This window comes from Oceanobacillus neutriphilus (genome assembly GCF_014645515.1).
Classification (GTDB): Bacteria; Bacillota; Bacilli; order Bacillales; family Amphibacillaceae; genus Oceanobacillus; species Oceanobacillus neutriphilus.
In genome coordinates this window covers 57,672-115,342 of sequence record NZ_BMLW01000015.1, presented here as the reverse complement: position 1 = coordinate 115,342, position 57,671 = coordinate 57,672, and the positions used below count along the sequence as shown (strand labels likewise).

Here is a 57,671-nt window from a genome sequence, read left to right as displayed (position 1 = left end):
AATCAAGTCCTCACACTATCTGTCCAAAAAAATAACCTCTTCACTATGAGAGGTTATACTTCGTTAAGCACATTAATCTGTATATTAAATTAAGCCGGCAGAGCAGCAAATTAAATAAATCGGTACAAAGCATCCTTTACTTCAAATTGTTCTTGAATGCTTCCTCCTGAGAAATTCACGATAAAAGGTTTCTCTCCTCTCCGCTTCAGTGTATCAGAAACAATTCCCTCTCCATCAGGCTCATAAAATATAATATCTCCACCCTCCAGCTTTAAACGGTGTCCTATTGCACATAAAGCTTCATCGTTAAAAGATTCTCCCTGCTCTAAACTCAAGTAAGCTGCCCATTTTTCTATTACAGATTTTGCATTATTTACAGCAATTCCAACAGAGGCCAATGAAACGGCTCCTCTTTTATGAGCGGCAATCGTTCCTTGCTCTTTCAACCCTTGCCGGCGTTCTTCGTCTGGTTCTTCCCATTCAATAAAGAATGGCAAGGCCAGCTCCTCTTCCGGATCCCCGGCAAATAACAGCTTCCAGCTTATCGTACTGCCATCTGGTCTTTTTCTTCCCAGAGGAACGGGGCCAATTACCTCCAGACCAAGTGATTTCAATCGTTCTGCTTCCTTCTCAAGGTTACGGGATCTTAATGCAATTCGTGATAAGCCTGAAGTGTAATTATCTTTTTGAAATGTATCCCCCAGGCTGTATTTTTCAGCGGGCTGATCAGCTAAATGCTTATCAAACACTCCAATCAGCTCGATATAGCTTAAATCAAAATAACTGAGCGCGTTGTATGTTCCACCATTATCATGCTTTCCGCCATTAACTGCATGGAGGCCAAGCTCCTTCAACGCCTCTCTGGCTTCTTCCGGACTATCAACAAAATGAACAAGGTGGTCAAACTGAAAATGCATCTGTCTTCCTCCCTTTTTACATTTTATTGTATACGAAATAGCTGATAAATTGAAATATCATAACTGAGATTCTTCATGATATTGCTCATTGCACTGTATGCTGTTTTCATCTCTATACTTCAGCATGATTCCCCATCGCAATGGACAGCCTGTTCCACGTATTAATTTGAATAATAACCATCACTAATTCCACATATTCTTTTTCGCTGTAGTGTTCTCTCGCCAACTCATACAGCTCATCACTGACACCGTTTTCCGAAACCAGCGTCATATTTTCTGCCAATGCAAATGCTGCCCGCTCCTCTTCTGCAAAGATCTCTGCTTCTTTCCAATTCTTCAATTTATTTATCTTTTCATCAGACACCTTTAACTTTTTGGCTGCCTTCGTATGCATATTCAAGCAATAAGAGCATCCATTAATTTGTGAAATCCTGATTTTAATAAGCTCCTTCAGCTTCCTGTCAATAGAGGTTTTCCGTACATATTTCTCGGCATTCATAATGGTTTCCAACGCAGCCGGGTCCACTTTAAAATAGTTTATACGATTATCCATTTTCATCATTCCCGCTGCTTTTACAATACCTTTATTAATCAGATTCGCCATACCAATTCTCCTTTTTTAGATATTTGTAAAATCTGCCTGTTTCCTTGAAAATCTGCTTCTTTCACCTAAAAATAAGTGCAACATTTGTTGCATTTTTAAGGTTATCGTATACTAGCATTAGCGAATTAGCAATACATTCTCGATAAGTCCTACAAACTGCCTTGATCTGTGGGATTTACAAAGAGGAGTGAGTCAAGATGACGCATACAAGTAACAACCCCTCTGCCATCAGATCTCAGGAATGGCTGATGGAGGCACTTTTGTTCCTTTTGGAAGAAAAACCGTATCATAAAATCTCTATTAAGGAAATTGCTGAAAAAGCAGATTTAGACCGGAGTACCTTTTATCGTCATTTCAATTCCAAACAAGCTTTACTGGAACGATACCTGGATTCTTTGGCTCAGGAGTACCTGCGGAGACTGGAAGCCGGAGAAAATATGGATATGGGAAAAGTAGCGAAAATTTTTATCGCATTTTGGATAGAGCACATAGACTTTATCCGGGTGATTAGAAAAAATGATTTAGACGGTTTGCTATTGAAGGCTTTTAATAAGCATTTACCCTCTATTCATAGACTGACTAAAGACAAATTTTCCTACTCCATGAATGAAGAGTATATGGAGTTTGCTTTAGCTTTTAATGCAGGCGGAATGTGGAATATTCTGATGAAATGGGTGGATAGTGACTTTGCACACTCTTATGACGATCTGCTAAAAGCTTTTGAAGAAATTAGCCGATTTAACTTTTTTAGATAAGAAAAAACAAAGAAAAAGTGAGCATTACTCCTTAATTAAGAGTCGCTCACTTTTTAGTTCAGCTATATCTATCTATTTATCAGCAAGATTTTTAATTTCCTCTTTGCTCAGCTCTGTGATTTCTGCTATCTCATTGATTGGCATTCCTTTTGCTATCAATTTCAATGCTACTTCCTTGTTTCTTTTTTGTATACCTTCTTCTATTCCCTTCTCGAAATATGAATTTGGCAGCTGCAACACGACTTCCTTCTCCTCTTCCGGCAAGTTTTCAATTTCCTCCATCATTTGTGCTTCCTCCTCTTTGTTTAGTTTCAAATAGGTCTCGAAAAATCCATATAGGAGTTCCATTTTGGCCGGATCGATTTTCATCCGGGTAATCATACGCAGAAATTCTATTATTAATTTATTCTAATTAGCTTCTAAATCTTTAAAAGCGTCCAACTCCTCCACATTACATATTGTAATGAGAGGGACTGGACGCTTTAAAATTATCAAATCCGTCAGAAGTACTTTGATAGTTATTCATTTTTACCGGCAAATACTAGTTTATTTCCTTTTCATCTAATTGCTTCTCGATTGCTGCAATTTTGCTGTCAAACGTGCTTCGGTAGTATGAGCTGTTTACTTTGTATTCCAGGTTTTCAATATATTGTTCCATTTCTGCAAACTTGGAGAATGGTTTTTCTGGTGACTCTTCCACTACTCTGTTAATTTGATGATTTGCTTTGGCGATATTTTCACGTCCCATTAACTCCATACGACGCAGGTGCATATCCTTTAAGCGATGCTTCATCTCTTCGTATTTCTGCTCCAGGTTCCCAAGCTCGGTAATAGCTACTTCTCTGGAAGCTTTCATACGATCTGCACGGTTTTGATACTCTTCATGCTCCTTTAAAGCAAATTCATGCATTTCTTCTTCCTGAGCACGATCTGCGATTTGTGCCTGATTTAAGCGTTTGTCTGCAAGCTCCTGTGCTTTCATATACTCACGAGCAAACTCTTCTTTTAATTTATATTGGCGGTCAATCAGCTTTCTTACTTTTTCTTTTTCCTGTTCACTTTGGCGTAAATAATGATTAAGCGCGGCAATTGGATTTTTTTGCTCCTTTTTATCCATCATTGTGTGTAAATCTGCTGAAATCGAATCCTTCATTCGAGTGAAAATATTTGTTGTCATCATCAATCTCTCCTTTTATATTTTTTATTTGTTTAACTCTGCCCACTGCTTTTCAAAATTTGTAAATGGATCATCATCTTTTATTTCGTGGACAACAGAGCTTTCCGGTTTGTTCCAGTTTTTATAGATAAGGTAAAGTGCGTATGCTGCTGCAACTCCTAAAACGGCATAAATGTTAGAGAATGTGATGCTCACTACTACTAATCCGAGTATCACCCAGCCTACTTTTGCAGCAATTGAATCTGTGCTGATAAATTTTTTAAAGCATATATATAGCAGCCATACGCTTAACGCCAGTAATACCATTGGGCCTAAATTTGCTAGAAGGACAAGCACTGCAATAAGTCCTCCGACAAACAACATGAATTTTTTCATTTTGTTTTTCCCCTTTCGTTATCGTATCTTTATCTTACCGGTTCTGGCATTTCCCCGTAATGAGCCTGAGAAATATCTTTGACTAAGCCTTAGGGTCTATTTGCATCTAAACCACAGTTAAAGGGCGTATACATAAAGAACAAAAAAAGTGAGTAACTCCTTGTATAAGAGCTGCTCACTTAATGGTCGATCATTTATATTTGATTATTTATAATCCGCTGCGTTAAATAAATTCAGAAACAAATATTGACTTTCAAATTTATTTCTTGTATCTTATTACTATTGATTACAAAATTCATATTCTATAAATATATAATTTCTTATCTAGAGAGGTGGAGGGACTGGCCCTTTGAAGCCTCGGCAGCGGACTATATCAGTACTGTGCCAATTCCAGTAGCATGAAAGCTTAGAGATAGGAAGAGAAAAATAATTTATTTCATTTTTACCTCTTCTTTTGATTTAAGAAGAGGTTTTTGTTTTGCTCTTTATCAAGAAAGGAATGTTTATGATGTACACAATGGATTTAACAGGCAAGGTCGCGATTGTAACTGGCGGAGCCAACGGAATTGGCAAGGCAATTGTGAACGCACTTCTGGATTGCGGGGCAAAGGTTGCTGTAGCTGACAAAACAGAAGTGCCGGCAAATACAGCGGATAATATTTTATATGTTGCCACCGATGTATCAAAAAGTGACCAGGTAGACAAAATGGTAAAGCATGTAACCAATCATTTTGGCAGATTAGATATCTTAGTAAATAATGCCGGAATTTCTACAATGGATTATTTTGTTGATATCAAGGAAAATGACTGGGATAAAACAATGGATGTCAATGCAAAAGGAGTCTACCTTTGTATGCAGGCGGCAGCTAATGTGCTTAAACAGCAGGGAGAAGGCGGAAAAATTATCAATATTTCTTCGCAGGCCGGCAAGAACGGTTATCAGCTTATGGGAAGCTATGTTGCTTCAAAGCATGCTGTTCTTGGAATGACAAAGGTTGCTGCTCTGGAGCTGGCAAAGGATAAGATCAATGTGAACGCCGTCTGTCCAGGTATCGTTGAAACAGATATGAAACGGACAGAAAGAACGATTGGCGGCGAGCTTCGAAAAGTTGATGCGGAAGCAATTGAACTCGAAGATAACTCCCAGGTTCCTTTGGGAAGAACAGGAGTGCCGCAGGATATTGCAAATGTTGTTATCTTTCTGGCTTCTGCTTATTCGGATTATATGACAGGGCAGGGAGTAAATGTTACCGGTGGTATGACCATGAACTAATCGTTTTTTATATTCCATTATCTGAAGCAGATAAAAAAAATCAGGAGGATTTCAATGGCGAATCAAGAAAATAAAGGTAGTCTATTGGCGCTTTTACCATTACTTATTTTTGTACTTTTATTTATCGGCACAGGATTAATTACAGGCGACTTTTCCAATATGCCCATTAATGTTGCTATCATTATTGCATCAGCTGTCGCATTAGCGATGAACCGAAAAGAGAAATTATCTGCAAAGCTCGAGATATTCACTAAGGGCGCAGGGCATTCAAATATCATGTTAATGGTTGTTATCTTCATTTTAGCTGGAGCCTTTGCTCAGACTGCTTCAGAAATGGGAGCCGTTGAATCAACAGTTAATATGGGGCTGTCATTTATTCCAAGTAATTATTTGATGGTCGGTTTGTTTATTGTCGGTTGTTTTATCTCTCTTTCCATGGGGACATCTATGGGAACGGTAGCTGCACTTGCCCCTATTGGTATAGGGATTGCTGAGCAGACAGGCATTCCTATGGCATTAGCGATGGGAACAGTAATAAGTGGAGCAATGTTTGGGGACAACCTGTCTATGATTTCAGATACAACTATTGCCGCAGTCCGGACACAGCATACAAAAATGAGCGATAAATTTAAAACAAACTTTTTTATCGTTTTACCAGGTGCTATTGTAACAGCTGTTATTCTCTGGTTTATCACCCGTGGCAGCTCTGTTGAGTTAACTGGTGAATACCCTTATGAGATTATCCAGGTTTTACCCTACATCGCTGTTTTAGTTTGCGCTCTTATCGGAATCAACGTTCTTATTGTTCTTTTTGGAGGAACTATTCTAGCCGGTATTATCGGATTACTTAATGGTTCTTTTACCGGCACGGGCCTTATCCAGGCCGTTTCCCAAGGGGTATTAAATATGCAGGATATTGCCCTGGTTGCTATTTTCATTGGCGGAATGATTGGCATCATCCAGTATAATGGAGGTATTCAATGGCTTCTGAATGCTGTAACCAGCAGGATAAGGACGAAAAAAGGTGCAGAATTTGGGATTGCCGGATTAGTAAGTGCCGCCGATATCGCAACAGCAAATAATACCATTTCAATTATTATGACGGGACCGTTGGCAAAAAATATTGCAGATGAATATAATGTTGATCCGCGAAAATCAGCCAGTCTGCTGGATATCTTTTCAGGCTGTTGGCAAGGTCTTGTTCCTTATGGTGGGCAAATGCTTGCTGCCGCCAGTCTCGCAGCTATTTCACCTGTCAGTATTATGCCATATGCGATTTATCCAATGATGCTTGGAATATGTGGTATCATCGCTATTTTAATTGGCTTTCCAAAATTTAAAAAAGCTAGAAACTAAAAAAATAAAGCATAACATGTTAAACTAAAGAAAAAAGAAGGAGCGTATCAACTATGGTAAAAGCAATGAATGTAGAAAGTTTTAATTTGGATCACACAAAAGTGGCAGCACCCTATATCCGTTTGGCTGGAACAACAAAAGGTGCAAATGGAGATGTTATTTATAAGTATGATCTGCGTTTGAAGCAGCCGAATAAAGGACATATGGACATGCCGGCACTTCATTCACTGGAGCATCTAATGGCTGAATTAATTCGAAACCATCATGATACAGTAGTAGATTTTAGTCCAATGGGCTGCCAAACTGGATTTTATTTAACTATTTTAAACGATGATAACTATGATGCACTTCTGGAAACAGTAGAAAAAACATTAGAAGATGTATTGAAAGCAGAAGAAGTTCCCGCATGTAATGAAATTCAATGCGGTTGGGCTGCGAGCCACAGTTTAGAAGGTGCTAAGGAATTAGCAAAAGAACTGCTGGACCATAAAGATGAATGGAACAAGGTTTTTGCAGAATAAATTGAAGAAAATTGTTAAAAAAATCCGGGGCAAGCTCCCGGGTTTTTTCTTTTCCTTCAAATCATCTCATCCCCCTCTCACTCCAACCTTTATATAATAAAATACAACTTCTTCAAATTGTATCTCTATTATTTCTTTAGATATCATTACCTGTTTCAAAGCAAATAAAAATCCCAACTATCTTTTTATATAAGATAGTTGACAATTACCTTTCAATCAACTATAGTATATTACAAGATAGTCAAGGAGGTACGACATGTCAGTATCTGATCAGATGATGAAGGGATTATTAGATGGAGCAATCTTAGGGCTAATCTCTCAAGGTGAAACGTATGGATATGAAATTTTAGAGAAATTAAAAGAACGGGATTTCCCGGAAATCAGTGATGGAAGTATTTATCCCGTACTGCTGCGTTTAAGTAAAAAAGGATATGTCCAAACCGAACTGAAAAAATCCGATACAGGCGGTCCAAAACGAAAATACTACACAATCACAGATAAAGGCCTGGAGGAATTAGCCGTCTTTCGAAATAAATGGTCATATCTGAATAAAGGGATGAACAATTTGATGAGGAGTGTGGAGGATGCTAAGTAAAGAAGCGGAAAATTTTTTGCTGAGTTTACGCCTGGAGTTATTAAGCCGTGGTAAAAAGGAAAAAGACATTCAGGAAATTGCAGAAGAATTAAGAGATCATTTAATCGAAGCAGAGGCCAATGGGCAAAGTGTTGAAAGTATTACAGGAGGTTCTGTGAAGAATTATATCCGCTCTATTTCTGAAGAGCTCCCACGGGACAAAGGTTTTATTAAATATAGTATTCTATTGCTTGTCTATTTGCTGGGAGTCTTTATCATTCCTGATCTTATCAGTGGAGACTTTGAATTAAATACAAGTGTTATCCTGTATAACCTTGCAGTGCTGATTATCGGAACAGCGGCTACAATCATTTTCTTTAAAACAATCGCTCAAAAATATGGAGACAGTAAAAAAACCTATTTCATCCTGATGCTATTTTATGCACCTTATATGGCTGCACTGGTCGGCGGACAATTTATTATCCGAAATCATCCAGGAATTGTTCTTGCTGAGAGCAATTTTATTGTAAACCTGATTATTGGGGCTGTTCTCTTAAGTATTTTCATTATTGTCACACTTTTCATGAAACAATGGTTTCTGGCGATATTTATATTCTTAATGTGTCTACCCAGTGTTCCTGATATTATGGCTGAGTTTTCTACTGGCAGTAACGGCTCAGAAAATGAAACCTATTTAATTATCTCTGGTATTGTGCTTATTGCTGTTAACATTACCGTAATGGGAATTTTCATATATACATCGAAAAAAGAGGATAAAAAAATTTCTAATTAAACAAGGGTTGAATAACGAAGCAGAAAGTTGGCGCAGTATGAACTGACGCCAGCTTTACTTTATTTATCTTTTTTGAATCGTTTTGCCAGGCTTATTTGTCTAATAGATAAAGAGGTGAAAAAATGCAGCGGGTTAAACAGGCTCAGCAGGGAGATGAAGCAGCTTTTCTATCATTGCTAAATAAAGAACAGGATAAATTATATCGTATGATTTTTGCATACGTCCAAAATGAATCTGATGCCATCGAAGTATACCAGCAAGTAATTATTGTTGCTTTTGAAAAGATTGTACAGTTAAAAGAACCCTTGTATTTTTCTACTTGGCTTATGCGTATAGCTATTAATCAAAGTATTACATATGTGAAAAAAAGAGATAGAGAACGGGCTGTTTCCCCGGAAAGCCTGCATTTAATAGAGGCAGATTACAGGCCAATTGAGGAGCAGCTTGATTTATGGCAGGCACTGCAATTTCTGCCAAATCATTATAAAACAGCGTTGTTACTGCGATTTTATCATGATTATACAGTGCCTCAGATAGCTGAAGTGATTGAACTTCCTATTGGAACTGTAAAAACACATATTCGTCGTGGTTTAAAGATGCTGCGGCAGCATTTGAAGGGAGTATACAATGATGAGTGGGCAAAATCCGCTGAAAAAGATGATGAATAATATTCCTGTACCGCAGCAAAAGCTTAAAGAAGTTTTACGAGTAGAGGGGTTAACGAAGGTTTTTGATAAATCATCACAGCCTATACAGGCATTACGACAAGTTGATCTTACTTTATATGAGGGTGAAATGGTAGCTATCATGGGAACCAGCGGATCAGGAAAAAGTACCCTCCTACATATGTTAAGCGCAATTGATGCCCCAACAAGCGGAAAAATGTTTGTATTTGGTGAGCAGAGAGACGTTCACCTGGAACCCCAGGCAACTATTTTCCGCCGTAATCACATTGGTTTTGTATTCCAATCCTTTGAGCTTTTAGAGGACCTCAATGTGATGGATAATATAGCCATGCCGCTCATTTTAAAAGGATTAACGAATAAAGAAATTGAAATACTTGTCAAAGAAGCACTCGACCAGGTTGGTATGAAGAAATGGCGTACCCATTTGCCTACGGAATTATCAGGCGGCCAGCAGCAGCGTGTTGCGATTGCCCGTGCGTTGATTGCCAAACCATCCATTTTATTAGCGGATGAGCCTACAGGTGCACTGGATTTTAATACAACAAATGATATTTTACATTTACTTGTCCAATTAAATAAGGAGCTTCAGCAGACAATGGTTATCGTTACCCATGATGCTTACGTTGCGACATTTGCTGATAGAGTTTTATTCTTCCATGACGGACAAATTGTTGACGTTTATACAAATAAAAAAGATGAATCCGATTTAGAAGAGATCTTAGAAAAATTTAAATATATAGCTCGGGGTGAACAATAATGTTTAATTTACGCACCATCGCCTTAAAGCTTTTTCGCGCGGAAAAAATACAAGTAGTGACAAGCATTATTACGGTTACAATTGCAATAGCGCTTGTGGTGATGATGTGTTCATACGGATTTAGTGCCAAGGCAAAGCTGGATGCAGATATCTATGAGCTTTATGGCGACAGCAATATTGAATTTGGCTACGAAATGGAAGATGAGAAATACATAGATAAAGAACTGTTGACACAGGTATCAGACATCTATGGTGTTACTGCAGTAGCACCAATTTTATTAAATTCCGATGTTTTTGTTGAAGGTATTTCTGTAAATGTGCTTGGCGTAAATAATGATGAGCTTACGAAAAGCCGTTTGCACTTTTCGAATAATATTCAGCAAAATGAGATCATAATAAGCGAACGTTTATTATCTTCTTTAGAAAAATCGATTGGAGATCAGCTGGTAATTGAAGATAAAACATTTACGATTGCTGACACTTTGCCCATTAATGAATTTAATACAGCTTATATGGCAAATGCAGATATGAAAACGATGTTTCCCTATATGCAGGAGGGTAAGTTTGTACTGGTACAGACGCTTCCTGAACTGGAGGAAACAATCGGAACAGAGATTGCTGAAATGAACACGTCTCTGCGTGTAGATTTATTAAATGAATCAGAGACAATGCAGCAGAATATTGAAAGTCTGCTTGTTTTTATTATTGTCTTAGCTGTATTTGTATTGATTATTACTGGCACGCTGCTCTTATCCAATTTCCGTATTATTTTTACGAAGCTGCAAAAGCAATTAACCCGTTTGCGCGCAATAGGAGCGACAATGACCCAGGTTGCAATCATTGTACTGACCCAATTAACCACCATTATTACCATAGGTGTGACAGCTGGAGCATTCATTGGTGCGGGAATGATGAAATTTGGTCTTCATACAATCATTCAATCTTTAGAATTACCTCCTGCACAAACAACAATACCTGTTATGACAGTTATCTGGATTGCGTTATCAAGTTTTATCATCCTGCAGCTGTTTGTGATGTGGCAGGTTTGGAAGAGTACGAAGGCTTTACCGATGCAAATCAAACAATTAGAAAAGAAAATCGTCTGGACACCGGCCAAAAGCCGGATCAGCTGTGGAGTTACGGTTATTGCAATTCTTTTATTGTCTATAGGAATGAAAACAAATGCTCCAGTACTAAGCTTCATCGGTACAGCTATGATGACCATTTTATTAATATATATCTTACCGTATATGTTTAAGTGGTGGATACAACACACTCTTCCTCGGTCACGAAGAGTATTTGGTAAAAATATTTATTTAGCTTTGCAGCGGCTGCTTCCCCAGGTACGTAAAAATATGTCAACGATATTAACCATTATCAGTTTGATGGTTATCCTGGTTTTCAGCACTGCTACAATGAAAAGTATAGCTGTGTCAGGCGAGCAATATATTGATGAGAAATTTGAAACAGAAATTTACGGCACCTATGATTTAGCTGATATAACGGGAGAACAGACACTTGAATTATTAGCTGATATTCAGAATTTAGAAGGTGTACGCGATGTGTATGCTCATAGTGGGATTGCCGGCTTCAGTATTCAATTACCTGATAAAACGATTGATACAGATATACGAGCAACAAATCTTGCTCATCAAGATAATAACTATCCCTTAACAGGAGCAATCGTAGAAGAGAGCTTTGCAAAAGAACATCACATCGAAGTGGGAGATGCACTGCGAGTAACGGATCTTCACCATAATTCAGACTATGATCCACTCATTGTCAGCGCGATTTCTAATGAATCATCATTATTTCCATTTAACAGCATCGTCGTCGATTGGTCCGAAGAAATAGCTGGTGTTTTGAATGTACATGAAATTTTTGTTGATGCTGATGATGTGGATGTTTTGCAGCCCATTATCAGTAAACTGCCTGCATTACATTTCACTACAAAAACAGCAGAGCTAAAAGAAGATGCCCAGATGTTCCAGCAGCGATATGCCTTAGTTATCGGAACACTGATTATTTTAATTGCGGGTGCATCATTCGGCATCTTACAAACATTAATGAATGATATATTAACACAGCAATCCAGCTACCGGATTACAAGGCTGTTAGGTTTAACACAGAACGGTATGATGTCCGTTATTGTTTGGCAGGCATTCATCTTTATTTGTTACGGGGTAGTGTTTGGATTAACTTTTGGTATTTTCTTTACGAAGCTGCTTTGGTTTGTGATTGATCCAGAATCCAGTATATTCATCGACACTACAGCCGTTTTATATACTGTCGCCGTACTACTTGTACTAACACTTTTATGTTTTATACTGCAGGGGTATCAAATGAGCAGATATCCTCTTGAAAATACAAAAGACAGCTGATTTATTATGAAAGAGATGATATCAAGAGTCATGCGGTTCATTCCGGTCTTTGGAAACCGATTAAATTATTTATAATGGAGGGGATTGCTTTACCTCCCCTCCATTGCCATTAATACTGTCCGGTCTCTATTCTTCATACATAGAAGAAGCTAGTTTTGATTATTTCTTGAACGGACGCTTAGTTATTTTTAACTCAAAAATATTAAAAATGACATCATCCAAATCATTTCTTCTCCCGATTCAAACTGTTATCTCAAGGTAAATGCCTATTCTTCTCCATCTGCTCTGCAACTTTATGGGAATCAGAATCCCCTTCCCTCTGCAAATGATTCATAACACTTTTATAATCCGCTTCTTTCCGGTTTTGACTTAATTTATAGACAGCCTGAATCTCTGTCACTCTAACTTCAAATCCAACAATTGCTTTTAACTGTGCCTCTAATAATTCAGGTGTAAAATTCCCCACTGAAAAAGCAGGGTCTCTGTGCTTTTCGTACTTATCTGATAGAATTGCTAACGTATCTCGAAGCTCATCCTTATCCAGCATCCGTGGAGCTCCATACATATGAACAGCCTGATAATTCCAGGTTGGCACATTCTCATGAGTATACCAGGTCGGGGAAATATACGCATGCGGCCCTTGAAATATTACGAGCACATTCTCCGCATTCTCAAATGTTTTCCATTGCGGGTTTGCATAAGCCACGTGACCTGTAATAATATAATCATCATCTTTTTTGCTTATTGTTACTGGCAGATGTGTTGCCACGGGTATACTATTTTCAGTAGTCACCAGTGTCGCAAAAGAATGCTGATTGACAAATTCCCAAATCTCTTTTGTATCGGTAACTTTAAAACGCTTAGGTATATACATAGCCGCTCTCCTTTATAAATTGACTTATAGTATTTTCGTCATAATATAGTCCGTCTGCTCATCATCTCCCATAAAAAAGGAATGTGATCCTGTCTGCACAAACCCATTCTTCCCGTAAAAGGCAAGCGCCTGCTCATTATATTCCCAAACACCCAGCCATACTTTCTGCTTCTTTTTATCCTTTGCTATTTCCATTGCTTTGTCCATCAAATATTTCCCCAGCCCTTTTCGCTGAAAGCCGCTTCGAATATAAATCCGTTCTATTTCAAGTGCATCCGTATCCATTTCCTCCGATTGAGCATCATCCGTATTCACTTTCATATATCCGGCCAGCAGATCATTATAATAAATGAAAAAGAACACCGAATTGTTATGCTTCATTTCCTTTTGGAGCTTATCCAATGTATATGCACTTTCCAAATAAGCTTGCATATTCTCCGGTGTATTCTGCTCTTGAAATGTTTCCGTAAATGTTTCCATACTGATTTCTTGCAGAGCCCGCAAATCGTTTTGACTGCAAGCTTCTATCTTTATAGCCATGCTCTTATCTTCCCTTCATTCCATTTAATACTGCCGCTTATTTCCTTTCTTCACAAACTCCCAGTCCACTTCAATATTTTTCCTGACTTTTTCGAGTAAATACACAAGCTTTTCTGCTTCTTTTTCTGTCAGCCCTTCCAGAGCTGCCTGATTGGAGTAATCATTTTCCTTTTTAATCATTGGATAGATGCGTTCCCCTTTTTCTGTTGGCAGCAGCCTCTTTATCTTTCTGTTATCTGCATCAGCTTTCTTTTCAATAAAATCATTTTCCTCCAGCTTTTTGATAGCTCGTGCCGCTGTGGTCCGGTCTACTTTTATCATCTCAGCAAGCTTCTCCTGAATAATACCCGGGTTTTCACAGATACGGACCAGATATAAATATTGGCCCTTAGTAAGATCATATTCTTTAAACTCGATATTGCTGATAGAGTCAAGCGCTCTTGCAATCATCCCTATTTCACGCAGGATTTCCGCCATTCCTTCACCCCCGGCTTTTTGGTTATATGTAAATTCTAATTTATTTTTGTTGTATTTACAACAAAAATCCAACGGAGTAAGTATTATTTTAAAGAAATTATATAAAACGCTTACATATTTATGCTACAATAAAACAGATATGGAAAATTAAAACTTTTCTGACATTCAATATTTATATAGGGGGATAGAAATGTTTCGATTAATGAAGACCATTTTTCTAGTTGAACGAAAGAACCTGAAGTTTAGGTCTATTATTTTCATTTTAATTCTTTTCATCGTTGGTTCCTTCGTTTACTTGGACAATAGTCAGTTTAGAGAGCTTAAACCCGGTACTGCTGCTGAAGTTGTTGCATTGAACTCGGCTTTAGACCAGTTCAGGAATGTAGATGCTACTGATTCTGATGTGGCATCACCACTGTACCGGAATCTTATCAGCCAATCGAGTAATCTGGCTAACAGAACGCTGGGGTTATTGATGGACGACCAGGATACATACATAAAAGGTGCCACTGAGCTCACAAAAGTACGGGATGAGGTCTATACGATGGACGGCTTTGAGGATGTCGCCCAGTTTATCCCTACATACCGGCAAAACCAGCTGGATGGTGCACTTTTCACAGAAATCCAGAATCAGGAAGAAAAATTGCTTGTTCATAATTCTAACTTTCCGACATACATTATCCTGTTTCTATTTGCATTAGGATACGGCTGGTACTTATTAGTCGGTATATTCTCATCTGATATCCTGTTGGATGAAACAAATCACAAATCTCTTGTAAATGGTTATCCTCTCTCCATTGCTTCTAAACTATTTGCAAAACTATTAAGCTATTTTCTATTTGTTTTTATCTGTTTAGTTTTGACCTTCACCATTGCTATCACTTCAGCTGCTGTAATTTACAATATGGATTTAAGTTATCCTGTAGCCTTATTTAACGGGGATTATCTGGCAATACCTGTCTGGCAATATATTTGTATCGCTTTTCTATATTTATTATGCTTGTCACTCGTGGCAATCGCTGTTTCCATCCTGTTAAATCACTGCTTTAAAAATCTGTATATAATTATCTTTGTACACTTTTTTTTCTTTTTTATCGTGTACCTGCTTCCAGTTTTGGGAAAATGGATGAGCTTTTTACCTTTTAATTATTTTAATTTCCAAACTGTTGCTGACGGAAGTGTTTCAGAAATGACAGGTAATACAGCAATCACTTTAACTAATGGATTTCTTACTATGCTCCTCAGCCTTCTCGTTATATTTCTCTTCATCTATTGGCAGTTTCACAGGAGCCAAACGAAGTATAACCGATTGAAGGATGATCAAGGAGGGATATTATGATTGGATATGTCCGCTGGGAGCTGAAAGTATTTTTCAGCAATCGGAAAAATATCATACTATTTATTTTATTATTACTGGCTGGCCTCTACTATGCACTTTATCTGGCACCAGATTACCAGCCGATTGAATCTGTTAATAAAAATGAAATCGAAGCAAGATATGAAGACCGGCAAGAATTTCTGGATACTGTAGAAGTTCGGGAAGACTCTCACCCAATGACGGTATTCTCGTACCAGGTTTTTCCCGAATGGAATGAATATGACAGCACACGTCTAGATGCCTTAGCTGCAGGAGACTTACGCACTTATGCTGAAGCAACATCTAACTGGTATGCTTATTCTGATGAAATCCTTTTTTCATCTGGCCGGGATTTTTTCTTGCGTTACACGACCGGCTATTATACGTATGGAAACAATTTTTCTCATTCAGATGGTCATTACGCCTATCTGTCATCCGCTGTGAGATACGGAAAATATGCAGACGCCTCCTATGATTTAAGCATCCAGATTTTTGAAGAACGCACAGCACTGCAAACGCTTCAGAGACTTTTAGCTTCCAGCCTGCCCTATATTCTGCTGATCGTATGTCTGTTTCTAAGTAACGATATTGTGATGAAGGACAGGCAACATCTGAGTATTGTAAAAGGATTTCCGCTGACCCCCTTTAAGCGGCTGATGCTGAAGGGTTTGGTGGCCTTATTAGGCAGTTTAACATCGCTTGTCGTTTTAGTTCCTGCGTTTCTGGTTATTGGTTTTCGGGAAGGATTTGGCACGTTGTCTCTCCCGGTTGTAAGATATCATTTTGAATTCTTAAACTTAGGAACATACGAAAGCATGTCCATGGGCTTATTTTTAGTTCAGAGCTTGGCCATGATTTTACTGTGGTTTACGATTATTATCAGCCTTGTATTATTGATGAGTATTATCTTGAAAAATGAGTTTATTAATCTGACCATCGGTATCATCTTATTTATTGAAGCAACTTATTATCAAAGAGGGGCAATTATTGATGACTGGTTAAGCTATCTGCCGACCTCCTATGTACAAATAGGGAATATCGTCAGCGGGTACAGGCAGTATATCCTGGCAATTGATTCTGTAACCATGATAAAAGGACAGCTTGTGCTTCTTGCTGCAGCACTGCTTATTATTTTACTTATCTGGTTTGTAAGCAGGATAAAAAGGTTGGCAATTTGATGAGAAAGCTAGGAGGTAAATAATGATTCAATTAAATAATATTGTAGTACAATTTGGAGATAAAAAGGTATTGAATGGGATAACCACTACATTTCAGCCGGGTGAAATCATAGGGCTTGTTGCACCTAATGGAACCGGTAAATCTACGCTTCTTAATGTGTTAATGAATTACGTTACGCCGGCAAAGGGCGAAGTAACCTTCAAGGAAAGCTATCAGTATATCAGCAAGAAAAAAGAAGCTTATATCCGGTCACTGATTACGATGATGCCTGATCAAAGTGATTTGTATAACCATCTGAATGGTGTTGATCATTTAAATATTTACCGTCAGATGTGGCATCGTTCCTCCATTGATCCGGACCAGGTTATACAGAGATTAAATATGTCTCATTATATTAAAGATAAAACCTATCAATATTCCTTAGGGATGCGGCAGAGACTATGCTTTGCCATGCAGATTGTTGCCAACACACCTTATATGTTAATGGATGAAGTGATGAATGGGCTGGATCCCGATAATGTAGAACTTATTTCCAAGCTGCTGGAGGAGAAAAAGAAAGAGGGAAAAATTATTATTATTGCCTCCCACCTTTTAGAAAACCTTGAAAAATATGCGGATCGTATCTTATTTTTAAAAGGCGGTGAATTCATCTATACAAGAGATTACCGGGAAAAAACTTCAGATGATACAGTGTTTCTGAAATTCAGTTCAAGAGAGAACGGGAAGGTCATCGAAGAGATAAAGGCTTTTATACCGGATCTGGATTATAAAGAGCTTGCGAATGAGCGCGTTATTATGGATGTTCGTCAATTTTCAGAAGATCAGAATTTACAGCTTCAGGAGCATTTAAAAGACAATATACAGATTAAAATGGAAATTGGTCCCCTGGATCTTCTGGATCGTTACAGCTTGTATTATAGCAGTTAGAAATAAAACTATGCCCCAATGCCTTATCACCATTTCCGTGATGAGGCATTAATTTTGTATTTGTATAGAATCATGTTATCAGCTTATGTGAAAATCCGTTCCATATAAATAAAGATTCAGCCTGGCTGCCACAGATTGAGATGCCAGATTATCCCATGATGTGCTGTATAATGGAATACGTCCCTGCCTCTGAACTTCCCTGGCCCACGCATTTGTCACGGCCACTCCATATCCCTTGCCTCGATAAGCCTCTTTTGTAAATAGGCTGGCCTCATCTGCTTGTGCACTTTTTCGTGCACTGCAGCAAATAGAGGCTATATTGTTATCCTCCAATATTACAAAACAAGGCTGCTTATACTCGAAATCCTCGAATGTATAAGGAAATTGTGATTTTAAGACATCTTTATTTTTATGTGTTATCTGTACGATTTGTGAATAAGAGGATTTGTTGATTTTATCAGGAAATACGTATGCTGGCCCAGTCCACAGCTGGTTCAATTTATATACCTGTTGGAAGACTTTGATGATTTCTGCCAGATCAATACTAGTACTCTTTTGCGAAATCTTTTCCAATTCTATTATAAGAGAAACAGGCAGTGTGTCTGCATACTTTTACGACAGTGCCTTCCTTGGTAGACCCGATAAAAACCTTTGGGGCGGGACGATATGGCGGTTCATTCACTACAGTCATTCTATCTTTACTATCATGTTTAAATAATACATTTATATGGTGATTTATTAATTCCTTATCACAATTCATAAAACTCCCCCTGCTTGAAAATCCCGATTCTCTTATGGGATCTTCATTCTATTATTTTATGAAGAAAGTAATTCTAATATATTTCCATCCGGATCAACAACATGAATGACAGCCTGTTCACCTGTTCTTTTCACTTGAAAATTTTGTGCCTCCAGCAGGCGGTAATAAAAAAATATTTGCATCGGCCGGGATTCCGCTATCGCCTTAGATAGCGCAGGAATGATTTCATCATCTGTAAGGGAAACATTTTGATCCATCGCTGTATCTGCGTTTAATTTCAGTTTTTTTCTGGAACGGTGAAGCGCTGTCTTAACCGATTCATCACTTATTCTTAACATAGCTGCAATCTCTTTGGAGGTATATCCAAATACATCCTTTAATGTAATCAGCATAGCCTGCTTCAAAGGTAAGGCAGTAAGTAAAACTTCAATTAAACTGCCATATTCGATAAAATCATATTCGATACCATGAAAATCCTCATTAAGATAGCTTTCTCGTCTATTTTTTCTTTTTTCGTCGATATAAAGGTTTTTAGCTACAGTGCATAGAAAGGAGAAAGTAAACGCTCTTTCAGGTTCTAATTTTTTCAATTGAAAAGTCTTTAGCATTGTTTCCTGTACCAGATCTTCTGCCTGCCAAGGTGAAGCTGATAATTTCAAACAGTACTTATACAATTTATTAATTTCATGCTTTAAGTCCTTAAAAATCATCTCTTTTCACCTTTTTCAAATTAGATGTAACTTTTACATAAGTATATACGTTATACATAAGAATTTCATTAGAAGGTGGAATAGTGTATGTTTAAAATTGGAAGTATTTTTATTCCTGTAACTAATATTGAAAAATCGTCAGAATGGTATGAAAAATATTTTGGAGCGAAGAAAATTGACAGCTGGGAGGATGGAGCCGGGTTTTATTTACCTGTTGGTTCGACACAATTAGCCTTGGTGAAAGTAGAGATCCCACAGCCAACAGAATTTAATATGAAAACAAATCAAAGGAATTCTTATTATAATTTTGTTGTTGCTGATATTGAAAAAGCACATCGGCACTTTAAAAATAATGGTGTAGCAGTTACCGAAATAGATGCTTTTGGTGATATGAAATTCTTTGATTTTTTCGATTTAGATGGAAACCCATTTAGTGTGGTGAATGAGGTTGAAGGTTCACCTTTTCACTCAGATAATATCAGGGAAATGCAGAAGAAGGAGAAATAAAAAATATGAAAAACAGCTTTATATGGGATTTAGATGGGACAATTATTGACTCTTACGAAATTATTGTAGATAACTTGGCAATTGTTGCTGGTCAGTGTCATCTTTCATACTCCCAAAAAGAAATCTATCAATATGTTAAATCTAAATCCGTTAACGCATTTATTGGTTTAATGGCTAACAGCTCTGATTATGACAAACACCAGCTAAAAACACTGGCTTCTAATCTTAATAATCAGAGAGCCGGTGAAATAAAATGTATCCCGCATGCAGCATATGTTTTAGATTATTTATATCAAAATAATATTCAAAACTTTATTTACACACACAAGGGGAAATCCACTGCCCATGTACTTGAAAATCTCAATCTGACCCAGTTTTTCAAAGAGGTTATCACCAGTGAATATGGCTTTGAAAGGAAGCCTCATGCGCAGGGGATAGAATACATTGTCGACAAATATAAACTAAATAAAGATGCTGTATTCTATGTGGGAGACCGGCAAATTGATGCTGATTGTGCCCAAAATGCTGGAGTTAAATCTATTATTTTAACTGACGATTCGGATAGCAGTTTATCTGGGGATTATATGATCAGAGATTTAAAAGAGTTAGTGAGTTTTATGTAGTTAATAGACTGGCTGTGCCAACAATAGAACCCGTCCCGCTTCAATCTAGATATAAAAATACAGTATCCCGCAAGTTTACTCAACTTGTGGGATACCATCATGAACTCTATTATTTTCGATTGATTTGTTATTTTTTTAATGAGGATAAGAACACATCTTGAGCTGCCTTTACCCCAGCACCGCTCTCAAATTGGTAAGAGAAGTCCTGCAAGCCTGCTTCAATCAGGGATACTGCTTGAAGTATATCGCTTGGGAAACAATATCCCATATGCCCAAATCTGAAAACTTTGCCCTGAAGCTGTCCAAGACCACCGGCAAAATCAAGATGATATTTTTTCTTTAAGTGTGCTAAAAAGTCCGAAAGATCTAATCCCTTTGGAGCACAGATTGTCGTTAAGGTTGGTGAGGCATGCTCATCACTTGTTAACAAGTCAATGGAAAGAGCTCTCATAGCTTCCCGAACCATATTTTTCATGACCTTATGACGTTCTACTGTTTTCGAAAATCCGCCTTCTTCCTCTATTAAATCACAAACCGCAGATAATCCCATAATCAATGAAATTGCCGGTGTATTAGGGGTCATTGATTTTTCGTCCCATTCACGGTAGCTTAACAGGTTTAGATAGTAAACAGTTGTATCATTCTTCTCTATAACCTTCCAAGCCCTTTCACTTACAGCTACGAAGGCAAGGCCCGGCGGAAGCATAATTGCTTTTTGGGAGCCTGTTACTAAAATATCAATGCCCCATTTGTCCATCTCTGCAGGGGCGCCGCCGATACAGCTTACTCCATCCACAATAAATAAAGCATCTGAGTTCTCGTGTACTGCCTCTGCCAATTGATCAACCGGGTTTAAGACGCCTGTGGAAGTCTCATTATAAGTCGCAAAAACAGATTTGATACCGGATAATGGCTTTAAAAATTCTGCGAGCTCTTCCTTTGTACAAGCTTCGCCCCAGTTTTTCTCGAGTTTATGAACATGCAGGCCATGTTTCTCACATATCGAAACAAAATAGTTCCCAAAAGCACCTATTGTAACAACAACTACTTCATCCCCAGCAGAAGCAGTATTGGCTACAGCTGCTTCTAATGCCGCCGTTCCGCCCGAAGGAAGAAGCATAATATTCTGCTTCGTTCCAAATACGGTTTTAATACGTTCTGTTGTTTCCCGGTACAATTTCATAAATTCCTCTGAACGATGGCTGATCATATCTTGCGCCATCGCCAATTCCACTTTTTTAGGAATTGGCGTCGGTCCAGGATGTCTTAGAATATTTTGATACATAACTTTTCCCCTCTCCACCATGTCATTAATGTTTTGCATATTTGAGTAAATTCCCAATTATATGAATCTGTAATAAAAATATTATCATTGTTTCCTTGTAAAGTATAGTTTGTGGTTTCAGCTTGTTTATGAATCTAGGGCTAAAATTTAAATTCTTATTGATGTGAAATAGAAAAGAAGAATCTCTAATTTTGATATTAGGAGATCCTTCTTTAATAGTCTCACTTCATTGCACATCATCTTTCTTAGGATATTTCTGTAATGTTTCCAAAATCACATCAAGCATAAATTCAATAAATTTCGTTGAGTTATTATCTTTATCTGCTAAAGCCAGAACATCATAGTACTGCTGTTGATGTTCATAGATAATTGTTTCAAACGGTATCCAGGCAAATATAGGTTGCCACCCGCTCAAAATAACATTCTGCCAAAAACGCCCTATTCTCCCATTCCCATCTTCAAAAGGATGGATAGCCTCTATTTCATAGTGTATAACACAACTTTTAATTAAGGCAGGAGTCGATGCTGTTTTTGACCATGAGAAAAGCTCTTCCACAAGTGACACAATAAATTGTGGTCTGGCCCCTACATGAACAACATTTCCTTTCGCATCAAAAATGCCAACATCTTTTTGTCTAAATCTCCCTGAAAACTCTACTAATTCATTAGTCAAATAACCATGCGCTTTTAAAAAATCTTCCACGCTGTATGGGTCAAATGATAATATTGCTTCATATGCACCGTACGCATTTTTAACTTCTTTTATTTCTTTTGGACTACCTAATATTCTTTTCCCATCAATAATATCTGTTACTTGCTGAATCGTCAGTGTATTATTTTCAATCGCCAAAGAAGACTGTATGGAACGAATACGATTGTCTTTTCTCATGTGCAGGTTTCGCTCATACTCCGATTTCAGCTCTCCTACTAGTTCGGATATTTCTACTATTCGATTTAGCATATGATCCGTAATATCAAATGGTGGCTGCATAATAGATTCACCTGCTTTCTCACTGTCTTTTTTTAAATCACTTACAATTATTATACAGGAAAAGCCCTGCGAATTACATGCAACGGTTGATGAGTACTTTCATGTAGTAATTGATTCATTTTAAGTAAATAATGCATCGAAAAATCTGACGGTAACAAAAATACAAATGCTATTGCGGCAAGGCATTTCTGTACTTTTTATTATCTAAAATACGTATTTTCTTATATATTCCTATCCTCAAATTCCTTCACATCAGCCCCCAGCGAGCTTTCAAAATGCCCCAGCGCCCAATCATGCCCGGCCTGATTAAATGAAGCGACAGCATCTTTGTGCACAACAATACGGAATCCCTTATTATAGGCATCCACAGCTGTATGCAGCACACAAATATCTGTACATACGCCAACCAGATGCACTTCTTCAATATTTCTTTCCCGCAATTTTATTTCTAAATCTGTTCCGGCAAAAGCGGAATATCTCGTTTTATCCATGTAATATACGTTTTCTTTATTCTTGTTTATTTCATATGTTTCCTGCAACCTGCCATATAAATCTCTTCCGCTTGTTCCCCGAATATTATGAGGCGGAAACAGGTTCGATTCTGGATGATAGGGATCATCTTTATCGTGAACATCAACAGCAAAAACTGTGTAATCACCATCACTGATAAATTGCTCTGTTAACGAAACGATGGTATTTTCCAGTTCCTGTCCGGGCTTGCCACATGTTAAAGCGCCATTCTCGGCTACAAAATCAACTGTGTAATCAATATTTATCAATGCTTTTTTCATGGGTTATTCCTCATTTCTAATAGAGATTTATTGTTTACAGCGCTAGAACACAATTTACTTATCTATGCTTCAGCCAAGGTTTCAATACAAATCGTAATAGCTCTCTTCAAATCATCATGACTCCAGCTCGGTATCTTCCCATGCTCAATCGCAAGCTCATGAGATGCCGGGATATGGATAAAACCAGCTGGAAGAGACAGATTATTTATTTTCGTATAATGCAATGCTTGATACATGACATGATTACACAGGTAGGTCCCCGCACTATTAGAAATTTCCGCCGGAAGTCCTTGCGCGTTCAGCTGTTGGACCATTCTGCTGATAGGTAAAGTAGAGAACATTCCATCTGCTCCATTTTCCCAGATGACTTCATTATCCGGCTTATGCCCCTGATTATCCTTTGGTCCATCGTTCACATTAATAGCAATACGTTCCGGGTTAATTTTGAATCTGCCGCCGGCAAGGCCAAGAGAAATAATCGCATCCGGCTTTGTCTCGTCAATTAATTGCAGGAGCTGTTTTCCTGCCTGATGGAAATCTACAGATAATACATGAGAAGTAATCGTGTAATCTCCAATTGCTGCACCATTTAACTCTTCTGCAATTTTCATTGTTGGATTAATAGAGAAATCAAGAAAAGGTTCAAATCCTGTTAATAATAGCTTCTTTGTCATATGCTGCACCTGCCTTTTTTATTTTAGTATAGCATAGTATGTATTTTGTTCATCCAGATGTAATCGCCAAATACAGAACGAAAATACTTTATCTTGACAGTTAACGATATATCGTTTATCATTTTATTTAACGATATATCGTTAACTTCGAAGCAAAAAATATTAATCAGGAGGAATTTATTATGTTTCAACAAGACCAACATCCATTTTTCCAAAAGCAGGCTCATTTTAATCACCACCATGCTTTCGATGGAGATAACAAATTTCACAAAGAATTCTTAAGCCGGAATAAATTCGGGATGGGCAATGAACATTTTGAAAGAAGAGGCGGTCCTCATTTCTTCGCAGGACATGACGGCAGAGGTGGCGGTCGTGGCGGTGAACGTTTTTTCAAACGTGGAGATATTAAGATTGTTTTATTAAAAATACTACAAAAGCAGCCAAGACACGGCTATGACATTATCAAGGTTTTAGAAGAAAAATTTAAGGGGTTTTACTCACCCAGCCCTGGCTCCGTTTATCCAACACTGCAAATGCTGGAGGATCAGGATCTTGTGGAGGCCGTTAAAGAAGGCAGGAAAAAGGTATATCATATTACCGATGAAGGCATTGCCTATTTAAATCAGCACCAAAAGGAAGATCCTTTTGTTTCACGAATGAACCAATTTGAGAATGTTAATATCGAGGAAATGCAAAACTTAAGATCCGAAATGCAGGGGCTATTCCAGGATTTCTTTAAAGTAGGACGCCAGGTTATGGATAATCCAGAGAAGAATAAACAGCTGCAGGAGCTGCTTGAAAAAACAAGAGAAGAGCTTTTAAATATTGCTGAGGATGATGAGAATAAATCAGGTAATGAATAATTTTTTCATCAATTAAAGACGGACCGCTAAAACAGGCGATCCGTCTTTGTTTATATATTAATGAAGTTTCCCTTTAAATAGAAGTCGCAGCAAGCTCATCATCATTTGATTGCAGTTGAAGCATAGCTTGAGCTATATCTTTAACACTCAAATCCAAGGACCGAAAAATTTTATCATATGTTACTGTGGAAAGATTATCAAACCCTCCCTCCGCCCGGGAAATTGTTTTTAATCCTATATTTGCTTTGTTAGCAAGCTCTTCTTGCGTATAACCATACTGCATCCGGCGGGCAAATATGATTTTTGCATATATTGGTGACAGGCCTTCTAAGGATTCCTTCAAATCGGGATGCCCTTCTTTTAACAAAGATGTTGTCATGTCTAAAAGATCTTTTTTCTTTTTCATTATTTATCAGTTCCCTTCTAAATAATATTCAGGATTTTTCTTTACCCTCTTGTACATCTCAAACGTCAAATTTCTCATCTTATCAGTTTCATCAATGCGTGGTGTACGCATTTTTATGAAACATTTCACAAAAACGTAATAGTGTTGTCTTCTGTGCTGAAAAGGGAAAAACAAAAAGCGCAGATGCTCGTTCCCATTCATAGCATAACGCAATTCATAGATTGGTATTAGTCTTAGAGGTTTTACTAAATGATAATGCTTTGTCCTCTGCTCACCATTGAGAGTAATGGTGAGCTCCGTTCGTTTATTAATTAAGCTTTCTAATGTCTGTACACTCAAAAGATTGAATGCACTATTAAGAAACATCAAATGTAGTTTTGCCTTTGGGGACAATTTTGATTTTTCATAAAGGTTTTGTAAATACTCCCCGACAACGTTCTGGTCATTTTCATCATGAATCATTACTAGTTTATACCCGTTTATATTCATTATAATTATATCATATAATACATTTATTTTCTAACAATTTATGTTCTAGATGACTTTTTACTCCTCTCCTCATTTAAATATAAATTCAGATAAATACATTAATTAACAAACTGGCTTTTCATATAATTTCACAGTTTTCGAAACTAGGCTTACTTATATATCCAAATTATTCAATTGGAATCCTCGGGAATATTAAGATGAGTGATTTGCACTTATTGATAATGTTTAAGCTTTTTGTCCAAGCAAATGTCTGACATTAGAACTAATTCGCTTAGACAGCTTGCTTGTCCTATTGCAAAGGGATTAGGGGTATTTCCATTGCTCTTTTTATAGAAAGTATAACCAATTAGTGCAATAAACGAAGAATTTGAGTAGTATTATCTATTGGAGAAATAATTTTAACTGTTGGCTATAGAAAATTAAAGATTATTGCTTTATGACATTTAGACATCTAACATTTGATAGTCACCTTCTTTCATTTTCCTGTTTAATTTATCTTTGAAACTAATATTTTTTTAGTTTCAAGAATTTCATTAAAAATTAAGTGCTGTACCCTATCGTTTTCATATTTACACTTGCCTCCCTTCTAAATGTAATTACTTTTCAAGTATACTATACATTAGTACTTTAACTAAAATCGAATATAAACAAATTAAATAAATATCATCTTCGATCGCGAAAAAAGACCGCAAAACTTATTATGACAGCAGTTTAGGAGTTTATATTCACACGTACTGCGAATCGGATTTAAATATTAATATGAGGATATTTCAGGTATATCGAAAAACAAAATAATCTTCTCATTTCTGAAACCGATACCCCACACCCCAGATTGTTTCAATAAATTGCGGTAAAGAGGGATTCTCCTCGATTTTCTCCCGTATTTTCCGGATATGAACCGTAACTGTCGTATTATCTCCGATAGCATCATACCCCCAAATCTGTTCAAACAGATGCTCTTTCGTAAAGACAATATTCGGATTAGACGCTAAAAAATACAATAAATCATATTCTTTTGCGGTAAATATTTTCTCCTTGTTATCCAGAAAAACCCGTCGTGACCCATGATCAACCGTCAGATTTTTCATATGAATTTCATTTGGTTTCTTATCCCGCTTTGTTAAACGGTCATACCTTGAAATATGTGCTTTTACTCTTGCAATCAGCTCATTTGGGTTAAATGGCTTTACAATATAGTCATCTGCTCCTCTGCCAAATCCGCGAATCTTGTCGATATCTTCCTTTCTGGCTGTCACCATCAATATAGGTACATCCAATGTTTCCCGCAGCTTTTCACACAAAGCAAATCCATCGATTCCCGGCAGCATCAAGTCTAATAGGATGAGACTGTAGGAATTTGCCGTTGCCAGTTTCAGCCCTTCTTCTCCTGTTGTCGCAATATCACTTTTAAACCCGTTTATCTCCAAATAGTCTCTTTCCAATGCAGCAATGTCCTTCTCATCTTCAATAATCAGTACACTTTGCATTTACATCACCTTCTTTAATGTAAAGTAGATACTCGTTCCTTTGTCTGGTTCGCTCTCGGCCCAAACCACTCCACCATGCTCTTGAATTATTTTTTTGACAATGGACAACCCAAGTCCGCTGCCCCCTGTAGCAGAATTCCTCGAAGTATCTGTCCGGTAAAAGCTTTGAAAAATATAAGGAATATCTTCTTCCCTTATCCCCTTTCCATTGTCCTTCATTTCCACGACGATTCTGTCAGATTCAGATGTCAAATTCACTTGGATTTCCTTCTGTTCTTTGTCCATGTATTTTAAACTGTTTTGAATAATATTCATCACTACTCTTCTTAACTTTTCGCGGTCTGCTGTCACCACATAGCTGTTTTCTTTATTGGCTGATAAGGCAGCTGTTCCCTGCCTCTTTTCCAGGTTAAATGCCAATTCATCAATAAAATCGGCAAAAAAAGCATATAAATCTACTTGTTCAAATTGGAAGGTTTCTCTTTTTAAATCGAGCTTTGAATATAAAAATAATTCATCAATAAGTACGTCCATATCATTTGCTGTTCTGTAAATGGTGCCCATATACCTGTCCAGCTTTTCAGGAGTGTTCGCGACCCCATCCTGAATTCCTTTCACATAGCCTTTTATAGAGGTTAACGGGGTTTTTAAATCATGAGAGATACTGGCAATCAGCTCCTGACGATTCTGTTCATATTGTTTCTGCTCTCTATCTGCTTCTTTCAATTTAAGTCGCATCTGTTCAAACGTATTGGCAAGGTCGCCTAATTCATCCTTTTTATCCGACTGGACACTGTATTCCAAATTGCCTTCACTGATTTTCTTTGCTGCCGTAGATAATTTAGAAATCGGTTTGATAATACTTCTGGACATAAAATAGGTCAGTAAACCATTCGTCAGTATTAAAATAAGCGCAATCGCAATAAATCGGAATTGGACAAAAACCTTTAAATCTTCACCTTGCGGGTCGCCGTTAAAAACGACAAACAGGAAGTATCCTAAAACTATCTCTGTTACCAATAGTAAAGCTCCTGGAACAAGGATCATTGCTATGTTAGATAAAATTAACCGTTTTTTGATAGACACGTCGAAGCACCTTCCTTCACTTACCATTATAATGGAATCTAAACAGTCGGCACAGCCGCCTTTTCTTATCATCCTTGACGAAAAAACCTGAATCTATAAAAGACGCTTTTCTGCCGTTTTAGAAAAGCGTCCCTTCATAGCAAATATCAGCTTCGATTCTTATTTGGTATCGCAGAAGTTATAATACCTAATATTAATCCCCAAATGATGTTCGTCATAAAAACACTGACCAGTGCAATCGGATTCGTTAACGGTCCCTGTAATCTGCCATCAAGAACCGGTGATAGGATGCCGCTTAGTATAATGGCAAAAGCTGCATAGCTGACGCCTGCCAAAACTAGTGTTTTGATTGGATTTTGAGCCTCTTTCCATATAACAATAAGAATCCAGGCTATTGAAATTAAGATTGTCATGGCTATGCTTCCAATAGCCTCACTGCCAAAGATATGAATGAATCCGGTTATTTTCATTAGTGGTCTAATCAAAGCTAAAGCACCCAATCCTAAAATCAGTGTTATATTTTGTTTCTCCGCTTGATTATTTGTCATTTTCATCATTTCCTTTCTAAAATTCACTGCTGTTCTTCCTCTTTTCTATAGATAAGAAATTACATGGTGTTTCTTATCTATTTCTAAAGCATTTCTTAAATTTTTCTTAAAGTGAATTTTTTGCAAGTACGAAGGAATGAAAATGACACTTATATCTAATCAAGCATAAAAATATTTATATTTAAACACATTTAACAGCCCTGATCAAAGAGCAGTATATTTAGCACTACTCTCTTATCAGGGCTTATTTATTATTAGGTATTATTCATGTATAAAAGCTCATAATTCGGCCCTGACGGCTTATACAGCCGTATTTTCTGCAGTAAGCTTTCTTAATCTACTCACCAGGAAAATCTCTATGCACATTTTCCTTATCGAATACATGGAATACATTCCCGTCTCCACCATCTGCTAATGCACGGATATATGCTTTCCCATCTCCAAGATAAAACTCATGTTCATTATCATCAAATCGATAATCTGTCGCTACAAAGTTTAAAACTTCCCCATCCTCATAGCTGAGATTTAAATAAACTGCTTTATTCTCGCCTGCTGGTCTTAAAATAGCATGTACGCCATCTGAATCACCGAGCATTTTGTCAAATTGATAAGCATAATCCTCCCCATCAATATCTACCCGCCAAAGCTCTTCCTCCATATCTAAATCCAAGGAAACTAACTCTCCATCATAACTGTCATAATAATAAACAGCATTCTCTGTAACTACCGGAACCATGTTCGCATTTTTTAAATAGATTTGTTTCTCCGGTTCCAGTGTCTTTGCATCCATTTTTGTCAATGTATAATCATAGCTTAATTCTTCCGTTTGAAATACATAGAGGTCATCCCCGATGCCAGAGGTCTGAATATATTGGGCTCCCTCCATTTCTGATTCAGCAAGCTGCTCCCCGCTGGCATTTTCATAGCTTGTTAAAAGGTCTTCATTTTTGGTGACCAGCGCATTTTCTGTTAAGACTGTTTCTACATAATCATCTTCTGCTACAGGAATATCTACTTTTTCTCCTGTATCCTGATTCGTTATATGAACATGACTTGCGTCGAAGCCGGATCTGTATTTGCCGTTTATATTTATATAATTTTCAAAGCCGTCCTCCTCTTCATGCGGCTGCTGATCCACAATATCACCTGAATCAATCGCAACAGATATAAATGCCTTCATCGTTGAAAATTCCAGTCTGTTTTCTTCTAAGTAAACATTTTCTCCTGCACCGGCGGCGGATTCTCCAATTTCCCAGACAGCCTTGTCATTCTTCAAATCAAAAAGCATGGTATCTCTGTCCATTAATGTAATTACCTGCTGATTTCCATAATAAATCCGCTGTTCCGTTAATTCTGGATCATCTATGAAGAATTTTTTCTCATCCTCTAAATCTTCAAAAGGAATTAATTCCTCATCCACTAATGAAGTACTTATTTCAGCCCGTTCCAGCTCAGGAATATCCTGTTCCCCGCTGCTATTTGTCTCCTTTCCTTCATCTGTCTCTGCAGAGGTATCTGTATTTTCGTTTTCTTCTTCCACTGCTTCGGTATTATTCTCTTGCGGCAATGAATCTTCTGCTTCTGTATCCTCATCATTTGAGGAACAGGCAGTCAATAAAACGATTATAATGAAAATAAAGCTCATTAATTTCTTCAAAATGCCACTCCTATTTTATTTTTTATGACGAGCGCGTGTTCAAAAAGCCCTGTAAAATATTATATTCTGCCAAGTTCACAGTAACATCGTCTCACCTGGACTTTTTGAGCATCCTCTATTAAAACATACCTGTTATTCTTGTCAGCTGCCCTTGTAAAACTTGAGGATTACAAATGATAATCAGCTTATTGTTCAGGGTTTGGCAATTCAAAATGCGTTTCTTCATCAGACATAAATTCGAATTTTAAAAGAAAGGTATCTGCATAATCTACTCTTTCAACATAAACCAATGGCCCCTGCACCTCTTCTCCCGGAGCTAATTCTTCGTCTGCCTCAGGAAAGAATTCATTATACGATATTTCACCGCCATCCTCATCTATTGCCGATAAGTTTGCTGAATACATTTGATGAGGTACATAAGCTTCATCACTTATATTTTTGAAAGTAACATCCGCTACTGCCAATTTATAATCGTCATCAGAGGTAGACATGATATCCTCCATAGGTTTCCCATTTACTTCCTCAGCAAAATAAAAATCGTTTACAGTTACCTCATAATCAAATTCGTATAAATCACTGGTAATCACTGCCGTATCACCAATCGTGTACACTTCTTTTTTCTCTTCCTGTTCTGGAGTATCTGTTTCATTTTCAGCATTGCTCTCGTTATTTTCCTCTTCATTCGTTTCAGCGGTTTCAGCAGCGTCATCTTCACCACCGCATGCAGCTAATAATAATAAACCTGCAAATAATATCAATAATAGCTTCTTCAAAAGGATTCCCCCTCCATATACTGATTTTTATAAAACACCATCTCAACAAACTTTGGTAGATATTACGGCACATTTCCAGGATGGCACAAAAAGATCAAGTTCTTTTCTATGTCTTTAAATAGTCATCTTGTAAAATCAGCCTTTAAATTCATCAAATTATGTATTTTCAGAAAACTAATCAGGAAATTTATTGCAGTTTTCTTAGTTCCAAAAATCATTACAAATGTAAGAGCTATTTCCCAGACGCCTGTACTCGAATGATTTTAAGTATTAAAAAATAATACTCTGTCTTTGATTTCTTAATATTACAAAACCTGTATTTAGTACCTCTTAATATATAACACTATTTCGTTTTATTAAACCTGTTTTTATCTGTATCAAAAAACATTGAACTGTGGTCCTATAAGATACGATGGGTCACAGTTCAATGTTTTCACGTCATAATAAATATTTTATATAATTTCACTTCCATTCACCCAGGCTAAATATCCCACTCTTTTGTACGTAATATAGCCTGAGCTCGTGATTTCACCTGAAGCTTGCTATAAATTCTCGTCAGATAGACCCGTATCGTACCTTCTGAGAGGAACAGCTGCTTTGCCATTTCTTTGTTGGAAACACCGCTTACCAATAGACGCAGGACATCCCTTTCCCGTGCTGTCAGTGCATCCATCCCGTCATCAAGGAACTCAATAGGCCTGCTCATACCAGTCAATTCCTCCAGGTAATCCGGTGAAATTTCCTCTTGGAAGGAACGCTTGATTTTTTTATATTTTTGATAGTCCTTCAATAACTGATCAAATCCTGGCTCATCAATAAATATTCGTTTGTAACCGTACTGAGAGCCTGATATAAGAGCTGCATGCAAAGTAACATATGCGAGGCTCTCCTGCTTCAATTGTTTATAACAGATTGCTGATAAAATAGAAACTTCAATCATTAAATCGATCTGATCTATTTTGGCAGCATATTCATGCACCTGCAGGGCAATTTTCAATGCCTCCTGCCACGCTTTCTTTGCCATTAACAGTCGACAATAGACTAATAGCCACATTTCTTGACCCAGTTCTATCTGCAATGGCTCCGGGCGTTCTGTCTTAAATAATTCAGTCTCTGCAGCTTCGATTTTATTTTCTCTTAAATAAGCTAAGGCCTTCATCGCCTGAATAGATCGATGCCAATACCATTCAGGCACTTGATTTATTGCATGATCCCATACAGTATGAGCCGCTGCTGTTTGTCCTTGTACCATCAATACTTTTCCTTTTAAGATGGATAACGGTACATATAATCCGCGATCATTAAAGCCATGAGCATAGTGAAGACCTTCTTTAATTTCCAGCAGAACCTCATCCAGTCTGTCCGCTTCATACAGTATTTCCGCAAATAAACCATAGCTGTATCCCATGACATGATGCTCCTTAAATTCGGTCTGCCGAAAAACTTCTAAAAAAGCCCTTATATCCTTGATACTGGAATACTGTCCCTTCGTCCCGAGCGGAGTGCGCGTAAGTTTAGCATGATATGGATTGTAATGTACGGGAGCGCGGTACCATTTGCCATTGGTTAGTCCTCGATTTACCTGTTTTGTAATCAATTCAATAAATGTATCTAAGTTTCCTAAAGCCAGATGAACGTATGCCTTTAGCGAAATAAGAATACTCACAAGCTCACCATGCTCTTCCTTGTCCTTCCATCCATCCTGTTCATGACGTTTATCTAATTCTTGAATGGCCACACCTACCTTTTCCATATCCTGAATGGTCATCAGCGAAATAGCATAGATCAGTAATGTTTCTACATGGACAGGGTATGCTGCTGCACGCAGACTATCTACCCATTGGATCAGCAGCCTGATTTGACCGCTATAAAAAATATCAAGTAATTGGTCATTAATCCATTGATCGGCTAATGTATACAGCTGCTGTTCAAGCACTAAATCAATAGCTGTATTAAACTCTCCTCTAGCATATAATAAACTGCCAGCTTTTTTGACGAGATTCTCCAGCTCCTCGCCAGTGTACCTGTTATTTCGTTCTTGTTCCAGCACTTCCGCTAACAATTGATGATAACGGAAGGTCTGCTTCTTTGGTGACAGGCGGATGGTGAAGATACCCTGATCAACTAACTCAGACAATTGCTCATAGCTATTTCCGCTTCCTGTCAAAGCATTGCATAATTCCGGATCTAATACTTTTAACATGGATGTTTGCAGTAGAAACTGCTGTGTACTTTCAGACAAGGTAGAAAATATTTCCTGTATGATATACTCTGTAACAAAAGAGACTGAATTATTTAAGGAACCTGCATTTCTCTCCTCTGATAACCCGCCTAATTGAACTCCCGCTGCCCAACCGCCTGTTTTACTCAAAATTTTCCGACAAAAATCTGTTTTGTTCATTTCTATATGCTTCTTCTGATAGAAAATCTCCACTTCCTGATATGTGAAAGACAGCTCATCAGTACCGATTTCTGTCACCCAATTCTTCACCCGCCATGAAGCAATAGGAAGCGGTAATTTCGTTCTGCTGGCTATATATAGATGAACGTGCTCTGGTAAATAATTAATCAGCCGTGAAATCATCTCATGAATGATATCAAGCTCAATCTGATGATAGTCATCCAATACAATATGCAAAGGGGATTCTATTATCATTAATTCGTTCAGCAGTGAATCGACAATCAGTTCAAAAGGAGGCATATATTGCAAATCAAATAGATGCTCCAGCCTTTCATCGATAGGCTGTCTTGTTGCCTGAGCAACAGCCTTCAAAATATATTGCCAGAAGCGGCTTGGATCATTATCCATCACATCAATGGATAACCAGGCTGCAGGCTCGTCTAATTGATGAACCCACTGGCTTAATATTGTTGTTTTTCCATAACCAGCTGCAGCTTGCACGATAGTAACTCTTGGATGAGGGGTTCTCTGCAGTAAGGCATATAAGCGATTCCTGCTGATAGTCGCTTCAGGAACCTTAGGAACAGTTGTTTTAGAATATAACCAAACAGCCTGCATACTTGTTCATCTCCTCATCATTCGATTTATGTAGGCAATATGACTTGCATCCTATTATACATGTTTTTCTTTTTAACGGTTACTTATATAAATTTAATAGGATTTAAGGATGAATTTTTTTGTCTTCTAATTTCGACAATTAACTGAGTGTGAGAAATAAAAATATATCCCTAAGAATATTTCCGGGGAAATAATGTCGATAAATGTAACATTATTAGATTTCCTGAAGATAATCATCGATAATTTCCCATCTCAGAGTAATAATCTTTTGATGACCAACTCTAATTGTGCAGTATATCAAGCTTAATACAAGTTTGTGAATATATTCACAAACTTGTAACAGTTTTTTCTGCTAAATAATGCTATGCTATAGCCAAGCTAATGAATGGGGTGATAATATATGATTCTAAAAGAATGGAAAGAATTTAATACAGATGCCGAATCGTATTCACAGGATATTTTCGAACACCAAATCGGCGATGTTTTTGAGGCCATGTATCTGGAAGAAGGTCATGACATACCGAATTATATCTGGACGAAGCATTACACCATTGTTATCAAGCCTAATACATGTGTCATAAAAGACATATCTTTTGTTAAGGTCCCCCGCCACCCGTCAACATTGTAGATGTTTATTTTTTAAAATATCATGCTCATTTTTTCACAAACTTATGATAAGGAGAGGTTACGATGATTACAAAAGAGAAGAAAAAACAAGAAATAACTGTTGAGGAAAGTATTGAAAAGCTGGTGAACAACGCCCAGAAAGCATTAACAGAAATGCGAAGGTTAAATCAGGAGCAGATCGACCAGATTGTGAAAGAAATGGCACTTGCAGGACTGGAGCAGCATATGAAGCTTGCCAAATTAGCTGTTGAGGAAACCGGACGCGGCGTATATGAGGATAAAATTATCAAAAATATCTTTGCAACAGAATATGTATATCATAATATCAAGTATGATAAAACAATTGGTGTCATCAGCGAGAACGAGCAGGAAGGGATGGTGGAAATCGCCGAACCAATTGGTGTGATTGCCGGTGTAACACCTGTAACGAACCCGACTTCTACCACGTTATTTAAATCCATTATATCTATTAAAACTGGAAATCCGATTATCTTTGCCTTCCACCCGTCTGCCCAAAAATGCAGTTCTGAGGCTGCAAGAATCGTGCATGAAGCTGCTGTAAAAGCCGGAGCGCCAAGAAATTGTATCCAGTGGGTTGAGAAGCCGTCTATCGAAGCAACCCAGGCACTCATGAAACACAACGGTGTAGCAACAATCCTGGCCACAGGCGGCTCTGGTATGGTGAAGTCAGCATACAGCTCCGGAAAACCGGCGTTGGGAGTAGGAGCCGGCAACGTCCCCTGCTATATCGAAAAATCCGTGAACGTGAAGCGGGCGATAAATGATGTGATTCTCTCTAAATCATTTGATAATGGCATGATTTGTGCCTCTGAGCAGGCAGTGATCATAGATCAGGAAATCTATGACCAAGTAAAGCAGGAAATGATTGTTAATAGCGTATATTTCTTAAATCCGGAGGAAAAGTCAAAAGTAGAAAAACTGGTTATTAATGAGAATACCTGTGCTGTGAATCCTGCTATTGTTGGTATGAAAGCTGCAAAAATCGCCGAAATGGCAGGTGTTCAGGTTCCTCAGGATACAAAAATACTTGTCGCCGAACTGACAGGTGTGGGAGCTGATCACCCTCTTTCCCGGGAGAAGCTAAGTCCTGTCCTTGCTGCTTACAAAGTAAACAGTACGGAGGAGGGTCTCAGGCGTGCTGAAGAAATGCTGGAATTTGGCGGTTTAGGACATTCAGCCGTGCTTCATTCAGATAATCAGGCCATACAGGATATATTCGGTAAAAGAATGAAAGCAGGACGAATAATCTTGAATGCACCATCTTCTCATGGAGCAATTGGAGATATCTATAATGCTTATCTGCCATCGTTGACGCTTGGATGCGGATCATATGGTGGCAACTCCGTCTCCACAAATGTAGGAGCAATGAATTTAATAAACGTTAAAAAAATGGCAAGAAGGACTGTGAATATGCAATGGTTTAAGGTACCGCCTAAAATATATTTCGAAAAAAATTCTGTTCAATACCTGGCGAAAATGCCGAATATATCTAAAGCCTTTATCGTCACAGACCCAATGATGGTCGAATTTGGTTATGTAGACAAGGTACTCTATTATTTGCGCAAACGTCCGGATTATGTGCACTGTGAAATCTTCTCTGATGTAGAGGCAGATCCTTCAAAGGACACCGTGATGCGCGGTGCGGCAGCAATAGATGCTTTCCAGCCGGATGTTATTATTGCACTTGGCGGCGGTTCAGCGATGGATGCTGCTAAAGGAATGTGGCTGTTTCATGAACATCCGGATACAGAATTTACTGGCTTAAAACAAAAGTTTATGGATATTCGTAAAAGAGTCTATAAATATCCCGGCCTTGGTCAGCGGGCACAATTTGTTGCGATTCCGACTACTTCAGGAACAGGATCTGAAGTAACTTCTTTCTCGGTTATTACGGATAAAGAAACCAATACAAAGTATCCTTTGGCAGATTATGAGTTAACACCAGATGTAGCAATTATTGACCCGCAGTTTGTTATGACCGTGCCAAAAACAGTTACGGCAGATACAGGGATGGATGTGCTGACTCATGCGATCGAGTCTTATGTTTCTAATATGGCAAACGACTATACCGACGGGCTTGCCATCAAAGCAATTCAGCTTGTATTTGAATATCTGCCGCAAGCGTATCGTGATGGCAGTAATGCCTTAGCAAGAGAAAAAATGCATAATGCCTCTACCATTGCCGGCATGGCATTTGCCAACGCATTTTTAGGTATTAACCATAGTCTGGCACATAAATTGGGAGCAGCATTCCATATTGCGCATGGCCGTGCCAATGCGATTCTTTTACCTCATGTGATTCGATATAATGCCAAGAAACCGACAAAATTTGTGTCTTTCCCTAAATATGAGCATTTTATCGCTGACATACGCTACGCAGAGATTGCAAAAGTATTAGGTTTACCAGCGGCCACAACCGAACAGGGCGTAGAAAGCTTAGTACAGGCAATCTATCAGCTGGCTGAAGAATTGCATATTCCGATGAGTATTGCAGAAAATGGAGTGGATGAAAAAGAATTTGAGGCACAGGTAGATAAGCTTGCCGATCGTGCTTTCGAGGATCAATGTACGACAGCAAACCCTAAATTACCCCTTGTAACTGAATTGGCTGAAGTTTATCGCCAGGCTTATAAAGGATAATTTGCACATAGAAACATTATACAAAAAGCTCTCCGTTTTGATTGTAAACGGGGAGCTTTTTGTATAGCGTTTTAAGAAACGTACATCTAATATTTGATGAAAATTTAGAATTTTCCTAACAAATTTTTTGAAATGAATATATATTGGGAAGAGTTAACAGCAGCAAATCGGGCTGTTACATCTGCCTCGCTTGAAGATGCTATAGAGTACTTTAAAGCAGATAATAACAGAGATCCTAATGATAATGAATTGTTTTTCATAAAAGCATTTGTGAACGACCAGATTATACAATCGAAGTAATATTGCAGAATACATGAATCAAATATAACCATTAGCCATCTCATTCCATGGAGATGGCTTTTTAATTAGTCAATAAGGTTTAAAAATAGATAATTCTTTTTCACTGCACATAATCACAAGCCCTGTATCTATTTTAACGTCAGTCAGTCCACCAACTGTTTGATTCTCCTTAAGTTTTGCTGATTTCTCTACTTCTTTAATAATCTAACTCTTTTTTCGATGTTGTATGTTATAACGCCTATATGTATGTTATATTTATCAATATATATTTACTATACATAATTGGAATGATGTCAGAAAGGAGGAAAAAAAGATGAAAGAAATCGCCGATTATATCAGTAAAAATCTGCAAACAATTCGTAAGGAACGAGGCTTGAGCTTAGATAAAGCAGCGAAAATAACAGAGGTAAGCAAAGCCATGCTTGCGCAAATTGAAAGAGGAGAATCTGTCCCTACTGTAACAACGCTTTGGAAAATCGCCAATGGCCTTAAGGTATCCTTTTCATCTCTGATTAGTCAGCAGACAAATCCTATCAGAGTGATTAAAAAGCAAGACCGGCATCTGGTTACAGAAGAAAAACAGCATTATAGAGTACATGCAGCTGTACCATTCTCCCCGGAAAAGCAATTTGAAGTTTTTATGGTCGAACTGGATCCTGAAAATGAACACAAAGCATCCCCGCACAATCCAGGTGTAGAGGAGCATGTATTTGTACAAGAGGGGCAATTAGAAATGGATATTGACGGTACTGTCGAAACAATTGATAAAGGAGAAGCAATTATTTTTAATGGGAATCAAACCCATATATACAGAAATATCGGAGACAACGTGCTTCACCTTCTTGTATTAATCTATTATGCAAAATAATTAGTCCCTATCGTTTGAAAGTGAGTGAACAAAAATGTCTTTAGAAGATCATTTATCAACATTGAAGTATGCCTTCCCAAAAACGCTGCCAATACTGGCCGGATTTGCTTTTTTAGGCATTGCTTACGGCGTATACATGCATTCCTTAGGATTTCAGCCAATCTATGCCATCTTAATGAGCGTCCTCATCTTTGCCGGCTCAATGGAATTTGTAGCCGGGAGTTTATTATTAGGTGCGTTTAACCCGTTTAGTGCCTTTCTATTAACCTTAATGATAAATGCCAGACATCTTTTCTATGGCATCTCTATGTTAGATAAATATAAAGGAACCGGTAAGAAAAAGGTTTATCTCATCTATGGAATGTGTGATGAATCATTTGTGATTAACAATACCTCCCGCATACCTTCTACTATTGATAAGGGCTGGTTTATGTTCTATGTCACCCTGCTAAACCAAATCTATTGGGTGGGCGGTACTACCATCGGCAGCTTGTTCGGCTCTATGGTTACGTTTAATACAGATGGCCTGGAATTTGTTATGACGGCGCTGTTTGTCGTTATCTTTTTAGACCAATGGATGAAAGAACGCAATCATATCAGCTCTGTTATCGGAATTGCCGCTTCCGTTTTATGTCTATTAATATTTGGTACAGAGCATTTTATTATTCCTGCCATGCTTATTATATTAATTTTTCTGACCTTGATTAAAAAATTCATTACAAAGCACGAGGTGATTTCATAATGATGAGTCTCACACAGCAAATCATTATTATTGCTTCAATAGTTATAGGCACTCTTTTAACCAGATTCTTGCCATTTATGATATTTAAATCGAATAAACCCACACCAAAATATATTAAATACCTGGGATATGTTTTGCCGCCGGCTGTATTTGGATTATTAGTGGTGTATTCGTTAAAGGATGTAACCCTCACATCATTGGAAGGCTTTCTGCCTGAGCTTCTCGCCATTGGATTGATTATTGTCTTACATTATTGGAGACGGAGTATGCTGCTGTCTATTGCAGGCGGGACGGTGTTTTATATGTTTTTGGTACAGGGTGTGTTTTGATGTTTATACAGATACATTATCAAAGAAAATCGGATTTCTTTTGAGATTCAACACCAAAACCTATGGTTGAGATTAAACAATAAATTATGGTAATAAAACGAGCAGCTGCTTGTATCCAAATGACATCTAATTTGTCATCCATAGATTTTGGTGAAAATCTCCTTTTTAAGAACAGAATTTTTCTGATACGCTGAATATTTCACTTTACACTTGTTCGAAATCCAGCTCGTTTACACAAAAGCATTTTGGGGAATATATAGTTATATTCTCACTGGAAATAGACAATGAAATTTGGGAGGATTGCAGTGTGAAACATTTTACAGAGGAAGAAAAGATAAAGATTTTATCCGATATTATAGCGATGAAATCTGTTAATGAAAATGAAATCGAAGTAGCAAATTATATAAAGGATTTATTTGCTGCATACGGTATTGACTCTAAAATTGTGCCAGTAACAGACACTCGTGTTAACTTAGTTGCTGACATTGGCAGCGGGAGTCCGGTCATTGGTATCTCCGGCCATATGGATGTCGTTTCTCCCGGAGATGAGAACGACTGGACTTCAGATCCATTCACATTAGTAGAAAGAGACGGGAAATTATACGGCCGTGGAACGGATGACATGAAAGCCGGTTTAGTAAACCTTGCTTTAGTAATGATTGAACTCAAAGAAAATAATGAACTAAAGAATGGAACTGTCCGTTTTATGGCAACCACGGGTGAAGAAGTCGGCGGTGCGGGTTCTAAAAAATTATACGAAGAAGGCTATATGGATGATGTAAATTATCTCTGGGTCGCAGAACCTTCTCCTGACACAATTATTTACTCTCACAAAGGTTCTCTTAATTTGCGCATCACATCTGTCGGAGAAGCAGCACACAGTTCTATGCCGGAACAAGGCTATAACGCGATTAATCCATTGATGAAATATCTATTAGAATTAGACGAAAAATTGAATGGTGATGACCGTAAAAATGAGGTTCTCGGAAAATTGGTTATGAGTACAACTATTTTTAATGCCGGAAATCAAATAAACTCCGTTCCAGATAAGGCATCAGCTGAATTAAATGTGCGTACTATTCCGGAATTTGATAACGATGAAGTGATTGATTTATTCAATAAAACAGCTGATAAATTCAATAAAGAAGGCTCTCATATTGATGTGGAAGTAACCATGTCATTACCTAGCGTTTTTGCTTCAAAGCATTCTAAAATGATTGATCTTGCTAAGGAAAGCGGTAAAAAACATTTAGGTTTAGAAATCTCCGTTAAAGGCTCACCCGGGGTGACAGATGCATCAAATTTATTACGAGGGAAAGATGATACCTTCCCGTTCATGATGTTTGGACCAGGTGAAACAAAAATGGCGCATAAAACAGATGAATATGTCTACAAAGATTACTTCTTTGCATTCTTCGATATCTATAAAGAGTTAATTTTAGGATTATCGAAATAGAGTAAAACTTCAATCAGTGGGGGTTCTTTCGCCCTCACTTGTCCAATAAACAAAGGTTAATTTAACAGCGCTGCGGGATGGCAATACCAGAAATTGGACTTGAATAAACCTTTAGTATAAGGAACTAAAATAATGTAGTCTCCCTACTTGCTCAAACATTCATAAAAAAAGTAGCGGGACTTTTATTTCATCAACTATTCTAAGTAGTTAATCGTTTACCCTGCCACTTAAACTTGATGATACACCTCTCTTTTTTTATCCACTCCCCTCCCACTTTTTTCTTGTCTTCTAAAGTGAATTAGAGAAACAGTACCTGCCAGGAAGCACATCCCCGCTAAAAAAATAAAGGCATATTTCATAGATAAATGCTCATAAATACTACCGCTAATTATTGGAAAAACAGTCATACCCAGAGCATAGACTGCTTGAAAGAAGCCCATTGCTGTAGAACGCTTTTGTTCAGGAATTGTTTGCATGGCACTGGAGGTCAGGAGTGAGAACAAGATCCCTGTACCTATGCCGGGTATCAGCTGCAGGAGGCAAACCAGCACAATCGAATCCGTCTGGGGAACCAATACACAGTAAATGCCGAGGAAAAGAAAGCTAAAACAGATCCATCGTTTCATAGACATTATTTCCAGGAATTTAGTGGAAGCTAATCTGGCGAAAACTACAGCTGAAAGCATATAAATAATAGACGATACGCCGATGATCAGATTAGAACCGCCGAGCTCCTGAACAATCTGATTTGTAAACGACATCGTAGTAGACATTTGCACCCCCTGCTGCACTAACGCCAAGCAGGAAAAAAGAACTAAATTTTTATTGGCTGTCACCTTAATTAATTCCTTGAAGGAAACTTTATTCGTATAGTTAGATGGTTTGGTTGATTGAAGAAAGAAAGCGAGTACAAAGCCTATTAGACCCGCCGATAAGCTGAAGGCACAAATCATCATCATGCCGACTTTATCATAGAGGAGCGTACTGGTTACAAAGCCAAGCAGCATACCGGCATTATTAGCCATAATAATCCTGCTGGTTGCCCGTATCTGATCATTTTGGGAGAAAAAGCTCATATAAAGAATCATGAAGGAAATCCAGGTAGCGCTAGCTGTTCCGGATAAAATATTACCAAGAAAAAAACCAATATCATCTGGCAGCAAAATCCTGCTTAAAGAGGCGCCGCCAGCAAATAAAGAACCAACTATGATAAACAGCTTATGATTGCTGCTAAGGTCAGCCAAAATACCTGCTGGCAGCCGGAGCATAAGCTGTGAAATGCCGTATGCACCAATAATTATTCCAACCAGATTACTAGAAATACTTTCCAAAATTAAGTAGGTAGTCTGGTAGGGAATATAAACATATTGAGCGAACCAGAAACATACAACAATCCATAAAATCAATGATGCCTGCTTTTTTTGTGTGTTATCCATCTTTTCATTACTCCTTCTTGCAGTAAAATATTCTTGAATAAGTCTTAGGTTCACTCCGTAAAATCGAGCCCCTATCTCCTGATTTTTACTGTCTCACCGCTAAGTTTTCCGTCTTTTTTTAACCATTTTAAAATAAAGATTTTTCACAGTAATCTCCATTTCAAAGTTCTAATGCAGTATCATATCCTAAGATTAAAATTTGCACAAGTATAATTTATTTTTCCAGAAAAAAAGATTTAAAAATTACTTGCATCAAAAATGAAAGCGTGTTAATATATGTGCAAAGCTTAATACCGGAATACATTTGACGTGTTACTGATAATGCAGGCAAGATCAAATGTACACTTTACTAACCATGGGAAAGTTGTGCTTTTTTCCTTAGGTTAAACGTGTACGTTTGATCTTTTTTTGTGTCAATTGTGTTCTTCATATTTTATCCGTTGGCCAGTGGATTAATTTATAGTGAGGGAGAAAAAAACATGAACTATCAACAGGTGGCACAGGACATTTTAAACAATGTGGGTGGAAAAGAAAATGTTTCAGGATTAACCCACTGCTATACACGTTTGCGTTTTACTTTATACGACACAAAAAAAGCAAACAAAGCAAATTTAGAAAAGATGGACGAGGTTATCTCGGTCGTTGAGAATAGCGGGCAGTATCAGGTTGTTATTGGAAATAAAGTGGCGGAAGTACATGATCAAATCCAGCTTCTTTTGGGAGATTTGAGCAAAGCGGAAGAGAAAAAAGAAGAGAATAAAGGGTCTATTGGAAGCAGGATTTTAAATACATTTACATCCATATTTATTCCGATTATCCCGGCCATTGCTGCATCCGGAATGCTGAAAGGAATTCTGGCACTAGCAGTTATGATCGCTGCTTATTACTGGAATGTGGATATTAAAGAATATAATACGTATCGGATACTGGATGCGACTTCCAATGCTTTATTTTACTTCTTCCCGATTATGATTGGTTATGTAGCGGCAAAAGTATTTAAGGCAAATGAATTAATTGCAATGGTGCTGGCAGCAACGCTATGCTACCCTGATCTGGTTACAATAATGACCGGGGACGCAGCGGTTACCTTTCTAGGGCTTCCTGTAACATTAGCAAATTACACATCAACAGTTATCCCAATCATTATTGCAGTATTTATCATGGCGTATGTGCAACGCTTTTTCGAACGCATTACACCAGAGGTTTTAAAAATTATTATGGTGCCGACCTTTACGCTATTAGTGATGGTGCCAGCAACCTTAATTATTTTCGGACCTATCGGCATTCACTTAGGTAACTTCATCAACTGGCTGTATTATATTATTATGGATATCAGCCCAACATTATTAGGTGCTTTTATTGGCGGAATCTGGTGTGTTCTTGTTATATTTGGTGCTCACAAAGCAATCCTGCCAATTGGAATTAACGATGTCGCACAAACTGGACAGCAGAATCTATTAGCATTTGCAGGAGCTGCTAACTTTTCACAAGCAGGTGCCGCTGCAGGCGTCTTTTTAAAAACGAGAAATAAGAAATTAAAAACGTTATCTGCAACAGCAACTGTAACAGCTCTTTTCGGAATTACCGAACCGGCCATTTACGGGGTTAACCTCCGTCTGAAAAAACCGATGATTTATGCGGTAATCAGCGGAGCAATAGGCGGCGGTCTGATGGGCTGGGGCGGATCCTATGGTACAGCCTTTGCCAATCAGGGATTTTTAACCATCCCGGTCTATATAGAAGCAGGGACAAAAGCGTTCCTATGTTATATTATTGGTATTGCCATTGCCTTCTTTGGGGCTGCAGCTATGACGATGTTATTTGGTTTTAAGGATATTCCTGAAGAAGAAGATGCATCAGATGAAGGTCTTGGAGACAGTAATGAAGATACTTCAAATACTGTAACAGCCACAGAGGTAACCATTCCTTCACCGGTCCAGGGTAAGCTTATCCCATTGTCTGAAGTAAAGGATGAAGTTTTCGCATCTGGTGCATTAGGAGAAGGAGCAGCGGTTTATCCGACTGCAGGTGAGGTAGTAGCGCCAGCCGACTGTAAGGTATCTGTTCTCTACCCGACATTACACGCTATCGGGCTGCAGCTGGAAAATGGCGCTGAATTATTAATTCATATCGGCTTTAATACCGTGGAATTAAATGGTGACGGATTTGAAGCCCATGTAAATGCTGGGGATGAGATAAGTAAAGGAACGAAAATTGTCTCGTTTAATATAGAAGAAATAGAAGCAAAAGGCTATGATCTCACCACCCCAATGGTTGTAACCAATTCTTCGCAGTTTCAAGGTGTTTCCATTACAGAAAGCAATTAAGATAGAGCTGCTTGATAAATAATTATTTAAAATATATAGGAGTGATGATAATGACAAACTATTTCAGCAAGGATTTCTGGTGGGGAGCTTCCTCCTCCGCCTTTCAAGTTGAAGGTGCATGGGACGAAGATGGCAAGGGCAAAACGGTAGCTGACTACAATGCTTTCCAAAAATCAGATGTACAAGCAGATACCAGAGTTGCCAGTGATTTCTATCATAACTATAAAGAAGATATTCTTTTAATGAAGGAACTCGGTTTAAAAGCTTACCGTTTCTCTATCTCCTGGGCAAGAATTATTCCAGATGGAGACGGAGAAGTAAATCAGAAGGGAATAGATTTCTATAATAATGTCATTGATTTTTTATTAGAAAATGATATTATTCCATTTGTAACACTGTATCACTTTGACCTCCCATTTGCCCTTGTTGAAAATTACAATGGCTGGGAAAGCCGTGATTGTGCCTTTGCTTTTGAAAAGTTTGCTAAAACCTGCTTTGAAGCTTTCGGCGATCGCGTAAAGCATTGGCAGGTGCATAATGAACAAAATCTTATGATTCGTGTTAATATCCGCATGAATATGTATGATGTACCGAGTGAACAGGCTGAAAAAGTAAGAGCACAAATGGATTATCATATGTTTTTAGCGCATGCACTTGCTACCAACGCTTGCCGTGAAATGCTGCCAGGTGTACAAATTGGACCAGCAGTATCTTCTACGATGACATATCCAAGCTCGAATCGTCCGGAAGATGTTTGGGCAGCCAGAATGAATGATAATTTCAAAACAAACTATGCCTTGGAAATGTATTGTTTCGGAGAGTATCCGGGATACTATAAAGAATATCTGAAGAAATGTGATATTTATCCGGAAACAAAGCCTGAGGATGAAGAAATTCTAAAGGCATCGAAGCCGGATTATATTGCCGTAAACTATTACCGTACTTTAGTAGCCAGCTATCTTCCTGTGGATGAAGCTCATCCATTCGGGACAAAGAAAAATGATATTGATTTTGATTTATATGGATACTTCAAAATTGAAAAGAACCCAAATCTGGAAGTAACAGATTACGGGATTCAAGTAGATCCAACAGGCTTGAGACTTTTACTAAATGACTATTATGAAAAGTATCGCTTACCGATGATTATCACAGAAAATGGCTTAGGAACTGGCGATCAACTAACGGAAGATGGTAAAATACATGATGACTACCGTATTGAATACTTGAAAGATCATATTGCTGCTTGTAATGACGCCATTTCAGATGGTGTAGAGCTGTTTGGATACTGCCCATGGTCTGTCATGGACCTGCTAAGCTCCCGCCAAGGCTTCATGAAACGCTATGGTCTGGTTTATATAGACAGAGAAGATTTTGATCTCAAAGAATTAAAACGAATTAAGAAGGACAGTTTTTACTGGTATCAGGATGTTATTAAAAATAATGGATTAAATTAATCAGCAAAGGAATAGGAACGTGGCCATGCAGATCGTAAAAGTGATGAACAATTCCTTAGTATTGGCAATCAATGATTCTGGAAATGAATACATTTTAATGGGCAAGGGAATCGGCTATAAGAAATCGATTGGCTGCAACATTCAAGATTCTGAAATAGAGAAAACATTTATCCTAAAAGACAAAACGATTTTGAAGAACTTTATACAGCTGGCAAGTGAGCTGGATGATACGTATTTTAATCTTGTGAAGGAAATCATTGAATTTGCAACAAAAGAATATGATATGGAAGTGATGGACTATTTATACCTATCGCTGTCTGATCATATTTCCTTTGTTGTCCGCCGATTTCATGAAGGAAACCTTGGAGAAAAATTTAACTATGTTGAGGTTGTGAAATACTATCCAAAGGAATATGCAGTTGGTAAATTCGCAGTAAACCTGCTCAATCAAACAATGGGGATTGAGCTGCCTGAAAGTGAAGCCTCTGCCATTGGAATGCATTTTGTCAATGCACGTTTAAATTCAGAATCCTATAATGAAGAAGCGCAAATTGCCAGACTGATCGATCATCTTGAAGCAATCGTTCAAAGAAAAGCAAATGCCAATTTCGATAAAGCTAGTCTTTCTTACACAAGATTTATTACGCATTTAAAGTTTTTTGCTGAAAGAATCATAAAAAATCAAATTTTTAAAGACACAGATACAGACATACTGTTTGACCAATTAAGTCAATCGATGCAGCTGGAAAATAAGATTATTGAAAGCATTACGCATTTTGTGAAACAAAAATATAATATTGATTTAACCAGGCAGGAGAAGCTTTATTTAATCATTCATATTAACCGGATATTAAGAGATGATCCGAATAAATCGTAACTGCTGTTATAAAAATAACCTCAAAGGGCACCTACCCTTTGAGGTTATTTTTATAAATTCGCAAATACTTATTCCGCTTCGCCGACGACTGTAAAGCGTTCATTAATATGCTTTGGATTTTCAATTTCATCTAATACAGCAATAGCATAGTCTGCATAGCTGATATAGCTTTCACCTTTTGAATTAACTAAAAGATTATCTTTTCCTGACTGATAAGAGCCGGTTCTTTTTCCTTCCGCATCAAATACTGCAGATGGGCTGATAAATGTCCACGAAATATCAGTAGTATTTTTTAATTCCTGTAAGTTTCGTCCCTGCCCTTTCGCAGTCGGGACAAATGCGTCTGGAAAATCAGGAGTTTCTACTACTGTAACTGTCTGGTTTTCGTCTGCATAAAGGCTTCCCGCTCCACCTACAATAATTGCTCTGGTATTTGTTCCTTTTAATGCTTCAATGAAAGCATGTCCAGCATCAACATGGGGCTGCTCTTCACCAAGAGGCGCACCAAAGGCGTTCACAACTACTTCAAATTCCTTCAAATCCTCCGATGTCAGATCAAATATACTTTTCTCTATTACCGCAACATTTTTCTCTCCCAGCTTTGAAGCATTTCTTACGATAGCTGTCACTTCATGCCCGCGGCTTACTGCTTCTTTCAAAATCAGATTCCCTGCTTTACCACTTGCTCCAATAATAGCAATCTTCATTTTATTATCCCCTTTATGAAATATCATTTGTAACCAAACAAATTACATGTAACCATCATAGTTACAACTAGAATTTTTATCAATATTTTAATACTATACCCATTATTCACAGCTATTAAAACAGATAGACGCTTGTAATAACATTGGTTACAAGTGTATGATTGGGATACATCGATTTATATAATATGAAAGGTGAGAAGCATGTCCATTAGCAGTCGATTTTCTGTAGGTATTCACATATTAGCCCTCATTGAGATAAATAAAAATGGAACAAGCACTTCTGAGTTTTTAGCGGGAAGCGTCAATACAAATCCTGCTGTAATCAGGAAGATTATAGGGATGCTTAAAGGAGCAGGCTTAGTAAAAGTCCAGCCTGGAATTGCAGGAGCTGAACTGGCAAAGAATTTATCCGATATAACCTTGTTTGATGTGTATAAGGCCGTAAATGTTGTACAGGAAAAAGAGTTATTTTCCGTGCATGACAATCCAAATCCTGATTGCACTGTAGGAAGGAATATCCAAGCAGCCATTGTACCAGTGTTTGAAGCAGCTCAAACAGCATTAGAGAAATCTCTCGGAAATGTAACAGTTGAAGATATTGTGAATGATATTATTGAAAAAGAAAATATAAGTTAGACGGCATCCTTTCCCGGCTTGGATGTCGTTTTTATTTACTATTAAAATGTTTTTAAGGCTACAGCCACAGTTTAACAAAATGCTTCCGTTCATATCTACACCTTATTATCTTATTCATTTATATCTAAACGCATTTCCTCAGACTCCTCTAGAAATTCACCAATCAGAGCTATGACTGAGCCGGCAGTTTGTATCCAGCTTCCTGCAACTCCAAGCTGTCCTTGATATATATTGTTTCCATATAGCACTTGAACACCGCTTAAGGCCTGCAGAGCATTTCCAATACCTTGCAACAAATTGCCAATAATATTCTCTGCCCTGCCCTCCTCTGTACTATCAAAAAATTCATCCGCAAGTGCAGTAAAGCTTCCTAATGCCTGAATCCAATTTCCGGAAATAATTATTTTTTGTTCTGATTCTGTATCAGATGTGCCATAAAGCAGCAGTCCGGTAATGACCGTTGAATTACCGGCAGCCTGAGTATTATCTCCAAGTCTTTCCAGAGAAGGTCCACCCTGCCCGTCAGCTGATAAGGCACTGCCTAATGCCTGCAGTACATTTCCGATCAACCTCCACTGATAGCTTTGGTTTTGATTGAAATGAAATTGTGGTGTACTGCCAACATCGGCTTGTATTGTTCCAATTGTTGAGAGAGAACTACCAATTATTTCTTTCCAATGGCTATCCATATGTAATCCATCCTCACTCATATTGGTTCTGATTATTGTATTCTTTTTTAAGTCATTCGTGACCAATAATAAATATAACAGAAAGTGAATTCCGACATACTTAGCTCCAATATCATATTACTAGATAGAAATGTTGAATTGATTCTACTAAAAGTATTAGATTGATAAGGGTAGCAGAGGGGTTGATACTCGTGTGCAATACATTACGAGAAGAAATACAGTTAATACACCTTTCTTATTTATACCAATTTTCAAGACTTATATATTTTATCCAAAAATTTATAAGTCTTGAAAAATAGACTTCATATTAAGCGGTGATTTAGTCTAATAATTGGATAAACTATTATTATATTTCACTTACCTTTATAGAACATTTATAAACAATATCTCCAAAAGACCGGACATCGTTGAGATAATCGTACCCTTCAGATGAACCATAACGGTTGAACATTCTTACTGCTACTACATTTTCCTCTGGAATGACGAGCAGTGTTACATTTGTATAACCAAGTAATTGATAAGAACCTTTTGGAACACTATCGCCTATTTGGTTAAAGGTATGGTTCATGTCTTTTACAAACCATAAAAATCCATTCTTATGAATAGGAAGATTGGGATTCGGGGTCTGAATGGATGTTGCCATTTGCATGATTTCTCTGGGAATAAGTTGTTCCCCTCCCCATTTTCCTTCTTTTAAATGAAGATACCCCCACAAAGCAAGCTCTTGTGCAGACACATACATATTCATTCCCGAACCATCGACTATATCCGTCTCCGTCCAGAAGACGTTACCAGCATCCCGGATAGTATCTGCAATTTTGGAATGAGGCTGGCTCATCTTAATCCATTCTGTCGATTGAAAGCCGGCTGGATTAATGGCCTGTTCTTTTACAATGTCAGCAACGGATTGCCCAGTTGTTTTTTTGATAACCATTGCCAACAATTCGATACTTGGGCCTCTGTATGCCCATGATTCACCGGGTTTATATTCACTTACTAATTTACCATCCGCTATGTTAAGTCCATGTGTATGGGTTAATAGATGACGAATCGTTACACCCTCATAGGCAGATACATAAGGATCTTCAACAAATTTTTGAATCGGGTCGTCAATGGAAAAGTAGCCGTGGTATATAGCGTAAGCAGCAGCAAAGCCGATATAAGTCTTTCTTACAGATGCAATGTGAAACTGGGTATCCGCTTGAACATCCCTGGCATGTTTCGTATTCGATTGTTTACCAAAATAAGACTCTGTTACGATTTTGTCGTTATGGATAATAAATAGAGCGCCACCGCTGGAACCCAGCTTTTCAGCACTTTCTTTTACATGAGTATGTACATCCTCAAACAAGCTTGCGTATTCATTTTTTAATAGCAATGTATTCACCCTCCATCGTGTATTTATAATTTCTAATCCTCTGGAAAAAGTGCATCAGGTTGCTGGGGTATTTACATAAGAACCTGTCTCTGTCCGGGTGTAAAGCAATTCCTTGCCTCTTTTAATTCCCATTCAATATCATCCTATCTCTGTAATTTTTCAATTTATTAGTTCAATTATGTATCGAGTACTCAATTGATACAAGTATAATAGACTGATAAAATCACAGTTAAGAACGTTCATAAAAGTTAATCCATACAGCCAATTCTTAATAACTCTAAATTATTTAATTAACTGCCACACTAATTAAGATCTTACTTGCTAAATTAACTTCTGTGAAAAAGCAGCGAATTTTTCATTTAAGTACCGCAGTTTTGGTAAGACTAGATGGATAGAGTATATTTAGTGAATATAATTTTACAGGAGTGAAATAGATGAAACATATATCGATTTTAATAGCTGATGATGAAGAAGAGATTGCTGACCTGGTAGCAATACATTTAGAAAAAGAAGGTTATCATGTCATTAAAGCATATAATGGACAAGAAGCAATCCATGCTGTCCAGACGCAATCGATTGATTTGCTAATTTTAGACGTTATGATGCCGGAAATGGATGGATATGAGGTAACTCGTCATATTCGCGAACAACATAATATACCTATCATTTTTTTAAGTGCCAAAACTTCTGATTTTGATAAAGTACAAGGACTTGTAATTGGAGCAGATGATTATATTACGAAACCATTCGCCCCCATTGAATTGGTGGCTCGTGTAAATGCACAATTGCGACGCTTTATAAAGCTGAATCATCCCCAAAAGGATAATAAAACGAACCTGGAATTTGGCGGATTAGTAATTTCTCTTGATCACCACACGGTTACTCTATATGATGAAAACATTGAGCTGACACCAAAAGAATTTGATATTTTGTATTTACTGGCCAGCCATCCAAAGAAGGTTTACAGTGTAGAAAATATTTTTCAGCAGGTGTGGGGCGAATCGTACTTTGAGAGTAATAACACAGTTATGGTCCATGTCCGTACCATGCGGAAAAAGCTTAAAGAAGATAAACGGACAAATAAATGGATTAAAACGGTCTGGGGCGTGGGGTATACATTCAATGGTTAAATTCCCAAGAAGTTTCCGTTCAAAAATGATTATAATATTTGGTCAAAGTATGATTCTGTCGAGTATCATCACGTATATCATTTATAAAATCCTGCAATATTTTTATTACACTATGGTTGATTATATGAGTTCATTAGCTCATTTCCGCCAAATCATCAGGGAAATTGGAGACATTTTCTTTTTCTTACCAATATTTATCCCGCTTTCGATATTATTTTTCTTTTTACTCACTAAGCGCTATTCGACCTATTTTAATAAGATTTCAAACGGAATTCATTATCTCTCTCATGGTAACTTTAATCACCGTGTTCAAATCCTTTCAAACGACGAATTCAAGGATATTGCGCAAGATATTAATTTAGCTGGTGAAAAATTGCAGCAGGCCATTGAAAGAGGAGATTTTTCGGAAAGAAGTAAAGATCAGTTAATTGTAAATTTAGCTCATGATCTTCGTACACCGCTAACCTCCGTATTAGGTTATTTAGATTTAATTCTTAAGGATGAACAGTTAACGAAAGAACAAGTCAACCATTTTTTAACGATTGCTTTTACTAAATCTCAGCGTTTAGAAGGACTTATTGATGAATTATTCGAAATAACGAGAATGAACTATGGTATGTTGCCAATTGAACAAAAGTCCATTAATTTAACTGACCTCCTTAATCAATTAAAGGAAGAATTATATCCTATGTTTGAAAAGAATCATTTGATTGTCCGGATAAATAGTACAACTGATTTACCCATTTTTGCTGATGGAAATTTGATAGCACGTGTGTTTGAAAATCTTATGACTAATGCCATTCGTTATGGGTATGATGGCCAATATGTAGATATTAATAGTTTTATTGATGAAAAGGAAGTTGTGGTTCAAGTTGTGAATTATGGAGATATAATTCCACCAGATGAATTGCCGCATCTCTTTGATATGTTCTATACCGGAGATAAAGCAAGAACTAATCAAGAAGATAGCACAGGTCTTGGTTTGTTCATTGCGAAGAATATTCTGGAGCAGCATAATGGATCGATCACTGCCAAAAGCAGCTTAATACAGACGATTTTTGAGGTCCGTTTACCAAAGGAAAGCGAAACATTGGAAAAATAATGAAGATGAATCATTTCAAACACTTAATTTAAGAAAAATTTAAGATTTTCCCTGCTCTTTTTTTTAGAAGTTTCAGCTATTCTTTTAAGCAAGATAGAATTAGGAGGAAGCTGAAAATGAAAAAATGGATAATTGTTATTTTGTTATTAGTGTGTTTGTATCTTATTTTCATAAATAATGGTTCATTTTTTGGACCAAAAGTAGATATACCAAATGTAGAAGTACAAGAATATGATCAAAACAACAATGATAAAGATGAGGATTTGGAGACTGTTGATCATATCCAAAAAATAAAGGTTACAGAAGAACAAATCTATCAAGGAAACCTGCTTTTAATCAATAGTGAATATCCTGTTCACCAAGAAGGTATTAAATCAGATGTCGTCAATCTTTTTAAGCGCGATGAGTTGGTAAAGGGATACGGATTGTTAGAAAACAACACTTATTTATCGGAGGATATAGCACGTAAATTTTCAGATATGGTTGCTGCCGCAGGAAAAGAAGAAGTTGATAATTTCTGGATTACCAGTGGCTTTCGGGACTTTGATGAGCAAACGAAGCTCTATCAAGAAAAGGGCTCTGATACTGCCTTGCCAGCCGGATACAGCGAACATAATTTGGGCTTATCACTGGATGTAGGAACCACTCAAACAACGATGGCTAAAGCTCCTGAAGGAGAATGGATAGAAAAAAATGCCTGGAAATATGGTTTCATTTTACGCTATCCAGAGGATAAATCAGATATAACAGGAATTCAATACGAACCATGGCATATCCGCTATGTCGGGTTGCCGCATAGTGCGATTATGAAGGAAAAAAATTTTGTTTTAGAAGAATATTTAGATTACCTGAAGGAAGAAAAATATATTTCTGCGAATATTAATGGAGAAGAATATGAGATTTCTTATTATACTGTTACTAAAAATACCACTATTTCTGTGCCAGCCGATCTTCACTATGAGATATCAGGCGATAATTCGGATGGTGTGATTGTGACAGTGTTTCATGATTAGCACACCGAAGCCCAGGGAAGATGGAGATATAAAATGAAACGAATGAAATTAATGAACAGCATTTTAGTGCCGGCACTATTTGCCTTGTACGTGTATGCTATATTCAAAATTATTTTATTTAAGTTCGATCCGATTAATATTACTTTTCTCATTTCCAGACTTCAGAGGAATCTGGATAACCCCGATTATATCTTGAGCGGGTTGCAATCAGGAAATTTTATTCTATTTAAAACCATATCCAATTATGTTCAAATTACATCTATCCACCATATAACTAATTTAGTTGGTAATATTGTAATATTTATTCCATTTGGTTTTTTCATTTTATTACTATCTAAAAGCAAAGTTAATTCACTTGTAGTCGTGGCCGCTCTATCCTTATGCTTAAGTTTATGTTTGGAATGCTTACAAGTCATTTTTGCTATCGGAAGTTTTGATGTGGATGATCTCGTGCTGAATACCTTTGGAGGCTTACTTGGCTACTGCGTTTTCAAGTTGATTAATTTTCCTTTAAAAGCTGCCTAAATGTAATATTGAAAAAAGCATAGAGTTAATTTGGTTGAATAATATTTGACATTCATGTTAATCAAAACCATCAAAGTGAACTAGTGAATTTTTAAAATATGCACAAATAATACCGCCTGTACTTGAAAACAGGCGGTATTATTATTAAACCCAGTTTAACGGCGAGTAATGACTCATTTTAGTTAAAAAGCGCCAGCTCCTCCTCCACCGGACGAGCTTCCGGAAGAACCGCCTGATGAGTTTGATGAATCTCCATAATAATGAATCACATTATCAAATGACCTCGTATAAATGTAGGCGTCAGGTATTTCCGGCATAACCTGAAAAGCAGGATTATCGTACACTTTACTTTGATACCAATATCCTCTTTTTAAAACAATGGCATTTTCCATTCTTTTTTGCACTAAATTCTCATTATCCCCAACAGGATATTCCTTTTTTTTGTACATAATTTCAGCTTGTTTACCCGCAAATTTCAATAATTTTATTTCTTCTGACCAATAATTAAATGGCATAAATAATCCAGTTATTCCAACTGCAAGAATGAAGAAGAGTGAACCAATTGTGCCCTCATCCAGATTAAATAACATAAGCGCGCTGAACATAATATACAAATACATCATTGAAAGAATCGATTTTTTTGCCCTGAATAATAAGCTTGAACCCAAAAATAGGAGGAGTATAAAGGTTAAAATAATTTGTTCCCCTTCTCTAATCGGCTGGATGGTTAAATGATAGTAATAGAGTAAAGCTATCATTACCGGTGCCAGCAAGGCAAATATGGATAACAAGCCAATATGTTTATCTTTTTTCAAGGTATGTTTTAGATCTCTATATGCTTTTTTGCGCCAGCGTTTGTATGATTTCTTTACCTTTTTGGAATTTGCTTTTTTTTGTTTATTTGTTGCATTATGATTTGTAGTAAGAGAATCTAAACGAAAATAATGCCCAGATTCATCTTTTTCTTTAAATAACCATTCTTTTAAAAATAAATCGGATTCTTGCAGAGACGCGTTCTCATCCTCCCATGTATAACAGTAGGTTTTTCCTAAAACCTCTACACTCGATTGTACTTTTTTTACAGAAATAATCCCTTGCCTGCGTAAAGAAAAGAGTGCCGCATTTAATCCAGCAACTGAGATTCTATTTATTCCATGAAAATAATGCAATAATAGTGGATCCGCTTCTTCCACGGTATGCATAATCAAATCGGCATCCTTTGCTCCACGATAACGATTAGGACGTACAACTATTAAGATTACTAATGCTAGCAAGCAGGCGATGATTCCACCATAAACGAATGGAAGAATCGATTCTGTTTTATCATTTAATAAGGAAGCACGCTCGGAAAGCTTACTCTCCTCTTCCAGTATGAAAGATTCCATGGTTTTATCCCTGTCTACTCCCATCGCCACCAGTTGATCTGAAGGAAATATCATTCGAAAAGTAACAGTATCACCTTTCTCTACCAAACTATTTGTATACTCTATACCGCTTGCGGTCTCCATGAGCTCCCCGCCTGCATCATCTTTTAGAAATGAATGCATTCCTTGCGAACTATCATGTGGTGTATGGACAGTAATCGTGACATCATGCAAATCAGTTTCATTGGAAGCATCAAAAAAAGCATATTTAAATTCCCCTATATCCTGATATTTCGTTATAGAATCCGAAGTAATAACATATTCATAAATAAATGTTTTCATTTCATTTTCAGAATCTGAATAAACTTTCCACGTCTGATCATCTTTTTCTACTCTCAAACTATCTAAAAAAGCAGTGTCCTGGTATATACTTGTATCATTTGCAAGATAGGCGCGGAAACTGGATAAATCTGATTTGATGGTTCTGGTTGTCCCTTCAAATATACCGTCAAAGTTATATGTAAATACTTCTTTTACATCAATTGTTCCATTTTCATTAATATGTGCATCAATCGATACTTTATCAATTGTAAATGAACGATCATCTGAATCTGAACAAGCTGATAATAAAAGAAAAAGGAAGAAAACGATGAATATATAGCTTCTTTTCATAAGTATCAAGTCAACACCTCTCTTTTTATGTAGTGATAATATACATAGGAGAGATTGAAAAATTTTCATTCCTCCATTCTGCTAAATGACTTTATAAAGGCCTTCTTTTTGCCAACTCCTGTTGATAAAGCCCCATCAGGTTGTCCTTGTAATCCTCATAGCCTTTAGCAAAAAATAAGCCTATGAATCCATTAAGCAATTTGTTTTCATGAACTTTACTTGCTTGCCGTATTCTTTTTTGTAAAGCTTCATCAGAAAGTTTCGGTACGCGTTTTGCCTCTTGTTCTAAGGAATTATTGATAGCCAGCTTAAATCGCCGCCGTGTAACTGTTGCAACGAAAAAGACAATAACAGCAACAATACAGATAAACAAAATTATATCAAACATAAAAACAGCTCCTTATATAGAGGGGTGAAGGGTAACTGATACAAAAAAGCAGTACATCTCCCCCTTTCCATTTCTAATCTTCTATGATAAATTTTTAGAATTACGTTTCTTTTGCTATTCCACCATAGTATGTATTTATAATTCACTTTTCAATAGGTCGAATATCACTAGACCTATTGAAAAATAACTTACTGACTTTTTGCGCTATGTCCTTTTTCCTAATTTTTTAGTACATAAATATGTAGCAAGTAATTACGAGGCTTCCTTATCATAATTATTTACAGGATAAAAATGAAAAGAGCTTCTCTCCCCCTCTTTTTACCTACTGCCAAACAAAAAGTTAAGGAATTGTAATATTCATTTTATTTTCATTCCGTGTTAATAGATCTATATAATATTAAATACCGCCTGTGCTTGAAAACAGGCGGTATTATTAATTTCTTCTTAATTACACTATGAAACGAATCAACAAATGGTCATAACAGTTAATTTCCGGGTAATGCTTGGAGTGATAGGATGATTTCTGAAAAGCACTTGGAACTCCTTGGCTGCATATAGGATATCCTATAATTAAACTTTTGCAAATACGGGTAATTTAGATATTATTTTCACAGATATAGTGCTTTAATCAATTATATGAAAGCTATAAGAATTAGTAAGTTGATTATGAATTAAATTATCTCCCCGTATTATATATTTTAAATTAAACTTTCATATGTCTTCCATTAGTTTTAATTCCAAAAGCAATCCATCTTCCATCTATATCTTCAACTACAAATTCTTTATTATTGTAATCTG

60 protein-coding genes and 1 riboswitch (1 of these 61 only partly in view) are annotated in these 57,671 nt (G+C 37.3%); of the genes, 30 read left to right on the top strand and 30 right to left on the bottom strand.

Annotated elements, in window-relative coordinates; translation table 11 throughout:
* Nucleotides 1-110: 110 nt before the first annotated feature.
* Nucleotides 111-917 (bottom strand): VOC family protein, encoded by an 807-nt coding sequence (locus IEX29_RS21945; RefSeq protein ID WP_188737240.1) that lies wholly within the window; start codon nt 915-917, stop codon nt 111-113.
* Nucleotides 918-1,029: 112 nt separating this feature from the next.
* Nucleotides 1,030-1,521, bottom strand: coding sequence for a carboxymuconolactone decarboxylase family protein (locus IEX29_RS21940; protein WP_308423662.1), 492 nt, complete (start codon nt 1,519-1,521; stop codon nt 1,030-1,032).
* 197 nt (nt 1,522-1,718) lie between these two features.
* Here IEX29_RS21940 and IEX29_RS21935 point away from each other — a divergent pair, with 197 nt between their 5' ends.
* Complete coding sequence (locus IEX29_RS21935) at nt 1,719-2,276, top strand: TetR/AcrR family transcriptional regulator (RefSeq protein ID WP_188737238.1); 558 nt, start codon at nt 1,719-1,721, stop codon at nt 2,274-2,276.
* Nucleotides 2,277-2,348: 72 nt separating this feature from the next.
* Here the strand turns inward: IEX29_RS21935 and IEX29_RS21930 are convergent, their stop codons facing one another.
* The 3 genes from IEX29_RS21930 to IEX29_RS21920 form a co-directional block, all read right to left on the bottom strand.
* Complete coding sequence (locus IEX29_RS21930; RefSeq protein ID WP_188737236.1) at nt 2,349-2,561, bottom strand: transposase; 213 nt, start codon at nt 2,559-2,561, stop codon at nt 2,349-2,351.
* 256 nt (nt 2,562-2,817) lie between these two features.
* Nucleotides 2,818-3,453: a PspA/IM30 family protein gene (locus IEX29_RS21925; RefSeq protein WP_188737299.1), complete on the bottom strand. Its 636-nt coding sequence runs from the start codon at nt 3,451-3,453 to the stop codon at nt 2,818-2,820.
* Between the two features lie 24 nt (nt 3,454-3,477).
* Nucleotides 3,478-3,828, bottom strand: coding sequence for a lmo0954 family membrane protein (locus IEX29_RS21920; protein ID WP_188737234.1), 351 nt, complete (start codon nt 3,826-3,828; stop codon nt 3,478-3,480).
* 317 nt (nt 3,829-4,145) lie between these two features.
* Nucleotides 4,146-4,247, top strand: a riboswitch (SAM riboswitch).
* An 80-nt stretch (nt 4,248-4,327) separates the two neighbouring features.
* Here IEX29_RS21920 and IEX29_RS21915 point away from each other — a divergent pair.
* The 8 genes from IEX29_RS21915 (at nt 4,328) to IEX29_RS21880 (ending at nt 12,169) form a co-directional block, all read left to right on the top strand.
* Nucleotides 4,328-5,101, top strand: coding sequence for an SDR family NAD(P)-dependent oxidoreductase (locus IEX29_RS21915; protein WP_229720331.1), 774 nt, complete (start codon nt 4,328-4,330; stop codon nt 5,099-5,101).
* Nucleotides 5,102-5,155: 54 nt separating this feature from the next.
* Nucleotides 5,156-6,457, top strand: a complete 1,302-nt coding sequence (locus IEX29_RS21910; protein ID WP_188737232.1) for a Na+/H+ antiporter NhaC family protein — start codon at nt 5,156-5,158, stop codon at nt 6,455-6,457.
* Between the two features lie 53 nt (nt 6,458-6,510).
* Nucleotides 6,511-6,978 (top strand): S-ribosylhomocysteine lyase, encoded by a 468-nt coding sequence (locus tag IEX29_RS21905; protein ID WP_188737230.1) that lies wholly within the window; start codon nt 6,511-6,513, stop codon nt 6,976-6,978.
* Nucleotides 6,979-7,234: 256 nt separating this feature from the next.
* Nucleotides 7,235-7,573, top strand: coding sequence for a PadR family transcriptional regulator (locus IEX29_RS21900; protein ID WP_042530912.1), 339 nt, complete (start codon nt 7,235-7,237; stop codon nt 7,571-7,573).
* Nucleotides 7,563-8,345 carry a hypothetical protein gene (locus IEX29_RS21895; RefSeq protein ID WP_188737229.1) on the top strand — a complete coding sequence of 261 codons (783 nt, stop codon included), beginning with the start codon at nt 7,563-7,565 and terminating at the stop codon, nt 8,343-8,345. Before IEX29_RS21900 ends, IEX29_RS21895 begins: the two co-directional genes overlap by 11 nt.
* A 122-nt stretch (nt 8,346-8,467) precedes the next feature.
* On the top strand, nt 8,468-9,013 hold the full coding sequence (locus IEX29_RS21890) for a sigma-70 family RNA polymerase sigma factor (protein WP_188737227.1): 546 nt from the start codon (nt 8,468-8,470) through the stop codon (nt 9,011-9,013).
* A complete protein-coding gene (locus IEX29_RS21885; protein ID WP_373290714.1) occupies nt 9,006-9,788 on the top strand; it encodes an ABC transporter ATP-binding protein in 783 nt (260 codons plus the stop codon). The genes IEX29_RS21890 and IEX29_RS21885 overlap by 8 nt, the downstream gene beginning before the upstream one ends.
* The gene (locus IEX29_RS21880; RefSeq protein WP_188737225.1) at nt 9,788-12,169 is read left to right on the top strand and encodes an FtsX-like permease family protein; all 2,382 of its coding nucleotides are present in this window, start codon (nt 9,788-9,790) and stop codon (nt 12,167-12,169) included. Before IEX29_RS21885 ends, IEX29_RS21880 begins: the two co-directional genes overlap by 1 nt.
* Nucleotides 12,170-12,422: 253 nt before the next feature.
* On the opposite strand, the gene IEX29_RS21875 is transcribed toward IEX29_RS21880, so the two are convergent.
* From IEX29_RS21875 to IEX29_RS21865, 3 genes are read right to left on the bottom strand one after another with little or no spacing between them, the layout of a single operon-like run.
* Nucleotides 12,423-13,043, bottom strand: a complete 621-nt coding sequence (locus tag IEX29_RS21875) for an FMN-binding negative transcriptional regulator (protein WP_188737223.1) — start codon at nt 13,041-13,043, stop codon at nt 12,423-12,425.
* A gap of 24 nt (nt 13,044-13,067) precedes the next feature.
* Nucleotides 13,068-13,583 carry a spermidine/spermine N(1)-acetyltransferase gene (gene paiA / locus IEX29_RS21870; RefSeq protein ID WP_188737221.1) on the bottom strand — a complete coding sequence of 172 codons (516 nt, stop codon included), beginning with the start codon at nt 13,581-13,583 and terminating at the stop codon, nt 13,068-13,070.
* Nucleotides 13,584-13,607: 24 nt separating this feature from the next.
* Nucleotides 13,608-14,060 carry a MarR family winged helix-turn-helix transcriptional regulator gene (locus IEX29_RS21865; RefSeq protein WP_188737218.1) on the bottom strand — a complete coding sequence of 151 codons (453 nt, stop codon included), beginning with the start codon at nt 14,058-14,060 and terminating at the stop codon, nt 13,608-13,610.
* A gap of 190 nt (nt 14,061-14,250) precedes the next feature.
* Between IEX29_RS21865 and IEX29_RS21860 the strand changes: the two genes are divergently transcribed.
* Genes IEX29_RS21860 through IEX29_RS21850 form a run of 3 tightly spaced genes read left to right on the top strand, consistent with a single transcriptional unit; the run spans nt 14,251 to nt 17,523 of the window.
* Entirely contained in the window at nt 14,251-15,399 is a 1,149-nt protein-coding gene (locus tag IEX29_RS21860; RefSeq protein WP_188737216.1) for a hypothetical protein, read from the top strand.
* Nucleotides 15,396-16,595: an ABC transporter permease gene (locus IEX29_RS21855; protein ID WP_188737214.1), complete on the top strand. Its 1,200-nt coding sequence runs from the start codon at nt 15,396-15,398 to the stop codon at nt 16,593-16,595. Before IEX29_RS21860 ends, IEX29_RS21855 begins: the two co-directional genes overlap by 4 nt.
* 22 nt (nt 16,596-16,617) lie before the next feature.
* Nucleotides 16,618-17,523 carry an ATP-binding cassette domain-containing protein gene (locus IEX29_RS21850; protein WP_188737212.1) on the top strand — a complete coding sequence of 302 codons (906 nt, stop codon included), beginning with the start codon at nt 16,618-16,620 and terminating at the stop codon, nt 17,521-17,523.
* A 78-nt stretch (nt 17,524-17,601) separates the two neighbouring features.
* Here the strand turns inward: IEX29_RS21850 and IEX29_RS21845 are convergent, their stop codons facing one another.
* Genes IEX29_RS21845 through IEX29_RS21840 form a run of 3 tightly spaced genes read right to left on the bottom strand, consistent with a single transcriptional unit; the run spans nt 17,602 to nt 18,993 of the window.
* Nucleotides 17,602-18,096 (bottom strand): GNAT family N-acetyltransferase, encoded by a 495-nt coding sequence (locus tag IEX29_RS21845; protein ID WP_229720330.1) that lies wholly within the window; start codon nt 18,094-18,096, stop codon nt 17,602-17,604.
* Complete coding sequence (locus IEX29_RS26870) at nt 18,068-18,283, bottom strand: hypothetical protein (RefSeq protein WP_229720329.1); 216 nt, start codon at nt 18,281-18,283, stop codon at nt 18,068-18,070. The genes IEX29_RS21845 and IEX29_RS26870 overlap by 29 nt, the downstream gene beginning before the upstream one ends.
* A gap of 56 nt (nt 18,284-18,339) precedes the next feature.
* The gene (locus IEX29_RS21840) at nt 18,340-18,993 is read right to left on the bottom strand and encodes an RNA polymerase sigma factor (RefSeq protein ID WP_188737210.1); all 654 of its coding nucleotides are present in this window, start codon (nt 18,991-18,993) and stop codon (nt 18,340-18,342) included.
* Between the two features lie 87 nt (nt 18,994-19,080).
* Here IEX29_RS21840 and IEX29_RS21835 point away from each other — a divergent pair, with 87 nt between their 5' ends.
* Both IEX29_RS21835 and IEX29_RS21830 read left to right on the top strand, forming a co-directional pair.
* Nucleotides 19,081-19,500 (top strand): VOC family protein, encoded by a 420-nt coding sequence (locus tag IEX29_RS21835; RefSeq protein ID WP_188737208.1) that lies wholly within the window; start codon nt 19,081-19,083, stop codon nt 19,498-19,500.
* 5 nt (nt 19,501-19,505) lie between these two features.
* Nucleotides 19,506-20,123 (top strand): HAD-IA family hydrolase, encoded by a 618-nt coding sequence (locus IEX29_RS21830; RefSeq protein WP_188737206.1) that lies wholly within the window; start codon nt 19,506-19,508, stop codon nt 20,121-20,123.
* A 127-nt stretch (nt 20,124-20,250) separates the two neighbouring features.
* Here the strand turns inward: IEX29_RS21830 and IEX29_RS21825 are convergent, their stop codons facing one another.
* From IEX29_RS21825 to IEX29_RS21810, 4 genes are all read right to left on the bottom strand, one after another.
* Nucleotides 20,251-21,408, bottom strand: coding sequence for a pyridoxal-phosphate-dependent aminotransferase family protein (locus tag IEX29_RS21825; protein ID WP_188737204.1), 1,158 nt, complete (start codon nt 21,406-21,408; stop codon nt 20,251-20,253).
* A gap of 226 nt (nt 21,409-21,634) precedes the next feature.
* Nucleotides 21,635-22,399 (bottom strand): Fic family protein, encoded by a 765-nt coding sequence (locus tag IEX29_RS21820; RefSeq protein WP_188737202.1) that lies wholly within the window; start codon nt 22,397-22,399, stop codon nt 21,635-21,637.
* 221 nt (nt 22,400-22,620) lie between these two features.
* Entirely contained in the window at nt 22,621-23,190 is a 570-nt protein-coding gene (locus IEX29_RS21815; RefSeq protein WP_188737200.1) for a cysteine hydrolase family protein, read from the bottom strand.
* 62 nt (nt 23,191-23,252) lie between these two features.
* Nucleotides 23,253-23,864 carry a pyroglutamyl-peptidase I gene (locus IEX29_RS21810; protein ID WP_188737198.1) on the bottom strand — a complete coding sequence of 204 codons (612 nt, stop codon included), beginning with the start codon at nt 23,862-23,864 and terminating at the stop codon, nt 23,253-23,255.
* A gap of 182 nt (nt 23,865-24,046) precedes the next feature.
* Between IEX29_RS21810 and IEX29_RS21805 the strand changes: the two genes are divergently transcribed.
* The gene (locus tag IEX29_RS21805; RefSeq protein ID WP_188737196.1) at nt 24,047-24,727 is read left to right on the top strand and encodes a PadR family transcriptional regulator; all 681 of its coding nucleotides are present in this window, start codon (nt 24,047-24,049) and stop codon (nt 24,725-24,727) included.
* 73 nt (nt 24,728-24,800) lie between these two features.
* Here the strand turns inward: IEX29_RS21805 and IEX29_RS21800 are convergent, their stop codons facing one another.
* From IEX29_RS21800 to IEX29_RS21765, 8 genes are all read right to left on the bottom strand, one after another.
* Entirely contained in the window at nt 24,801-25,133 is a 333-nt protein-coding gene (locus tag IEX29_RS21800; RefSeq protein ID WP_188737194.1) for a helix-turn-helix transcriptional regulator, read from the bottom strand.
* A gap of 6 nt (nt 25,134-25,139) precedes the next feature.
* The gene (locus IEX29_RS21795; protein WP_188737192.1) at nt 25,140-25,595 is read right to left on the bottom strand and encodes a hypothetical protein; all 456 of its coding nucleotides are present in this window, start codon (nt 25,593-25,595) and stop codon (nt 25,140-25,142) included.
* An 827-nt stretch (nt 25,596-26,422) separates the two neighbouring features.
* The gene (locus tag IEX29_RS21790; RefSeq protein WP_188737190.1) at nt 26,423-27,109 is read right to left on the bottom strand and encodes a response regulator transcription factor; all 687 of its coding nucleotides are present in this window, start codon (nt 27,107-27,109) and stop codon (nt 26,423-26,425) included.
* Nucleotides 27,110-28,129 (bottom strand): sensor histidine kinase, encoded by a 1,020-nt coding sequence (locus IEX29_RS21785; protein ID WP_229720328.1) that lies wholly within the window; start codon nt 28,127-28,129, stop codon nt 27,110-27,112.
* Nucleotides 28,130-28,341: 212 nt separating this feature from the next.
* Nucleotides 28,342-28,770 carry a hypothetical protein gene (locus IEX29_RS21780; protein WP_229720327.1) on the bottom strand — a complete coding sequence of 143 codons (429 nt, stop codon included), beginning with the start codon at nt 28,768-28,770 and terminating at the stop codon, nt 28,342-28,344.
* Between the two features lie 310 nt (nt 28,771-29,080).
* Nucleotides 29,081-30,400, bottom strand: coding sequence for a hypothetical protein (locus IEX29_RS21775; RefSeq protein WP_188737187.1), 1,320 nt, complete (start codon nt 30,398-30,400; stop codon nt 29,081-29,083).
* Nucleotides 30,401-30,585: 185 nt separating this feature from the next.
* Nucleotides 30,586-31,173 carry a DUF4352 domain-containing protein gene (locus tag IEX29_RS21770; protein ID WP_188737185.1) on the bottom strand — a complete coding sequence of 196 codons (588 nt, stop codon included), beginning with the start codon at nt 31,171-31,173 and terminating at the stop codon, nt 30,586-30,588.
* A gap of 481 nt (nt 31,174-31,654) precedes the next feature.
* Nucleotides 31,655-34,192 carry a winged helix-turn-helix domain-containing protein gene (locus IEX29_RS21765; protein ID WP_188737183.1) on the bottom strand — a complete coding sequence of 846 codons (2,538 nt, stop codon included), beginning with the start codon at nt 34,190-34,192 and terminating at the stop codon, nt 31,655-31,657.
* Between the two features lie 400 nt (nt 34,193-34,592).
* Between IEX29_RS21765 and IEX29_RS21760 the strand changes: the two genes are divergently transcribed.
* The 7 genes from IEX29_RS21760 (at nt 34,593) to IEX29_RS21730 (ending at nt 41,175) form a co-directional block, all read left to right on the top strand.
* Complete coding sequence (locus IEX29_RS21760) at nt 34,593-34,820, top strand: hypothetical protein (protein WP_188737181.1); 228 nt, start codon at nt 34,593-34,595, stop codon at nt 34,818-34,820.
* Nucleotides 34,821-34,882: 62 nt separating this feature from the next.
* On the top strand, nt 34,883-37,480 hold the full coding sequence (gene adhE, locus IEX29_RS21755) for a bifunctional acetaldehyde-CoA/alcohol dehydrogenase (RefSeq protein WP_188737179.1): 2,598 nt from the start codon (nt 34,883-34,885) through the stop codon (nt 37,478-37,480).
* A gap of 132 nt (nt 37,481-37,612) precedes the next feature.
* Entirely contained in the window at nt 37,613-37,780 is a 168-nt protein-coding gene (locus IEX29_RS21750; protein WP_188737177.1) for a hypothetical protein, read from the top strand.
* A 313-nt stretch (nt 37,781-38,093) separates the two neighbouring features.
* Nucleotides 38,094-38,648, top strand: coding sequence for a helix-turn-helix domain-containing protein (locus IEX29_RS21745; protein WP_188737173.1), 555 nt, complete (start codon nt 38,094-38,096; stop codon nt 38,646-38,648).
* A gap of 34 nt (nt 38,649-38,682) precedes the next feature.
* Nucleotides 38,683-39,390 (top strand): AzlC family ABC transporter permease, encoded by a 708-nt coding sequence (locus tag IEX29_RS21740; protein ID WP_188737172.1) that lies wholly within the window; start codon nt 38,683-38,685, stop codon nt 39,388-39,390.
* Between the two features lie 2 nt (nt 39,391-39,392).
* Nucleotides 39,393-39,719, top strand: a complete 327-nt coding sequence (locus tag IEX29_RS21735) for a branched-chain amino acid transporter permease (RefSeq protein WP_188737291.1) — start codon at nt 39,393-39,395, stop codon at nt 39,717-39,719.
* Between the two features lie 307 nt (nt 39,720-40,026).
* Nucleotides 40,027-41,175, top strand: a complete 1,149-nt coding sequence (locus IEX29_RS21730; RefSeq protein ID WP_188737170.1) for an ArgE/DapE family deacylase — start codon at nt 40,027-40,029, stop codon at nt 41,173-41,175.
* Nucleotides 41,176-41,402: 227 nt separating this feature from the next.
* On the opposite strand, the gene IEX29_RS21725 is transcribed toward IEX29_RS21730, so the two are convergent.
* On the bottom strand, nt 41,403-42,611 hold the full coding sequence (locus IEX29_RS21725; RefSeq protein WP_188737168.1) for an MFS transporter: 1,209 nt from the start codon (nt 42,609-42,611) through the stop codon (nt 41,403-41,405).
* 479 nt (nt 42,612-43,090) lie between these two features.
* Between IEX29_RS21725 and IEX29_RS21720 the strand changes: the two genes are divergently transcribed.
* From IEX29_RS21720 to IEX29_RS21710, 3 genes are read left to right on the top strand one after another with little or no spacing between them, the layout of a single operon-like run.
* The gene (locus tag IEX29_RS21720) at nt 43,091-44,938 is read left to right on the top strand and encodes a beta-glucoside-specific PTS transporter subunit IIABC (protein ID WP_188737166.1); all 1,848 of its coding nucleotides are present in this window, start codon (nt 43,091-43,093) and stop codon (nt 44,936-44,938) included.
* A gap of 50 nt (nt 44,939-44,988) precedes the next feature.
* Complete coding sequence (locus IEX29_RS21715) at nt 44,989-46,392, top strand: glycoside hydrolase family 1 protein (protein ID WP_188737165.1); 1,404 nt, start codon at nt 44,989-44,991, stop codon at nt 46,390-46,392.
* Between the two features lie 25 nt (nt 46,393-46,417).
* Complete coding sequence (locus IEX29_RS21710; RefSeq protein ID WP_188737163.1) at nt 46,418-47,269, top strand: PRD domain-containing protein; 852 nt, start codon at nt 46,418-46,420, stop codon at nt 47,267-47,269.
* 68 nt (nt 47,270-47,337) lie between these two features.
* Here the strand turns inward: IEX29_RS21710 and IEX29_RS21705 are convergent, their stop codons facing one another.
* Nucleotides 47,338-47,976 (bottom strand): NAD(P)-dependent oxidoreductase, encoded by a 639-nt coding sequence (locus IEX29_RS21705; RefSeq protein WP_188737161.1) that lies wholly within the window; start codon nt 47,974-47,976, stop codon nt 47,338-47,340.
* Nucleotides 47,977-48,177: 201 nt separating this feature from the next.
* Here IEX29_RS21705 and IEX29_RS21700 point away from each other — a divergent pair, with 201 nt between their 5' ends.
* Nucleotides 48,178-48,612: an Rrf2 family transcriptional regulator gene (locus IEX29_RS21700; RefSeq protein ID WP_188737159.1), complete on the top strand. Its 435-nt coding sequence runs from the start codon at nt 48,178-48,180 to the stop codon at nt 48,610-48,612.
* A 110-nt stretch (nt 48,613-48,722) separates the two neighbouring features.
* Here the strand turns inward: IEX29_RS21700 and IEX29_RS21695 are convergent, their stop codons facing one another.
* Nucleotides 48,723-49,301, bottom strand: coding sequence for a DUF6944 family repetitive protein (locus IEX29_RS21695; RefSeq protein WP_188737156.1), 579 nt, complete (start codon nt 49,299-49,301; stop codon nt 48,723-48,725).
* Nucleotides 49,302-49,647: 346 nt separating this feature from the next.
* Nucleotides 49,648-50,679 carry a serine hydrolase domain-containing protein gene (locus tag IEX29_RS21690; RefSeq protein WP_188737154.1) on the bottom strand — a complete coding sequence of 344 codons (1,032 nt, stop codon included), beginning with the start codon at nt 50,677-50,679 and terminating at the stop codon, nt 49,648-49,650.
* A gap of 434 nt (nt 50,680-51,113) precedes the next feature.
* Here IEX29_RS21690 and vanR point away from each other — a divergent pair, with 434 nt between their 5' ends.
* The 4 genes from vanR (at nt 51,114) to IEX29_RS21670 (ending at nt 54,449) form a co-directional block, all read left to right on the top strand.
* Nucleotides 51,114-51,809: a vancomycin resistance response regulator transcription factor, VanR-F/VanR-M family gene (gene vanR / locus IEX29_RS21685; protein ID WP_188737152.1), complete on the top strand. Its 696-nt coding sequence runs from the start codon at nt 51,114-51,116 to the stop codon at nt 51,807-51,809.
* The gene (locus IEX29_RS21680) at nt 51,802-52,911 is read left to right on the top strand and encodes a sensor histidine kinase (protein ID WP_188737150.1); all 1,110 of its coding nucleotides are present in this window, start codon (nt 51,802-51,804) and stop codon (nt 52,909-52,911) included. Before vanR ends, IEX29_RS21680 begins: the two co-directional genes overlap by 8 nt.
* 116 nt (nt 52,912-53,027) lie before the next feature.
* The gene (vanY, locus tag IEX29_RS21675) at nt 53,028-53,924 is read left to right on the top strand and encodes a VanY-A/VanY-F/VanY-M family D-Ala-D-Ala carboxypeptidase (protein ID WP_188737149.1); all 897 of its coding nucleotides are present in this window, start codon (nt 53,028-53,030) and stop codon (nt 53,922-53,924) included.
* A gap of 33 nt (nt 53,925-53,957) precedes the next feature.
* A complete protein-coding gene (locus IEX29_RS21670; protein WP_188737147.1) occupies nt 53,958-54,449 on the top strand; it encodes a VanZ family protein in 492 nt (163 codons plus the stop codon).
* A 182-nt stretch (nt 54,450-54,631) separates the two neighbouring features.
* On the opposite strand, the gene IEX29_RS21665 is transcribed toward IEX29_RS21670, so the two are convergent.
* From IEX29_RS21665 to IEX29_RS21655, 3 genes are all read right to left on the bottom strand, one after another.
* The gene (locus IEX29_RS21665) at nt 54,632-56,485 is read right to left on the bottom strand and encodes a DUF2207 domain-containing protein (protein WP_229720334.1); all 1,854 of its coding nucleotides are present in this window, start codon (nt 56,483-56,485) and stop codon (nt 54,632-54,634) included.
* A 91-nt stretch (nt 56,486-56,576) separates the two neighbouring features.
* Nucleotides 56,577-56,873, bottom strand: coding sequence for a hypothetical protein (locus IEX29_RS21660; RefSeq protein WP_188737143.1), 297 nt, complete (start codon nt 56,871-56,873; stop codon nt 56,577-56,579).
* 703 nt (nt 56,874-57,576) lie between these two features.
* Nucleotides 57,577-57,671: the final stretch of a VOC family protein gene (locus IEX29_RS21655; RefSeq protein ID WP_188737141.1), read on the bottom strand. 307 nt of this gene lie beyond the right edge of the window; 95 of the gene's 402 nt are visible here — the last part of the coding sequence; the start codon falls outside the window, past its right edge; its stop codon occupies nt 57,577-57,579.

Coding starts and splice junctions, on each gene's coding strand:
- IEX29_RS21805 (WP_188737196.1), top strand. CDS start 24,047: ATGTTTCAACAAGACCAACATCCATTTTTCCAAAAGCAGGCTCATTTT.
- IEX29_RS21705 (WP_188737161.1), bottom strand. CDS start 47,976: ATGAAGATTGCTATTATTGGAGCAAGTGGTAAAGCAGGGAATCTGATT.
- IEX29_RS21885 (WP_373290714.1), top strand. CDS start 9,006: ATGAATAATATTCCTGTACCGCAGCAAAAGCTTAAAGAAGTTTTACGA.
- IEX29_RS21920 (WP_188737234.1), bottom strand. CDS start 3,828: ATGAAAAAATTCATGTTGTTTGTCGGAGGACTTATTGCAGTGCTTGTC.
- IEX29_RS21830 (WP_188737206.1), top strand. CDS start 19,506: ATGAAAAACAGCTTTATATGGGATTTAGATGGGACAATTATTGACTCT.
- IEX29_RS21835 (WP_188737208.1), top strand. CDS start 19,081: ATGTTTAAAATTGGAAGTATTTTTATTCCTGTAACTAATATTGAAAAA.
- vanY (WP_188737149.1), top strand. CDS start 53,028: ATGAAAAAATGGATAATTGTTATTTTGTTATTAGTGTGTTTGTATCTT.
- IEX29_RS21945 (WP_188737240.1), bottom strand. CDS start 917: ATGCATTTTCAGTTTGACCACCTTGTTCATTTTGTTGATAGTCCGGAA.
- IEX29_RS21710 (WP_188737163.1), top strand. CDS start 46,418: ATGCAGATCGTAAAAGTGATGAACAATTCCTTAGTATTGGCAATCAAT.
- IEX29_RS21750 (WP_188737177.1), top strand. CDS start 37,613: ATGAATATATATTGGGAAGAGTTAACAGCAGCAAATCGGGCTGTTACA.
- IEX29_RS21940 (WP_308423662.1), bottom strand. CDS start 1,521: ATGGCGAATCTGATTAATAAAGGTATTGTAAAAGCAGCGGGAATGATG.
- IEX29_RS26870 (WP_229720329.1), bottom strand. CDS start 18,283: ATGAATTGTGATAAGGAATTAATAAATCACCATATAAATGTATTATTT.
- IEX29_RS21660 (WP_188737143.1), bottom strand. CDS start 56,873: ATGTTTGATATAATTTTGTTTATCTGTATTGTTGCTGTTATTGTCTTT.
- IEX29_RS21850 (WP_188737212.1), top strand. CDS start 16,618: ATGATTCAATTAAATAATATTGTAGTACAATTTGGAGATAAAAAGGTA.
- IEX29_RS21915 (WP_229720331.1), top strand. CDS start 4,328: ATGTTTATGATGTACACAATGGATTTAACAGGCAAGGTCGCGATTGTA.
- IEX29_RS21910 (WP_188737232.1), top strand. CDS start 5,156: ATGGCGAATCAAGAAAATAAAGGTAGTCTATTGGCGCTTTTACCATTA.
- IEX29_RS21680 (WP_188737150.1), top strand. CDS start 51,802: ATGGTTAAATTCCCAAGAAGTTTCCGTTCAAAAATGATTATAATATTT.
- IEX29_RS21700 (WP_188737159.1), top strand. CDS start 48,178: ATGTCCATTAGCAGTCGATTTTCTGTAGGTATTCACATATTAGCCCTC.
- IEX29_RS21795 (WP_188737192.1), bottom strand. CDS start 25,595: ATGATTCATGATGAAAATGACCAGAACGTTGTCGGGGAGTATTTACAA.
- IEX29_RS21860 (WP_188737216.1), top strand. CDS start 14,251: ATGTTTCGATTAATGAAGACCATTTTTCTAGTTGAACGAAAGAACCTG.
- IEX29_RS21790 (WP_188737190.1), bottom strand. CDS start 27,109: ATGCAAAGTGTACTGATTATTGAAGATGAGAAGGACATTGCTGCATTG.
- IEX29_RS21890 (WP_188737227.1), top strand. CDS start 8,468: ATGCAGCGGGTTAAACAGGCTCAGCAGGGAGATGAAGCAGCTTTTCTA.
- IEX29_RS21695 (WP_188737156.1), bottom strand. CDS start 49,301: ATGGATAGCCATTGGAAAGAAATAATTGGTAGTTCTCTCTCAACAATT.
- IEX29_RS21815 (WP_188737200.1), bottom strand. CDS start 23,190: ATGAAAAAAGCATTGATAAATATTGATTACACAGTTGATTTTGTAGCC.
- vanR (WP_188737152.1), top strand. CDS start 51,114: ATGAAACATATATCGATTTTAATAGCTGATGATGAAGAAGAGATTGCT.
- IEX29_RS21740 (WP_188737172.1), top strand. CDS start 38,683: ATGTCTTTAGAAGATCATTTATCAACATTGAAGTATGCCTTCCCAAAA.
- IEX29_RS21880 (WP_188737225.1), top strand. CDS start 9,788: ATGTTTAATTTACGCACCATCGCCTTAAAGCTTTTTCGCGCGGAAAAA.
- IEX29_RS21715 (WP_188737165.1), top strand. CDS start 44,989: ATGACAAACTATTTCAGCAAGGATTTCTGGTGGGGAGCTTCCTCCTCC.
- IEX29_RS21810 (WP_188737198.1), bottom strand. CDS start 23,864: ATGACAAAGAAGCTATTATTAACAGGATTTGAACCTTTTCTTGATTTC.
- paiA (WP_188737221.1), bottom strand. CDS start 13,583: ATGGCTATAAAGATAGAAGCTTGCAGTCAAAACGATTTGCGGGCTCTG.
- IEX29_RS21935 (WP_188737238.1), top strand. CDS start 1,719: ATGACGCATACAAGTAACAACCCCTCTGCCATCAGATCTCAGGAATGG.
- IEX29_RS21720 (WP_188737166.1), top strand. CDS start 43,091: ATGAACTATCAACAGGTGGCACAGGACATTTTAAACAATGTGGGTGGA.
- IEX29_RS21895 (WP_188737229.1), top strand. CDS start 7,563: ATGCTAAGTAAAGAAGCGGAAAATTTTTTGCTGAGTTTACGCCTGGAG.
- IEX29_RS21745 (WP_188737173.1), top strand. CDS start 38,094: ATGAAAGAAATCGCCGATTATATCAGTAAAAATCTGCAAACAATTCGT.
- IEX29_RS21840 (WP_188737210.1), bottom strand. CDS start 18,993: ATGATTTTTAAGGACTTAAAGCATGAAATTAATAAATTGTATAAGTAC.
- IEX29_RS21800 (WP_188737194.1), bottom strand. CDS start 25,133: ATGAAAAAGAAAAAAGATCTTTTAGACATGACAACATCTTTGTTAAAA.
- IEX29_RS21825 (WP_188737204.1), bottom strand. CDS start 21,408: ATGTATCAAAATATTCTAAGACATCCTGGACCGACGCCAATTCCTAAA.
- IEX29_RS21820 (WP_188737202.1), bottom strand. CDS start 22,399: ATGCAGCCACCATTTGATATTACGGATCATATGCTAAATCGAATAGTA.
- IEX29_RS21855 (WP_188737214.1), top strand. CDS start 15,396: ATGATTGGATATGTCCGCTGGGAGCTGAAAGTATTTTTCAGCAATCGG.
- IEX29_RS21905 (WP_188737230.1), top strand. CDS start 6,511: ATGGTAAAAGCAATGAATGTAGAAAGTTTTAATTTGGATCACACAAAA.
- IEX29_RS21900 (WP_042530912.1), top strand. CDS start 7,235: ATGTCAGTATCTGATCAGATGATGAAGGGATTATTAGATGGAGCAATC.
- IEX29_RS21765 (WP_188737183.1), bottom strand. CDS start 34,192: ATGCAGGCTGTTTGGTTATATTCTAAAACAACTGTTCCTAAGGTTCCT.
- IEX29_RS21725 (WP_188737168.1), bottom strand. CDS start 42,611: ATGGATAACACACAAAAAAAGCAGGCATCATTGATTTTATGGATTGTT.
- IEX29_RS21875 (WP_188737223.1), bottom strand. CDS start 13,043: ATGTATATACCTAAGCGTTTTAAAGTTACCGATACAAAAGAGATTTGG.
- IEX29_RS21925 (WP_188737299.1), bottom strand. CDS start 3,453: ATGACAACAAATATTTTCACTCGAATGAAGGATTCGATTTCAGCAGAT.
- IEX29_RS21865 (WP_188737218.1), bottom strand. CDS start 14,060: ATGGCGGAAATCCTGCGTGAAATAGGGATGATTGCAAGAGCGCTTGAC.
- IEX29_RS21760 (WP_188737181.1), top strand. CDS start 34,593: ATGATTCTAAAAGAATGGAAAGAATTTAATACAGATGCCGAATCGTAT.
- IEX29_RS21665 (WP_229720334.1), bottom strand. CDS start 56,485: ATGAAAAGAAGCTATATATTCATCGTTTTCTTCCTTTTTCTTTTATTA.
- IEX29_RS21670 (WP_188737147.1), top strand. CDS start 53,958: ATGAAACGAATGAAATTAATGAACAGCATTTTAGTGCCGGCACTATTT.
- IEX29_RS21930 (WP_188737236.1), bottom strand. CDS start 2,561: ATGATGGAGGAAATTGAAAACTTGCCGGAAGAGGAGAAGGAAGTCGTG.
- IEX29_RS21735 (WP_188737291.1), top strand. CDS start 39,393: ATGAGTCTCACACAGCAAATCATTATTATTGCTTCAATAGTTATAGGC.
- adhE (WP_188737179.1), top strand. CDS start 34,883: ATGATTACAAAAGAGAAGAAAAAACAAGAAATAACTGTTGAGGAAAGT.